The organism is Cupriavidus sp. GA3-3, from assembly GCF_000389805.1.
Taxonomy (GTDB): Bacteria; Pseudomonadota; Gammaproteobacteria; order Burkholderiales; family Burkholderiaceae; genus Cupriavidus; species Cupriavidus necator_D.
The window spans coordinates 112,783-169,377 of sequence record NZ_KB944460.1 but is presented as its reverse complement, the minus strand read 5'-3'; the positions used below and the strand labels follow the sequence as shown (position 1 = coordinate 169,377).

At 68.0% G+C, this 56,595-nt stretch carries 50 protein-coding genes (2 of these 50 cut by a window edge); 22 read left to right on the top strand and 28 right to left on the bottom strand.

Annotated features, from left to right (window positions below; translation table 11 throughout):
- On the bottom strand, positions 1 to 1,061 hold the 5' portion of the coding sequence (locus tag C265_RS00785; protein ID WP_037023392.1) for a glycosyltransferase family 39 protein. It extends 691 nt beyond the left edge of the window; only the first 1,061 of its 1,752 coding nucleotides appear in the window; it begins with the start codon at positions 1,059 to 1,061; the stop codon falls past the left edge of the window.
- Between the two features lie 216 nt (positions 1,062 to 1,277).
- Between C265_RS00785 and C265_RS00780 the strand changes: the two genes are divergently transcribed.
- Both C265_RS00780 and C265_RS00775 read left to right on the top strand, forming a co-directional pair.
- Positions 1,278 to 1,949 (top strand): response regulator, encoded by a 672-nt coding sequence (locus C265_RS00780; RefSeq protein ID WP_037023317.1) that lies wholly within the window; start codon positions 1,278 to 1,280, stop codon positions 1,947 to 1,949.
- On the top strand, positions 1,946 to 3,301 hold the full coding sequence (locus C265_RS00775) for an ATP-binding protein (protein ID WP_010810142.1): 1,356 nt from the start codon (positions 1,946 to 1,948) through the stop codon (positions 3,299 to 3,301). Before C265_RS00780 ends, C265_RS00775 begins: the two co-directional genes overlap by 4 nt.
- A 57-nt stretch (positions 3,302 to 3,358) precedes the next feature.
- Here the strand turns inward: C265_RS00775 and C265_RS00770 are convergent, their stop codons facing one another.
- Positions 3,359 to 5,713 carry a Tex family protein gene (locus tag C265_RS00770; RefSeq protein ID WP_010810141.1) on the bottom strand — a complete coding sequence of 785 codons (2,355 nt, stop codon included), beginning with the start codon at positions 5,711 to 5,713 and terminating at the stop codon, positions 3,359 to 3,361.
- Between the two features lie 169 nt (positions 5,714 to 5,882).
- Here C265_RS00770 and C265_RS00765 point away from each other — a divergent pair, with 169 nt between their 5' ends.
- The 3 genes from C265_RS00765 (at position 5,883) to C265_RS00755 (ending at position 9,119) form a co-directional block, all read left to right on the top strand.
- Entirely contained in the window at positions 5,883 to 6,674 is a 792-nt protein-coding gene (locus C265_RS00765; protein ID WP_010810140.1) for a hypothetical protein, read from the top strand.
- 34 nt (positions 6,675 to 6,708) lie between these two features.
- Positions 6,709 to 6,912, top strand: a complete 204-nt coding sequence (locus C265_RS00760) for a DUF465 domain-containing protein (RefSeq protein WP_010810139.1) — start codon at positions 6,709 to 6,711, stop codon at positions 6,910 to 6,912.
- A 71-nt stretch (positions 6,913 to 6,983) separates the two neighbouring features.
- Positions 6,984 to 9,119, top strand: coding sequence for an ATP-dependent DNA helicase (locus C265_RS00755; RefSeq protein WP_010810138.1), 2,136 nt, complete (start codon positions 6,984 to 6,986; stop codon positions 9,117 to 9,119).
- Positions 9,120 to 9,199: 80 nt separating this feature from the next.
- On the opposite strand, the gene C265_RS00750 is transcribed toward C265_RS00755, so the two are convergent.
- On the bottom strand, positions 9,200 to 10,030 hold the full coding sequence (locus C265_RS00750; protein ID WP_011615082.1) for an outer membrane protein assembly factor BamD: 831 nt from the start codon (positions 10,028 to 10,030) through the stop codon (positions 9,200 to 9,202).
- 17 nt (positions 10,031 to 10,047) lie between these two features.
- Between C265_RS00750 and C265_RS00745 the strand changes: the two genes are divergently transcribed.
- Positions 10,048 to 11,304 carry an RluA family pseudouridine synthase gene (locus C265_RS00745; protein ID WP_037023314.1) on the top strand — a complete coding sequence of 419 codons (1,257 nt, stop codon included), beginning with the start codon at positions 10,048 to 10,050 and terminating at the stop codon, positions 11,302 to 11,304.
- Positions 11,288 to 12,085, top strand: a complete 798-nt coding sequence (gene pgeF / locus C265_RS00740; protein WP_010810135.1) for a peptidoglycan editing factor PgeF — start codon at positions 11,288 to 11,290, stop codon at positions 12,083 to 12,085. Before C265_RS00745 ends, pgeF begins: the two co-directional genes overlap by 17 nt.
- 13 nt (positions 12,086 to 12,098) lie before the next feature.
- On the opposite strand, the gene C265_RS00735 is transcribed toward pgeF, so the two are convergent.
- Complete coding sequence (locus C265_RS00735; RefSeq protein ID WP_010810134.1) at positions 12,099 to 12,302, bottom strand: hypothetical protein; 204 nt, start codon at positions 12,300 to 12,302, stop codon at positions 12,099 to 12,101.
- 447 nt (positions 12,303 to 12,749) lie between these two features.
- On the opposite strand from C265_RS00735, the gene C265_RS00730 reads away from it, so the two are divergent.
- From C265_RS00730 to phaR, 4 genes are all read left to right on the top strand, one after another.
- A complete protein-coding gene (locus C265_RS00730; protein WP_010810133.1) occupies positions 12,750 to 14,519 on the top strand; it encodes a class I poly(R)-hydroxyalkanoic acid synthase in 1,770 nt (589 codons plus the stop codon).
- Between the two features lie 84 nt (positions 14,520 to 14,603).
- A complete protein-coding gene (locus C265_RS00725; protein WP_010810132.1) occupies positions 14,604 to 15,785 on the top strand; it encodes an acetyl-CoA C-acetyltransferase in 1,182 nt (393 codons plus the stop codon).
- A 74-nt stretch (positions 15,786 to 15,859) separates the two neighbouring features.
- Positions 15,860 to 16,600 (top strand): 3-ketoacyl-ACP reductase, encoded by a 741-nt coding sequence (locus tag C265_RS00720; RefSeq protein ID WP_010810131.1) that lies wholly within the window; start codon positions 15,860 to 15,862, stop codon positions 16,598 to 16,600.
- Positions 16,601 to 17,036: 436 nt separating this feature from the next.
- Positions 17,037 to 17,588, top strand: coding sequence for a polyhydroxyalkanoate synthesis repressor PhaR (gene phaR / locus C265_RS00715; RefSeq protein WP_010810130.1), 552 nt, complete (start codon positions 17,037 to 17,039; stop codon positions 17,586 to 17,588).
- Between the two features lie 57 nt (positions 17,589 to 17,645).
- On the opposite strand, the gene C265_RS00710 is transcribed toward phaR, so the two are convergent.
- Positions 17,646 to 17,936: an addiction module antidote protein gene (locus C265_RS00710; RefSeq protein ID WP_010810129.1), complete on the bottom strand. Its 291-nt coding sequence runs from the start codon at positions 17,934 to 17,936 to the stop codon at positions 17,646 to 17,648.
- 3 nt (positions 17,937 to 17,939) lie between these two features.
- Positions 17,940 to 18,089 carry a type II toxin-antitoxin system RelE/ParE family toxin gene (locus C265_RS00705; RefSeq protein ID WP_010810128.1) on the bottom strand — a complete coding sequence of 50 codons (150 nt, stop codon included), beginning with the start codon at positions 18,087 to 18,089 and terminating at the stop codon, positions 17,940 to 17,942.
- Between the two features lie 322 nt (positions 18,090 to 18,411).
- On the opposite strand from C265_RS00705, the gene C265_RS00700 reads away from it, so the two are divergent.
- The 5 genes from C265_RS00700 (at position 18,412) to C265_RS00680 (ending at position 24,195) form a co-directional block, all read left to right on the top strand.
- Entirely contained in the window at positions 18,412 to 19,380 is a 969-nt protein-coding gene (locus tag C265_RS00700; protein WP_010810127.1) for a tRNA-dihydrouridine synthase, read from the top strand.
- Between the two features lie 134 nt (positions 19,381 to 19,514).
- Positions 19,515 to 20,894 (top strand): 30S ribosomal protein S12 methylthiotransferase RimO, encoded by a 1,380-nt coding sequence (gene rimO, locus C265_RS00695; RefSeq protein ID WP_010810126.1) that lies wholly within the window; start codon positions 19,515 to 19,517, stop codon positions 20,892 to 20,894.
- Positions 20,895 to 20,985: 91 nt separating this feature from the next.
- Positions 20,986 to 22,170, top strand: a complete 1,185-nt coding sequence (bktB, locus tag C265_RS00690; RefSeq protein ID WP_010810125.1) for a beta-ketothiolase BktB — start codon at positions 20,986 to 20,988, stop codon at positions 22,168 to 22,170.
- Positions 22,171 to 22,178: 8 nt separating this feature from the next.
- Entirely contained in the window at positions 22,179 to 22,805 is a 627-nt protein-coding gene (locus tag C265_RS00685; RefSeq protein WP_010810124.1) for a hypothetical protein, read from the top strand.
- Between the two features lie 166 nt (positions 22,806 to 22,971).
- Positions 22,972 to 24,195 (top strand): cystathionine beta-lyase, encoded by a 1,224-nt coding sequence (locus tag C265_RS00680; protein WP_010810123.1) that lies wholly within the window; start codon positions 22,972 to 22,974, stop codon positions 24,193 to 24,195.
- A 6-nt stretch (positions 24,196 to 24,201) separates the two neighbouring features.
- Here the strand turns inward: C265_RS00680 and C265_RS00675 are convergent, their stop codons facing one another.
- The 8 genes from C265_RS00675 to mfd all read right to left on the bottom strand — a co-directional run bounded on the left by C265_RS00675 (position 24,202) and on the right by mfd (position 34,225).
- Entirely contained in the window at positions 24,202 to 24,441 is a 240-nt protein-coding gene (locus C265_RS00675; RefSeq protein ID WP_010810122.1) for a DUF2789 domain-containing protein, read from the bottom strand.
- Between the two features lie 117 nt (positions 24,442 to 24,558).
- Positions 24,559 to 26,217: a PepSY domain-containing protein gene (locus C265_RS00670; RefSeq protein WP_010810121.1), complete on the bottom strand. Its 1,659-nt coding sequence runs from the start codon at positions 26,215 to 26,217 to the stop codon at positions 24,559 to 24,561.
- 10 nt (positions 26,218 to 26,227) lie between these two features.
- Positions 26,228 to 26,530, bottom strand: coding sequence for a hypothetical protein (locus C265_RS00665; protein WP_011615092.1), 303 nt, complete (start codon positions 26,528 to 26,530; stop codon positions 26,228 to 26,230).
- Complete coding sequence (locus C265_RS00660) at positions 26,527 to 26,814, bottom strand: hypothetical protein (RefSeq protein ID WP_010810119.1); 288 nt, start codon at positions 26,812 to 26,814, stop codon at positions 26,527 to 26,529. Before C265_RS00660 ends, C265_RS00665 begins: the two co-directional genes overlap by 4 nt.
- A gap of 213 nt (positions 26,815 to 27,027) precedes the next feature.
- Positions 27,028 to 27,882, bottom strand: a complete 855-nt coding sequence (gene serB, locus C265_RS00655; RefSeq protein WP_010810118.1) for a phosphoserine phosphatase SerB — start codon at positions 27,880 to 27,882, stop codon at positions 27,028 to 27,030.
- A gap of 89 nt (positions 27,883 to 27,971) precedes the next feature.
- Positions 27,972 to 29,339 (bottom strand): amidohydrolase, encoded by a 1,368-nt coding sequence (locus C265_RS00650; protein ID WP_010810117.1) that lies wholly within the window; start codon positions 29,337 to 29,339, stop codon positions 27,972 to 27,974.
- Positions 29,340 to 29,480: 141 nt separating this feature from the next.
- Positions 29,481 to 30,695: an acetylornithine deacetylase gene (argE, locus tag C265_RS00645; protein ID WP_010810116.1), complete on the bottom strand. Its 1,215-nt coding sequence runs from the start codon at positions 30,693 to 30,695 to the stop codon at positions 29,481 to 29,483.
- A gap of 80 nt (positions 30,696 to 30,775) precedes the next feature.
- Positions 30,776 to 34,225 carry a transcription-repair coupling factor gene (mfd, locus tag C265_RS00640; RefSeq protein ID WP_010810115.1) on the bottom strand — a complete coding sequence of 1,150 codons (3,450 nt, stop codon included), beginning with the start codon at positions 34,223 to 34,225 and terminating at the stop codon, positions 30,776 to 30,778.
- A 149-nt stretch (positions 34,226 to 34,374) separates the two neighbouring features.
- On the opposite strand from mfd, the gene ispD reads away from it, so the two are divergent.
- The gene (gene ispD, locus C265_RS00635) at positions 34,375 to 35,187 is read left to right on the top strand and encodes a 2-C-methyl-D-erythritol 4-phosphate cytidylyltransferase (RefSeq protein WP_010810114.1); all 813 of its coding nucleotides are present in this window, start codon (positions 34,375 to 34,377) and stop codon (positions 35,185 to 35,187) included.
- A 4-nt stretch (positions 35,188 to 35,191) separates the two neighbouring features.
- The gene (ispF, locus tag C265_RS00630; RefSeq protein WP_010810113.1) at positions 35,192 to 35,701 is read left to right on the top strand and encodes a 2-C-methyl-D-erythritol 2,4-cyclodiphosphate synthase; all 510 of its coding nucleotides are present in this window, start codon (positions 35,192 to 35,194) and stop codon (positions 35,699 to 35,701) included.
- On the opposite strand, the gene C265_RS00625 is transcribed toward ispF, so the two are convergent.
- From C265_RS00625 to ompR, 6 genes are all read right to left on the bottom strand, one after another.
- Positions 35,702 to 36,277 (bottom strand): GNAT family N-acetyltransferase, encoded by a 576-nt coding sequence (locus tag C265_RS00625; protein WP_010810112.1) that lies wholly within the window; start codon positions 36,275 to 36,277, stop codon positions 35,702 to 35,704.
- Positions 36,278 to 36,460: 183 nt separating this feature from the next.
- The gene (locus tag C265_RS00620; RefSeq protein ID WP_010810111.1) at positions 36,461 to 36,982 is read right to left on the bottom strand and encodes a carboxymuconolactone decarboxylase family protein; all 522 of its coding nucleotides are present in this window, start codon (positions 36,980 to 36,982) and stop codon (positions 36,461 to 36,463) included.
- Between the two features lie 108 nt (positions 36,983 to 37,090).
- Entirely contained in the window at positions 37,091 to 37,639 is a 549-nt protein-coding gene (locus C265_RS00615) for a peroxiredoxin (RefSeq protein WP_010810110.1), read from the bottom strand.
- 295 nt (positions 37,640 to 37,934) lie between these two features.
- Positions 37,935 to 39,236, bottom strand: coding sequence for an MFS transporter (locus C265_RS00610; RefSeq protein ID WP_010810109.1), 1,302 nt, complete (start codon positions 39,234 to 39,236; stop codon positions 37,935 to 37,937).
- Between the two features lie 246 nt (positions 39,237 to 39,482).
- Positions 39,483 to 40,832 (bottom strand): ATP-binding protein, encoded by a 1,350-nt coding sequence (locus tag C265_RS00605; protein ID WP_011615097.1) that lies wholly within the window; start codon positions 40,830 to 40,832, stop codon positions 39,483 to 39,485.
- A gap of 24 nt (positions 40,833 to 40,856) precedes the next feature.
- Positions 40,857 to 41,579: a two-component system response regulator OmpR gene (gene ompR / locus C265_RS00600; RefSeq protein WP_010810107.1), complete on the bottom strand. Its 723-nt coding sequence runs from the start codon at positions 41,577 to 41,579 to the stop codon at positions 40,857 to 40,859.
- Between the two features lie 316 nt (positions 41,580 to 41,895).
- On the opposite strand from ompR, the gene C265_RS00595 reads away from it, so the two are divergent.
- On the top strand, positions 41,896 to 42,243 hold the full coding sequence (locus C265_RS00595) for a hypothetical protein (protein ID WP_010810106.1): 348 nt from the start codon (positions 41,896 to 41,898) through the stop codon (positions 42,241 to 42,243).
- 46 nt (positions 42,244 to 42,289) lie between these two features.
- On the opposite strand, the gene C265_RS00590 is transcribed toward C265_RS00595, so the two are convergent.
- Both C265_RS00590 and hpnD read right to left on the bottom strand, forming a co-directional pair.
- On the bottom strand, positions 42,290 to 43,552 hold the full coding sequence (locus C265_RS00590; RefSeq protein ID WP_010810105.1) for a Zn-dependent hydrolase: 1,263 nt from the start codon (positions 43,550 to 43,552) through the stop codon (positions 42,290 to 42,292).
- A 43-nt stretch (positions 43,553 to 43,595) separates the two neighbouring features.
- Entirely contained in the window at positions 43,596 to 44,432 is an 837-nt protein-coding gene (gene hpnD / locus C265_RS00585) for a presqualene diphosphate synthase HpnD (RefSeq protein ID WP_010810104.1), read from the bottom strand.
- Between the two features lie 327 nt (positions 44,433 to 44,759).
- Between hpnD and C265_RS00580 the strand changes: the two genes are divergently transcribed.
- Positions 44,760 to 45,974 (top strand): efflux RND transporter periplasmic adaptor subunit, encoded by a 1,215-nt coding sequence (locus C265_RS00580; protein WP_037023310.1) that lies wholly within the window; start codon positions 44,760 to 44,762, stop codon positions 45,972 to 45,974.
- Positions 45,975 to 45,978: 4 nt separating this feature from the next.
- Positions 45,979 to 49,092, top strand: coding sequence for an efflux RND transporter permease subunit (locus C265_RS00575; protein ID WP_010810102.1), 3,114 nt, complete (start codon positions 45,979 to 45,981; stop codon positions 49,090 to 49,092).
- Between the two features lie 112 nt (positions 49,093 to 49,204).
- Here C265_RS00575 and C265_RS00570 read toward each other — a convergent pair whose 3' ends face one another.
- The 6 genes from C265_RS00570 to C265_RS00545 form a co-directional block, all read right to left on the bottom strand.
- Positions 49,205 to 50,395 (bottom strand): amidase, encoded by a 1,191-nt coding sequence (locus tag C265_RS00570; RefSeq protein WP_010810101.1) that lies wholly within the window; start codon positions 50,393 to 50,395, stop codon positions 49,205 to 49,207.
- 37 nt (positions 50,396 to 50,432) lie between these two features.
- Positions 50,433 to 51,446: an ABC transporter ATP-binding protein gene (locus C265_RS00565; protein WP_010810100.1), complete on the bottom strand. Its 1,014-nt coding sequence runs from the start codon at positions 51,444 to 51,446 to the stop codon at positions 50,433 to 50,435.
- A gap of 10 nt (positions 51,447 to 51,456) precedes the next feature.
- Positions 51,457 to 52,488: an ABC transporter ATP-binding protein gene (locus tag C265_RS00560; RefSeq protein ID WP_010810099.1), complete on the bottom strand. Its 1,032-nt coding sequence runs from the start codon at positions 52,486 to 52,488 to the stop codon at positions 51,457 to 51,459.
- A 3-nt stretch (positions 52,489 to 52,491) separates the two neighbouring features.
- Positions 52,492 to 53,379, bottom strand: a complete 888-nt coding sequence (locus C265_RS00555) for an ABC transporter permease (RefSeq protein WP_010810098.1) — start codon at positions 53,377 to 53,379, stop codon at positions 52,492 to 52,494.
- 10 nt (positions 53,380 to 53,389) lie between these two features.
- A complete protein-coding gene (locus C265_RS00550; RefSeq protein WP_010810097.1) occupies positions 53,390 to 54,340 on the bottom strand; it encodes an ABC transporter permease in 951 nt (316 codons plus the stop codon).
- A gap of 122 nt (positions 54,341 to 54,462) precedes the next feature.
- Entirely contained in the window at positions 54,463 to 56,085 is a 1,623-nt protein-coding gene (locus tag C265_RS00545; RefSeq protein WP_010810096.1) for an ABC transporter substrate-binding protein, read from the bottom strand.
- Positions 56,086 to 56,300: 215 nt separating this feature from the next.
- Between C265_RS00545 and C265_RS00540 the strand changes: the two genes are divergently transcribed.
- Positions 56,301 to 56,595, top strand: partial view of a Zn-dependent hydrolase gene (locus tag C265_RS00540; RefSeq protein ID WP_010810095.1) — the start only. Its footprint extends 953 nt past the window's final position; only the first 295 of its 1,248 coding nucleotides appear in the window; the start codon lies at positions 56,301 to 56,303; its stop codon lies beyond the right edge, outside the window.

Below are 56,595 nucleotides of genomic sequence, written 5' to 3'. Positions count from 1 at the left end.
ATGTAGCCGGGCAGCTTCGAGCCCGACAGGCTGAAGAACACGAAGATCGACACCGCCCACAGCCCTGCCATCAGCGCAGGCTGGAACGGCCTGGACCCACCCGCGGCAACCACGCCGGTACGCTGCCCGACCGCGCGGACCATGCCGGGAACCAGCCCGAGCCACGGCAGGAAGCCGCCCACCAGCAGCGGCACGAAGTACCACAGCCCGCCCTTGCGCGCATGCACGGTCGAGGTGTATCGCTGCCAGTGCTCGTGGATAAAGAAAAAGCGCAGGAATTCCGGATTGCGCCGCGCCACCAGCCAGTACCAAGGCATCGCCACCAGCAGCATCAGGGCGATGCCGGCCGGTGCATGCAGGCGGCGCCACCGTGCGAGGTCGCGCGTCACGCAGGTGTACACCACCAGCACCAGTCCCGGCAGCGCCAGCCCGACCAGCCCCTTGGTCAGCACCGCCACGCCCATGGCCGCCCAGCACGCCAGCATCCAGCCGCGGCGTGCCGGCGCCGTGGCGTGCGGATGCTGGGCCAGCAGCATGCACGCGAGCACGCAGGCCATGCTGCCGGACAGCGTCATGTCCAGCGTATTGAAGTGCGCGGCGAGGTTCCACATGGGCGCGCTTGCCAGCACTAGTCCGGCCAGCAAGCCCGCACGCGCGCCGAACCAGCGCGCGGCGGCCAGCATCGATATTCCCAGCCCGGCGATGCCGGCCAGCGCCACGCACAGCCGCGCCTGCCAGTCGCCGATGCCGAACAGCGCGTACGACACCGCCGTGGCCCACATATGGAACGGCGGCTTCTCGAAGTACTTCAGCCCGTTGTAGCGGATCGTGACCCAGTCGCCCGTGCTCAGCATCTCGCGGGCGATCTCGGCATAGCGGCCCTCGTCGGGCCCGAGCAGGTGGCGCACGCCCAGCGTGCCGAACCAAAGCAGCGCGAACGCCAGCACCACCAGCCCGAGCGTCACCGCGGGCACGCCCGCCAGCCGCGTGGCATGCCACGGCGCGGCGGGCCGGGCGCTGATGAGCCCAGGCTCGGCGGCGAGGCGGTCGGAACGGTGCATGATGCGCAAACGGCTCGGCGTGAAAGGGAAGGGTGGGTGGTGGCGCGCGTGGCGGCGTGCAGGCGCTCGGCGGCAAGGCCATGTCCACGCTGACGGCCCGCGCCGCGTTGAACAGCGGGGCGCCAGCAAAGTGAGCGCAGGATAGTTCGCGAACCTTAATGGCACATTAAGGCGGGGCGCACACAATACCGTGATACGTCCGGGTCACCCGAGAAAATGAGAATCCTTATTGTTGAAGACGACCCGATGCTGGGTGACGGGCTGCGGCGCGGCCTGCAGCTGCTCGACTATGCGGTCGACTGGTTCAGCACCGGCACCGAAGCCGACCATGCGCTCGGCGTGGTCCACTACGATGCCGTGGTGCTGGACCTGGGCCTGCCAGGGGAAGACGGCATGTCGCTGCTCGCGCGCTGGCGTGCGCGCGGCAGCCGCATCCCGGTGATCGTGCTGACCGCGCGCGATGCGATCGACAGCCGCATCGGCGGCCTTGACGCCGGTGCCGACGACTACCTGGTCAAGCCGATCGCGCTCGATGAGCTGGCGGCCCGGCTGCGTGCCGTGACCCGCCGCGCCGCGGGCCTGTCGTCTCCAGTGTGGAAGCACGGCGCGCTGGAATTCCATCCGGCCGCGCGCCAGGCGTACTGGCAGGGCAAGCCCCTGGAGCTGACCAGCCGCGAAGCCATGCTGCTGGAGCTGCTGCTGGCGCACCCCAACCGGCTGCTGACGCGCGACTTCCTGCGCGACAAGCTCTATGACTGGCAGGGCGGCGTTGAAAGCAACGCGCTGGAAGTCCATATCCACCACCTGCGCCGCAAGATCCATCCGAAGATCGTGCGCACCTTCCGCGGCGCCGGCTACACGCTGGGCGCGGCCGAGGATTGCACATGACGTTGCAGCGCCGGCTCATCCTTGCGGTGCTGATCGCCGCGCCGGTGGTGTGGCTGCTGACCATCGGCATGACCTACGTGCGCGCCCGGCACGAGATCAATGAACTCTATGACACCGACATGGTGCGCATGGCGCTGCAGATGCATTCGGTGGTGCCGCTGGTGGATGTCGCCGCGGCGCCGTCGCGCACCCGGCTGCCAGAGCTGGTCGAGGGCGACCAGGGCGATGCGGGCCTGGGCGATCTCGCCATCGCCGCCTGGCTGCCGGACGGCAAGCCCTTGCATATCGATCCCGAGGGCGACCTGCTGCCGCGTGCGCCAGGAGTGAAGGGCTTTACCGACGTCACCATCGACAAGCAGTCCTGGCGGCTTTACTACCTCGATGATCCCGACACGGGCTGGCGCGTCTGCGTGGGCCAGCAACTGGCCGAGCGCAATGAGCTGATCCTGTCCTATATCGCCGCGCAGGTGCTGCCGTGGGCCGCAGGCCTGCCGGTGCTGATCGGCCTGTTGATCTGGTTCATGCGGCGCGCGATGGCGCCGGTGCGCGCGTTGTCGACCGATATTGAAGGCCGCGCCCCCCAAGACCGCCGGCCGCTCAGCCTGCAGGCAGTGCCGGGCGAACTGGTGCCGCTGGTGCACGCCATGAACCGCCTGCTGGCGCGCGTGTCGGATTCGATCGAGCATGAACGGCGCCTCACCGCCGATGCTGCCCATGAGATGCGCACGCCGTTGGCCGCGCTGAAGGCGCAGTGGGAAATCGCCGAGCGTTCGGCCGATGACGCCGAGCGCGCGCAGGCACGCGCCAACGTGGCCACCGGCATCGACCGCATCAGCCGGCTGGTGTCGCAGCTGCTGACGCTGAGCCGGCTGGAAGATGCTGCCGGCCTGCCGTCACGCCAGCCGGTCAACTGGATCCCGGTGGCGCAGCAGGCGCTGTCGGACTGCCTGGCTCTGGCGCAGCGGAAGCAGGTCGACGTCGAGCTGGAGTGGCCCCCGGAAGGGCAGGCGCCATTGCCGGTGGCGGGTGACGCCAACCTGCTGTCGCTGCTGCTGCGCAACCTGCTCGACAACGCCATCCGCTACAGCCCGCCGGGCGCGCTGGTGACCATCGATTTCCGGCCCGACAGCGTCACGGTGCTCGACCAGGGCCCGGGCGTCGCGCCTGACGTGCTGGCGCGGCTGGGCGATCGCTTCTTCCGTGGCGGATCGGGGCAGCGCGAGCAGGGCCACGGCCTCGGCATTTCGATCGCGCAGCGCGTGGCGCGGCTGCATGGGCTGGAGATTGCGTTCGCCAACCGCACCGATGGCGCCGGCAAGGGCCTGGCCGTTCGGATCGCGCACGGCGGCTGAAAACGACGACGCCCCGCACGGTCGCCCGTGCGGGGCGTCATGCCATCGGCTTGCGGGCTAGCGCTTGAGCTTGGCGAAGGCCGCGGCCATGGCGCCGGCCGGTTCCGCCTCGCGGCGGCCGCCGTTGAAGCCCTTGCCGCCGCCGTTGCGTTGGCCGCCGCGGTCACCACGGTCGCCGCCGGCACGCGCCGCGGCCTGGCCTGGCTCGTCGTCCAGGCGCATCGACAGGCCGATGCGGTTGCGCTTGACGTCGACCTCCATCACCTTGACCTTGACGATCTGGCCGGCCTTGACCACCTCATGCGCGTCCTTGACGAACTTGCTGGACAGTGCCGAGATGTGGACCAGGCCGTCCTGGTGCACGCCGATATCGACAAAGGCGCCGAAGGCCGCCACGTTGGTGACCACGCCTTCCAGCACCATGCCGGGCTGCAGGTCCTTCACGTCTTCCACGCCTTCCTGGAAGGTTGCGGTCTTGAACTCGGGGCGCGGATCGCGGCCCGGCTTTTCCAGCTCGGACAGGATGTCGCGCACGGTCGGCAGGCCGAAGGAGTCGTCGGTGAACTGCGTCGGCGACAGGCCGCGCAGCGCGTCGCGGTTGCCCATCACGTCGCGCAGGCCCTTCTTGACGTGTTCCAGGATGCGCTGCACCACCGGATACGCTTCCGGGTGCACCGAGGAGCGGTCCAGCGGATTGTCGCCGTCGTTGATGCGCAGGAAGCCGGCGGCCTGCTCGAAGGTCTTGTCGCCCAGGCGCGGCACCTTTTTCAGCGCATCGCGGTTGGGGAAGGCGCCATTGGCGTCGCGGAACTCGACGATATTGCGCGCCAGCACCGTGTTCAGGCCCGACACGCGCGCCAGCAGCGGCGCCGAGGCGGTGTTGACGTCCACGCCCACGGCGTTGACGCAGTCTTCGACCACGGCGTCCAGCGCCCGCGCCAGCTCGCGCTGGTTGACGTCATGCTGGTACTGGCCCACGCCGATCGACTTGGGATCGATCTTGACCAGTTCGGCCAGCGGATCCTGCAGCCGGCGGGCGATCGACACCGCGCCGCGCAGCGACACGTCCAGGTCCGGGAATTCCTTGGCGGCCAGTTCCGACGCCGAATACACCGAAGCGCCGGCCTCGCTGACCACGATCTTGGTCAGCTTCAGCTCGGGCATCTGCTTCATCAGGTCCTGCACCAGCTTGTCGGTTTCGCGGCTGGCGGTGCCGTTGCCGATCGACACCAGCGCCACATTGTGCTGCGTTGCCAGGCGCGCCAGCGTGGCGAGCGAGCCGTTCCAGTCGCGGCGCGGCTCGTGCGGGTAGATGGTGGCGGTGTCCAGCAGCTTGCCGGTGCTGTCCACCACGGCGATCTTGCAGCCGGTGCGGATGCCCGGGTCGACGCCCATCACCGACTTGGGCCCGGCCGGCGCGGCCAGCAGCAGCTCATGCAGGTTGCGGCCGAACACCTTGATGGCTTCGTTCTCCGCGGTTTCGCGCAGCTGTGTCAGCAGTTCGGTTTCCAGGTGGGGCTGCACCTTGACGCGCCAGCACCAGCGGCATACGTCGCCCAGCCACTTGTCGGCCGGGCGGCCCAACTGCTGGATGCCGACATGGCGCGCGATCATGCCTTCGCACGGGTGCGGCACCATCGCGTCCTGTTCCTCGCCCAGGCCCAGCTTGACCATCAGCACGCCCGCGTTGCGGCCGCGGAACAGCGCCAGCGCGCGGTGCGACGGCACCGTGCGGATGGTCTCGCTGTAGGCGTAGTAGTCGCGGAACTTCTCTTCCTCGGCGGTTTCCTTGCCTTCCATCACGGTGGAGGACACCACGCCGTTGGTCCACAGGTGCTCGCGCAGCTTGCCCAGCAGTTCCGCAGTCTCGCCGAACTGCTCGGACAGGATGTCGCGCGCGCCGTCCAGCGCGGCCTTGACGTCAGGCACGCCGCCGTCGGCGGTCGGGTTGCCGTTGACGTACCTGGCGGCCTCGGCCTGCGGATCCAGCGTGGGATCGGCCAGCAGTGCCAGCGCCAGCGGCTCCAGCCCGCATTCGCGCGCGATCTGGGCGCGGGTGCGGCGCTTGGGCTTGTAGGGAAGGTAGAGGTCTTCGAGCGCCTGCTTGGTTTCGGCGGCCTCGATGGCGGCCTGCAGCTCGGGCGTCAGCTTGCCTTGCTCCTGGATCGACGCGAGGATGGCAGCGCGGCGGTCTTCCATGTCGCGCAGGTACAGCAGGCGCTCTTCCAGGTTGCGCAGCTGCGTGTCATCGAGGTTGCCGGTCACTTCCTTGCGGTAGCGGGCGATGAAGGGCACGGTGGCGCCTTCGTCGAGCAGCGCCACGGCCGCGGCCACCTGGCGGGGCTGCACGGACAGTTCAGCCGCGATGAGCGAGACGATCTTTTGCGAGACGGATGCGGGCAGGTTGGACATCGGAGAGCGCGGCGAGAAACGCAGTCAGTCGAAAGCGGGGCATTTTGCCACAAGCGCGCAAGGGATTCGCCAGGGCGCGCAGCGGGTGCGGGGCGGGCGGCGTCCCGCGCACGTCCGCAACGGCCCGGCAGGGCAGGCCGGTGCCCGGCCCGGATGCTAGAATCCGGTCATGACCGTCAAGTCCCGCCCGGCCGCCGCCAAGGCCACCATCCTGGCCATGCCAACCTTCGCCAACGTGCCTGAAACTTCCCTGTTCCGCTTCGGCCGCCTGGCTGCACTGGCCGTGGCTGCATGCGCCGTGCTGATGCCGCTGCGCGAGGCGCGCGCCCAGACTTCCGCGCCCGCGGCGCCACCCGCCGCCAACGGCCAGCGCGACTTTGCCGCCGAACGCAAGGCCGTCGAGGATTCGCGCGCCTGGACCAACTACCGCTTTGCCGCCGCCGAGCGCGAGTGCTACGGCAAGTTCTTTGTCAACCACTGCATCAACAGCGCCAAGGAAGTCCAGCGCGAGGAGCTGCAGGTGCTGCGCAAGCGCGAACTGGAGGTAGGCGAGGCCGAACGCGCCTACCGCGCCGCCGAGCGCGACCGCGAACAGGCGCTGCGCCGCGCCGAGTTCGAGGCCAGCCAGCCGAAGCGCTCGGCCAGCGAGCAGTCCAGCCGCGATGCCTTCCAGAAGAAGCAGCAGGAACAGCAGCTGCGCGAGGCGCAGCGCCAGGGCGAGGCGCCGCAGCGTGCCGCCAATGCGCAGGCGTACGAAAAGAAGCAGTCTGACTTCGATGCCCGCATGCAGGAGGCCCAGCAGAAGGGCGCCGAGCAGGCCCGCCAGCGGCAGGAGAATGTCAAGGCATACGAGGCCAAGCAGCGCGACCTCGAACGGCGCCAGAAGGAGCTGGAAGAGCGCCGCGCCAAGGCGAAGGAGCAACAGGGGCAGGCATCGGCGCCGCGCCCGTTCGGCTTTTGAGGTCCGGCACCGTGACTGCGCAGCGGAGGCATAGATGGACAGCAACCTGAATACCCTGGAGCGGCGCATCATGGAGTTGCAGATCGAGCACCGCGACCTGGATTTCCTGATCGACCGCCTTGCCAACGATGCCGTCCATGACGAACTGCAGCTGCGCCGGCTGAAGAAGCGCCGCCTCAAGCTGAAGGACGCCATCACGCTGCTGCAGCTGCAGCTCGAACCCGACGTGCCGGCCTGAGCGCATTCGCGCCAGGCTTGCCGATCGCCGCCGGCGCTGTCCGGCGGCCCATACAACATTCTCCCCCTGCCTTGTCCGATCTTCCAGATTCTCCTGAGCCGTCCGAAGCCGTCAGCCTGACCGACGCCGGGTCGCCCGCGCCTGCCGCGCCCGCCGACGACGGCGCCAGCCGCGGCGCGGAACTGGCCACCATCTTTGCCGATACCGGCACGCTGGCCCAGGCGATTCCCGGCTACCGGCCGCGCGCCTCGCAGCACAAGATGGCCGAGGCCGTCGCCGACGCGATCGTGCAGAACGATTCCGTCATCGTCGAAGCGGGCACCGGCACCGGCAAGACCTACGCCTACCTGGTGCCGGCGATGCTGTGGGGCGGCAAGGTGATCCTGTCGACCGGCACCAAGAACCTGCAGGACCAGCTCTTCCTGCGCGACATCCCCACGGTGCGCCATGCGCTGAACGTGCCGGTCTCGGTGGCGCTGCTCAAGGGCCGCGCCAACTACGTCTGCCACTACCACCTGGAACGCGCGCAGGCCAACGGCCGCCTGGCGTCGCGCCAGGATGCGGCGTGGCTGCGCGACATCGGCCGCTTCATCAAGGAAACCTCCACCGGCGACAAGGCCGAGCTGGCGTCCGTTCCCGAGAACGCGCCGGTATGGCAGATGGTGACCTCCACGCGCGACAACTGCCTGGGATCGGAATGCCCGCATTACAAGGAATGCTTTGTGATGCGCGCGCGCAAGGAAGCGCAGCAGGCCGACGTGGTGGTGGTCAACCATCACCTGTTCTTTGCCGACGTGGTGCTGCGCGACACCGGCATGGCGGAACTGCTGCCGGCCGCCAACACCGTGATCTTCGACGAAGCCCACCAGCTGCCCGAGACCGCCACGCTGTTCTTCGGTGAGACGCTGTCCACCAGCCAGCTGCTGGAAATCGCCCGCGATACCGTGGCCGAAGGCCTGTCGCACGCGCGCGATGCGGTGGACTGGGTTGCGCTGGCCGCGCCGCTGGAGCGCGCCGCGCGCGACCTGCGCCTGGCCTTCAGCAAGGACAATGCGCGGCTGGCGCTGGGCCAGATCGAGGCCGACCGCCGTATCGCCGAGCCTTTCAACGAAACGCTCGATGCGCTGGACGAAGCCCTGTCAGACTTCGTCGAGATGCTCGAAAGCCAGGCCGAGCGTGCCGAATCGTTGCAGCAATGCCACCGCCGCGCGCTGGAGCTGGCCAACAAGCTGGCCGCGTGGCGCGCCGATGCCGCGCCCGCGCCGGCACCGCAGCCGACCGAGGGCGACGGCGAAGCCGCGCCGGCGCTGCCCGCCGGCCCTGAAACCGTGCGCTGGGTCGAGGTGTTCTCGCATACTGTGCAGCTGCACCGCACGCCGCTGTCGATCGCGCCGATCTTCACGCGCCAGCGCGACGGCCAGCCGCGCGCCTGGGTTTTCACCTCGGCGACGCTGTCGGTGAAGGGGAATTTCACCCACTACGCGGCGCAGCTGGGGCTCGACAAGGACCGCTCGCTGACGCTGCCCAGCCCGTTCGATTACGCGAAGCAGGGGCTGCTCTACGTGCCGCGCGATATGCCGCAGCCGCAGTCGCCGCAGTTCACCGACGCGGTGGTGCAGGCGGCATTGCCGCTGATCGAGGCCGCCGGCGGACGCACCTTCCTGCTGTGCACCACGCTGCGCGCCGTGCAGCGTGCCTCGGACCTGCTCTATGACGCGTTTGCCGAGCGCGGCCTGAACCTGCCGCTGCTGGTGCAGGGCCAGGCCAGCCGCACCGAATTGCTGGACCGCTTCCGCGAGCTGGGCAACGCGGTGCTGGTCGGAAGCCAGAGCTTCTGGGAGGGCGTGGATGTGCGCGGCGAGGCGCTGTCGCTGGTGATCATCGACAAGCTGCCGTTCGCGCCGCCCGACGACCCGGTGCTGGCCGCGCGCATGGAAGTGCTGCAGAAGAAGGGCCTGAGCCCGTTTGCCGTGCACCAGCTGCCGCATGCGGTGATCACGCTCAAGCAGGGGGCGGGGCGGCTGATCCGCTCGGAATCGGACCGCGGCGTGCTGGCGATCTTCGATACGCGGCTGGTCGAGAAGCCCTATGGCCGTCAGATCTGGCAAAGCCTGCCGCCGTTCACGCGCACGCGTGAGGCGGCGACGGTGGTGCGGTTCCTGGAGTCGCTGCGCGGTCCTGGCAAGGAGGCCGCGGCAGCGGACTGATCGCACAGGTGCCGGAAAAAGAAAAACGGGACGTATCGGAGGATACGTCCCGCTTTTTTATGGCCTCTGGCCAGCCGGCGTCAGAACACTTCCCACCAGGACTTGTCTTTGCGGCGCGCGCCGTACTTGATGAAATCGCTGTCCGGGAAATTGCGCTCCATCACGCGTGCGGTGTCGTCGCGCAGGTCCTTCATTCCCATCGCGTCATATGAACGGACCATGATGTACAGCGCTTCTTCGTTGGCCGGAGCGCCGTCATAGTCCTTCAGCGCCTGCTGGGCGCGGTTGACGGCGGCGAGGTATGCGCCGCGCCGGTAGTAGTAGCGCGCGGCGTGCACTTCGTGCTGGGCCAGCGAGTTGACGATGTACTGCATGCGCAGCGTGGCGTCGGGGGTGTACTTGCTTTCCGGGTAGCGCGTGATCAGCGTATTGAACGCGTCATAGGCGGCGCGCGCGGCCTTGGGGTCGCGCTCGCTCAGGTCCTGGCCCGAGAAGCGGCCCAGCCAGCCCAGGTTGTCGTTGAAGTTGATCAGGCCCTTGAGGTAGTAGGCGTAATCGATATTGGGATGGTTCGGGTGCAGCTGGATGAAGCGGTCCACCGCGGCCAGGGCTGCTGCTGTTTCACCATCCTTGTAGTTGGCGTAGGCGGTATCGATCTGGGCCTGCTGTGCATAGCGCCCAAACGGATAGCGGCCTTCGAGCTTTTCATACAGCTTGACGGCACGCGTGTAGTCGCCGCCATCCAGCGCATCCTTGGCTTCCGAATATAATTTGTTGGCCGACCAGCCTGCGGTCTCGTCGGGTTGGTCCGCCAGCAGGCCGCATGCAGACAGCATGACGCAGCCGCCTGCGAGCAGAACCGCTCCAATTGTCGTGCGCCAGCGCGCGCGTTTCATGCTCTGCAATTGCATGGGCAATCGTATCCCGGATGAAGAAAAATAGCGTCAAGCATTATAGCCCAAGCCCCCAGCCCAACCCCGAAGCAGGAGCTGGCGTGGGAGGACTTCCACCAGAACGGGTGCGCGCAGCCGCGTCCGTGGCCGATTTCGAGGCCCATCCAGAGGAATTTGAAGACCTTGCCGAGGTGCCGCCCGGCGGCGCGGCGGCTGCCGAGCCGGCCGTGACCCTGTCGCTGGAGGTGGACAGCGCCTCGCATGGCGAGCGGCTCGATAAATTGCTCGCGCGTCACTTCAGCGAGTTTTCACGCAGCCGCCTGCAGCAGTGGATCGAAAGCGGCGCGGTGCGTGTCGACGGCCACGTGCGCCGTCCGCGCGACGCCGTGCGGATGGGCAACCGCATCGAGATCCAGCCGCAGGCCGCACCGGAATCGTCCGCTTTCTCGCCCGAGGACGTGCCGCTGGACGTGGTCTATGAAGACGACACCCTGCTGGTGATCAACAAGCCCGCCGGGCTGGTGGTGCATCCGGCTGCCGGTAACTGGAGCGGCACCGTGCTCAACGGGTTGCTGCACCGCGACCCCGGCGCAGCGTTGCTGCCGCGCGCGGGCATCGTGCACCGGCTCGACAAGGAAACCTCCGGCCTGATGGTGGTGGCGCGCTCGCTGACCGCGCAGACCGACCTGGTGCGCCAGCTGCAGGCGCGCACGGTCAAGCGCACCTATATCGCGCTGGTGTGGGGCCGCACCTATGACGAGGGCACCATCGACGCGCCCATCGGCCGCGACCCGCGCGAGCGCACGCGCATGGCGGTCGTGCATACCGCCAGCGGCAAGCCGTCGCGCACGCATTTCCGCACGCTGGCCACGGTGCCGCTGGGGCGGGGCTTCGTGTCGATGGTGATGTGCAAGCTAGAGACCGGCCGCACGCACCAGATCCGCGTGCATTTCGAGTCGATCGGCCACCCGCTGGTGGGCGACCCGGCCTACTTCCGCGCCACGCAGCGCGGGCAGCGCCCGGCGGTCCGCGCACCGCTGCCGGTGCCGTATGAGCGCCAGGCGCTGCATGCGTACCAGCTCGGCCTGGTGCATCCGGCCACCGGCAAGCGCATGTCGTGGACCGCGCAGCCGCCGCAAGACCTGCAGGCGCTGATCGATGCGCTGGATTTTGAAAGCGCGCAGGCCGACGAGGAAGAAGAAGGCTGGGACGAAGTCTGGGAAGGCGGCGAGGCCCACTGGGAATACGCTGGTGATGACGAGGACGACGATGACGATGAGCGCAGCGCCTGATCGCGCCTGGCTGGTCCCTGACTGGCCCGCGCCGGCGCGTGTGCGCGCGTTGTCAACCACGCGCCAGGGCGGTGTCAGCAAGGGCCCGTACGGGCTTGCCGGCGGCGCCCCCGGCGGCCTGAACCTGGGCACCCACGTTGGCGACGACGCCGCCGACGTGGCGCGCAACCGCGCGCGGCTGGCCGCCTGCCTGCCGTCGATGCCGCAATGGCTGGAGCAGGTGCATGGCTGCGCGGTCGCCACGGTCGACCATGTGGCGGCCCCGGGCGCGCCCGTGCCCCAGGCCGACGCGAGCCTGGCGGTGGTACCCGGCCACGTCTGCGCCGTGATGACGGCGGATTGCCTGCCGGTGCTGCTATGCGATGCGCAGGGGACGGTGGTGGGCGCCGCGCATGCGGGCTGGCGCGGCCTGTGCAGCGGCGTGATCGAAGCCACGCTGTCACGGATGCAGGCCGCTGCCGGTGCCGCGCGCTGGCTGGCATGGCTGGGCCCGGCCATCGGCCCCGATGCGTTCGAGGTGGGTGCCGAAGTGCGCGATGCCTTCCTGGCCCAGGCACGCGCCGATGAACAGGTCGCGGTTGCCGCAGCCTTCCGCCCTGGTGCCCCGGGCAAGTACCTTGCCGACATCTATGCGCTGGCGCGCACGCGCCTGGCGCGCGCCGGCTGTACCGAGGTCTACGGCGGCGACGCCTGCACCGTGGCCGACGCCGGTCGCTTCTACTCCTATCGGCGCGATGGCGTGACCGGCCGCATGGCCAGCCTGGTCTGGCTGGCGGACTGAGCCCGCCGCTGCCTCACTCGTCCTTGCCCCTGGCCGCCTGCGCGCGCTCGGCTTCAGCCTTGCGTCGGCGGCGGCCGGGCGTGCCCATGATGTAGAGCACCAGCGCCACCGGCGCCATGCCATACATCAGGAAGGTGGCAACGCCTGCCACCACGTTGTGCTCGGTGATCGCCATCATCAGCGCCACGTAGAGCCAGCCAATGGCCACGATGTACATCAAAAATTCATCCTTCTCGCCTATGCTCTGGGGCCTCGGCAGATGCGAGCGCTGCATACCGTCCGGTAGGTCGGGAAGCGTGCAGTGCCGAGGCGGATTCCCGCATTGACAGCGCGTGCGTTGCAAGGCAACAATGGACTCAAATGTCTCGGAATCGCTGACGATTCCCAGGTTTCTCCGGCAAGCATAGCGCATGGCGTCTCCATGCGAGAATGTCGCGCTTGCCGGATAAAAGGGGAGCCGCTATCGGAATGGACGCAAGCCACGGCCGCAGCAGGTGCGGTCGAGGGCTTCCAGCCAGTTCCAGGGCAGATGTGCCGGCAGACCCTCCCGCTTTGGGGGAGGCGCAAGCCGGGTCCATTCGGATAGCATCTCCCCATGCAAAGTGCCGGCCAGGGCAATGCCCGGAGCCGGTTCGAATAGTGACGGCAGAGAGACAATCAAATCATGGCGACCGGCAAAGGCGCGGCAGCTTCCACGCAGGAAGGCAAGTCCCAACCATTCAAGTTCACGCCGGGGCCATTCGATCCAGCCACATGGCTGGAATGGTCCCGCCAGTGGCAGGGCACTGAAGGCAACGGCCACGCGGCCGCGTCCGGCATTCCGGGCCTGGATGCGCTGGCAGGCGTCAAGATCGCGCCGGCGCAGCTGGGTGATATCCAGCAGCGCTACATGAAGGACTTCTCAGCGCTGTGGCAGGCCATGGCCGAGGGCAAGGCCGAGGCCACCGGTCCGCTGCACGACCGGCGCTTCGCCGGCGACGCATGGCGCACCAACCTCCCATATCGCTTCGCTGCCGCGTTCTACCTGCTCAATGCGCGCGCCTTGACCGAGCTGGCCGATGCCGTCGAGGCCGATGCCAAGACCCGCCAGCGCATCCGCTTCGCGATCTCGCAATGGGTCGATGCGATGTCGCCCGCCAACTTCCTTGCCACCAATCCCGAGGCGCAGCGCCTGCTGATCGAGTCGGGCGGCGAATCGCTGCGTGCCGGCGTGCGCAACATGATGGAAGACCTGACACGCGGCAAGATCTCGCAGACCGACGAGAGCGCGTTTGAGGTCGGCCGCAATGTCGCGGTGACCGAAGGCGCCGTGGTCTTCGAGAACGAGTACTTCCAGCTGTTGCAGTACAAGCCGCTGACCGACAAGGTGCACGCGCGCCCGCTGCTGATGGTGCCGCCGTGCATCAACAAGTACTACATCCTGGACCTGCAGCCGGAGAGCTCGCTGGTGCGCCATGTGGTGGAGCAGGGACATACGGTGTTTCTGGTGTCGTGGCGCAATCCGGACGCCAGCATGGCCGGCAGCACCTGGGACGACTACATCGAGCACGCGGCCATCCGCGCCATCGAAGTCGCGCGCGACATCAGCGGCCAGGACAAGATCAACGTGCTCGGCTTCTGCGTGGGCGGCACCATTGTCTCGACCGCGCTGGCGGTGCTGGCCGCGCGCAGCCAGCACCCGGCCGCCAGCGTCACGCTGCTGACCACGCTGCTGGACTTTGCCGACACCGGCATCCTCGACGTCTTTGTCGACGAGGGCCATGTGCAGTTGCGCGAGGCCACGCTGGGCGGCGGCGCCGGCGCGCCGTGCGCGCTGCTGCGCGGCCTTGAGCTGGCCAATACCTTCTCGTTCCTGCGCCCGAACGACCTGGTGTGGAACTACGTGGTCGACAACTACCTGAAGGGCAACACGCCGGTGCCGTTCGACCTGCTGTTCTGGAACGGCGACGCCACCAACCTGCCGGGGCCGTGGTACTGCTGGTACCTGCGCCACACCTACCTGCAGAACGAGCTCAAGGTACCGGGCAAGCTGACCGTGTGCGGCGTGCCGGTGGACCTGGCCAGCATCGACGTGCCGACCTACATCTACGGCTCGCGCGAAGACCATATCGTGCCGTGGACCGCGGCCTATGCCTCGACCGCGCTGCTGGCGAACAAGCTGCGCTTCGTGCTGGGTGCGTCGGGCCATATCGCCGGTGTGATCAACCCGCCGGCCAAGAACAAGCGCAGCCACTGGACTAACGATGCGCTGCCGGAGTCGCCGCAGCAATGGCTGGCCGGCGCCATCGAGCATCACGGCAGCTGGTGGCCGGACTGGACCGCATGGCTGGCCGGGCAGGCCGGCGCGAAACGCGCCGCGCCCGCCAACTATGGCAATGCGCGCTATCGCGCAATCGAACCCGCGCCTGGGCGATACGTCAAAGCCAAGGCATGACGCTTGCATGAGTGCCGGCGTGCGTCATGCACGGCGCCGGCAGGCCTGCAGGTTCCCTCCCGTTTCCATTGAAAGGACTACACAATGACTGACGTTGTCATCGTATCCGCCGCCCGCACCGCGGTCGGCAAGTTTGGCGGCTCGCTGGCCAAGATCCCGGCACCGGAACTGGGTGCCGTGGTCATCAAGGCCGCGCTGGAGCGCGCCGGCGTCAAGCCGGAGCAGGTGAGCGAAGTCATCATGGGCCAGGTGCTGACCGCCGGTTCGGGCCAGAACCCCGCACGCCAGGCCGCGATCAAGGCCGGCCTGCCGGCGATGGTGCCGGCCATGACCATCAACAAGGTGTGCGGCTCGGGCCTGAAGGCCGTGATGCTGGCCGCCAACGCGATCATGGCGGGCGACGCCGAGATCGTGGTGGCCGGCGGCCAGGAAAACATGAGCGCCGCCCCGCACGTGCTGCCGGGCTCGCGCGACGGTTTCCGCATGGGCGATGCCAAGCTGGTCGACACCATGATCGTCGACGGCCTGTGGGACGTGTACAACCAGTACCACATGGGCATCACCGCCGAGAACGTGGCCAAGGAATACGGCATCACACGCGAGGCGCAGGATGAGTTCGCCGTCGGCTCGCAGAACAAGGCCGAAGCCGCGCAGAAGGCCGGCAAGTTTGACGAAGAGATCGTCCCGGTGCTGATCCCGCAGCGCAAGGGCGATCCGGTGGCCTTCAAGACCGACGAGTTCGTGCGCCAGGGCGCCACGCTGGACAGCATGTCCGGCCTCAAGCCCGCCTTCGACAAGGCCGGCACGGTGACCGCGGCCAACGCCTCGGGCCTGAACGACGGCGCCGCCGCGGTGGTGGTGATGTCGGCGGCCAAGGCCAAGGAACTGGGCCTGACCCCGCTGGCCACGATCAAGAGCTATGCCAACGCCGGTGTCGATCCCAAGGTGATGGGCATGGGCCCGGTGCCGGCCTCCAAGCGCGCCCTGTCGCGCGCCGAGTGGACCCCGCAAGACCTGGACCTGATGGAGATCAACGAGGCCTTTGCCGCACAGGCGCTGGCGGTGCACCAGCAGATGGGCTGGGACACCTCCAAGGTCAATGTGAACGGCGGCGCCATCGCCATCGGCCACCCGATCGGCGCGTCGGGCTGCCGTATCCTGGTGACGCTGCTGCACGAGATGAAGCGCCGTGACGCGAAGAAGGGCCTGGCCTCGCTGTGCATCGGCGGCGGCATGGGCGTGGCGCTGGCAGTCGAGCGCAAATAAGGAAGGGGTTTTCCGGGGCCGCGCGCGGTTGGCGCGGACCCGGCGACGATAACGAAGCCAATCAAGGAGTGGACATGACTCAGCGCATTGCGTATGTGACCGGCGGCATGGGTGGTATCGGAACCGCCATTTGCCAGCGGCTGGCCAAGGATGGCTTTCGTGTGGTGGCCGGTTGCGGCCCCAACTCGCCGCGCCGCGAAAAGTGGCTGGAGCAGCAGAAGGCCCTGGGCTTCGATTTCATTGCCTCGGAAGGCAATGTGGCTGACTGGGACTCGACCAAGACCGCATTCGACAAGGTCAAGTCCGAGGTCGGCGAGGTTGATGTGCTGATCAACAACGCCGGTATCACCCGCGACGTGGTGTTCCGCAAGATGACCCGCGCCGACTGGGATGCGGTGATCGACACCAACCTGACCTCGCTGTTCAACGTCACCAAGCAGGTGATCGACGGCATGGCCGACCGTGGCTGGGGCCGCATCGTCAACATCTCGTCGGTGAACGGGCAGAAGGGCCAGTTTGGCCAGACCAACTACTCCACCGCCAAGGCCGGCCTGCATGGCTTCACCATGGCGCTGGCGCAGGAAGTGGCGACCAAGGGCGTGACCGTCAACACGGTTTCTCCGGGCTATATCGCCACCGACATGGTCAAGGCGATCCGCCAGGACGTGCTCGACAAGATCGTCGCGACGATCCCGGTCAAGCGCCTGGGCCTGCCGGAAGAGATTGCCTCGATCTGCGCCTGGTTGTCGTCGGAGGAGTCCGGTTTCTCGACCGGCGCCGACTTCTCGCTCAACGGCGGCCTGCATATGGGCTGACCTGCCGGCCTGGTTCAACCAGTCGGCAGCCGGCGCTGGCGCCCGCGTATTGCGGTGCAGCCAGCGCGGCGCACAAGGCGGCGGGCGTTTCGTTTCGCCGCCCGTTTCGCGGGCCGTCAAGGCCCGCGAATCGTTTCTGCCAGCGCGGCATTCCTCGCTTTTTGCGCCAATTCACCGGGTTTTCCTTAAGCCCCGTCGCTTTTCTTAGTGCCTTGTTGGGCATAGAATCAGGGCAGCGGCGCAGCCAGCACCATGTTCGTGCAGCGCGGCCCTCGCGGGGGCGAGGTTGCAGGCCGCCACGCGCAGCCATGCGCGAACGGGCCACCAGATGGCCGGCACGACAACAAGCAGATGGCGCGGGCGATACCGATTTGCGCACTGCACCCCATGCGGTGCAGCAGCGCGCAAACAGCGATGACACAAGGACAGAGCACCGATGGCCACGACCAAAAAAGGCGCAGAGCGACTGATCAAAAAGTATCCGAACCGCAGGCTCTACGACACCCAGACCAGCACCTACATCACCCTGGCCGACGTCAAGCAGCTGGTCATGGATTCAGAAGAATTCAAGGTCGTCGACGCCAAGTCTGGTGACGAACTGACCCGCAGCATCTTGCTGCAGATCATCCTGGAAGAAGAAACGGGCGGCGTGCCGATGTTCTCCAGCGCGATGCTGTCGCAGATCATCCGCTTCTACGGCCATGCCATGCAGGGCATGATGGGCACCTACCTGGAAAAGAACATCCAGGCCTTCATCGACATCCAGAACAAGCTGGCCGAGAACTCCAAGGGCCTGTATTCCGGCGAAACCTTCAGCCCCGACATGTGGTCGCAGTTCATGAACATGCAGGGCCCGATGATGCAGGGCATGATGAGCAACTACATCGAGCAGAGCAAGAACCTGTTCGTGCAGATGCAGGAGCAGATGCAAAGCCAGGCCAAAAATATGTTCGGGACGTTCCCGTTCAACCAGCCGGACAAGAAGTAAGACACTGGCAGCGGCGGGCGCTACACCCCGCCGCATATCCCGCACGCTGGCTAGCACTCAGCCAGCGCTCGCATGCAGGCGGATGCCCAGCGCCCGCATCACCTTCCAGATCGTCCCGAACTCCGGATTGCCTTCGCCTGACAGCGAGCGGTAGAGGCTTTCGCGCGAAAGGCCCGTTTCGCGCGCCAGTCGCGTCATGCCGCGCGCACGCGCCACCACCCCGAGTGCGTAGGCAATGAATCGATCGTCGTCGCCGGCCTCGGCCAGGCAGGCATCCAGGTAGGCGGCGATCTCCTGATCGTTCCTCAGATGCTCGGCGGAGTCCCAGGGGCGGGTCGGTTCCTTCATGGCTCACTCCAGATCAAGATTGGCCGCCAGAGTGCGTGCTCTTTCGATATCAGCGTGCTGGGTCGACTTGTTGCCTCCGCAGAGCAGGATCACAATTACCTGGCCGCGTTGCTGAAAGTAGATGCGGTAGCCCGGGCCGTGGTCCACGCGCATTTCGCTGACTCCACCGCCAAGGGCTTTAACGTTCCCCGGAATTCCTCGTTGAACCCGGAAATTTGGGTTGTCCGGATGCTGAGCATACCTTACCGTAGCCTATGGGCTACGGTATGAGAATCGCCGATCCCTGAAAACCGTGCAGATGCAAAGCAGGTAGAATGCGCGGTCTGCGTCCCCGGGCGCACGCAATCACGCAACTCTCTCCAGCGGCGGCTCAGTGTGGACTCGCCTTTTGTGCGCGAAAACCCATGCCCTCCGTTATCCAATATGCTCGTCCGCCCCTTAAGGCCCGGCTCTCTGCTTCGATGAAGGCTTCGCCATGAGCCGGCTGTTCCTGGCCCCCATGGAAGGGCTTGCCGACTACGTCTTGCGCGACGTGCTGACCGACACTGGCGGCTACGACGGCTGTGTGTCCGAGTTCGTCCGGGTGACCGGTTCGTTGCTTCCCGCCCGCGTCTACGAGCGCGATACGCCCGAAATCCTCGCCGGCGGCTATACCCGCAGCGGCACGCCGATGGTGATCCAGTTGCTCGGCAGCGATCCGGAATGGCTGGCGCGCAATGCGGCCTATGCCGCGACCTTGTCGCCGCATGGCATCGACCTGAACTTCGGCTGCCCCGCCAAGGTCGTCAACCGGCATGGCGGCGGTGCCATGCTGCTGACGAATCCTGAGTTGTTGAGCCGGATCGTCGCGTCCGTGCGCGCGGCGGTGCCGGCCCATATCGCCGTGACGGCAAAAATGCGGCTGGGCGTTTCCGATACCTCGCTGGCCATTGATTGCGCCACGGCGCTGGCCGAAGGCGGCGCGGCTTCGCTCGTCGTGCATGCCCGGACGCGGGACCATGGCTACCGGCCGCCGGCCCACTGGGACTGGATCGCGCGCATTGCGGCGGCGGTGGACGTGCCGGTGATTGCCAACGGAGATGTCTGGACCGTCGCCGACTGGGAGCGTTGCCGGGCCGTCAGCGGTTGTGCCGACGTGATGATCGGGCGCGGCGCCGTGTCCGATCCTTTCCTGGCCTTGCGCATTCGCGGGCTGATGGACGGTTCGCCGTCGGACCAGGAGTGGCCGCTGGTGCTGCGCCAGATCGCCACCTACCTGAAAAAGCTGCATGCCCGTATCGCGTCGTGCCATGAGCATGGGCGCGTGAAACTGTGGCTCAGCTATCTCAAGCGGACCTGGCCACAGGCCGCCGAACTGCATGCGGCCATCCGGCGCATGCAGGACTCGATGGAGATAGAGCGGGTCCTGGAAGGCCTGCCGGGAGCCGCGACCGCGCCGGAATGACGCAGCCTGGGCCACATGTATGGTGTCAGGCGCCGAGAATTCATGGCAAACGGTTAAAATGCGCGATTGGCTCACCGGCTGCCGGCCTTGTCCCCGCATATTCGCCGCGCCCGCCCCCACATTCGGATTGCACTGTGAAAAACCCTTCAGAATCAACGACCCAGAAAGACCATAGTCCGCGTGTGGGATTCGTTTCCCTTGGCTGCCCCAAGGCCCTGGTCGACTCCGAGCAGATCATCACCCAGCTGCGCGCCGAGGGCTATGCCATCAGCGGCACCTATGACGGCGCTGACCTGGTCGTGGTCAATACCTGCGGCTTTATCGACGAGGCCGTGCAGGAGAGCCTGGACGCCATCGGCGAGGCCCTGACCGAGAACGGCAAGGTCATCGTCACCGGCTGCCTGGGTGCGAAGAAGGATGCGGCGGGCCACGACATCGTGTCGTCGGTGCACCCCAAGGTGCTGGCCGTGACCGGCCCGCATGCGCTGGGCGAGGTGATGCAGGCGGTGCACACGCACCTGCCCAAGCCGCATGACCCGTTCACCGACCTGGTGCCGGCCGCCGGCATCAAGCTGACGCCCAAGCATTACGCCTACCTGAAGATCTCCGAGGGCTGCAACCACCGTTGCTCGTTCTGCATCATCCCGTCGATGCGCGGCGACCTGGTGTCGCGCCCGGTGGCCGAGGTCATGCTGGAGGCCGAGAACCTGTTCAAGGCCGGCGTCAAGGAGCTGCTGGTGATCTCGCAGGACACCAGTGCCTATGGCGTCGACGTCAAGTACCGCACCGGCTTCTGGAACGGCCGCCCGCTCAAGACCCGCATGACCGAGCTGGTGGCGGCGCTGGGCGAGCTGGCCGCGCAGTACGGTGCCTGGGTGCGCCTGCATTATGTCTACCCGTACCCGCACGTCGACGAGATCATCCCGCTGATGTCGCAGGGCCATGTGCTGCCGTACCTCGATGTGCCGCTGCAGCACGCGCACCCGGACGTGCTCAAGCGCATGAAGCGCCCGGCCAATGCCGAGAAGACCATGGACCGCATCCGCGCCTGGCGCGAGATCTGCCCTGAGCTGACCATCCGCAGCACCTTTATCGCCGGCTTCCCGGGCGAGACCGAGGCGGAGTTCCAGACCCTGCTCGACTTTATCGCCGAAGCCGAACTGGACCGCGTCGGCTGCTTCGCCTACTCGCCGGTGGAGGGCGCCACCGCCAATGACCTGCCGGGCGCGCTGCCCGACGAGGTGCGCGAGGAACGCCGCGCCCGCTTCATGGAAGTGGCCGAAGAGGTCTCGGCGCGCCGCCTGCAGCGCAAGGTCGGCCAGACCCTGCGCGTGCTGGTGGACGAGGTCAACCAGGATGGCGGCATCGGCCGTTCGTCCGCGGATGCGCCGGAAATCGACGGCCTCGTCTATATCGCGCCGCCGGAACGCCACGCCCAGCGCTATCGCGCCGGCGAGTTCGTCGACGTGAAGATCACCGGCGCCGATGGCCACGACCTGTGGGGCGAGGTCTGAAACGGGTTGATTAGGTAAAAGTACGCTCGTTCGATTTCGTCCGCGTCCCGCTATACTGTGCGGTGCAACATAACCTCATGGAGACAAAGTCATGACGCGTGAAGTGGTAGTGGTAAGCGGTGTCCGTACCGCGATCGGGACCTTTGGCGGCAGCCTGAAGGATGTGGCACCGGCGGAGCTGGGCGCACTGGTGGTGCGCGAGGCGCTGGCGCGCGCGCAGGTGTCGGGCGACGATGTCGGCCACGTGGTATTCGGCAACGTGATCCAGACCGAGCCGCGCGACATGTATCTGGGCCGCGTCGCGGCCGTCAACGGCGGGGTGACGATCAACGCCCCCGCGCTGACCGTGAACCGCCTGTGCGGCTCGGGCCTGCAGGCCATTGTCAGCGCCGCGCAGACCATCCTGCTGGGCGATACCGACGTCGCCATCGGCGGCGGCGCGGAAAGCATGAGCCGCGCACCGTACCTGGCGCCGGCAGCGCGCTGGGGCGCACGCATGGGCGACGCCGGCCTGGTCGACATGATGCTGGGTGCGCTGCACGATCCCTTCCATCGCATCCACATGGGCGTGACCGCCGAGAATGTCGCCAAGGAATACGACATCTCGCGCGCGCAGCAGGACGAGGCCGCGCTGGAATCGCACCGCCGCGCTTCGGCAGCGATCAAGGCCGGCTACTTCAAGGACCAGATCGTCCCGGTGGTGAGCAAGGGCCGCAAGGGCGACGTGACCTTCGACACCGACGAGCACGTGCGCCATGACGCCACCATCGACGACATGACCAAGCTCAGGCCGGTCTTCGTCAAGGAAAACGGCACGGTCACGGCCGGCAATGCCTCGGGCCTGAACGACGCCGCCGCCGCGGTGGTGATGATGGAGCGCGCCGAAGCCGAGCGCCGCGGCCTGAAGCCGCTGGCCCGCCTGGTGTCGTACGGCCATGCCGGCGTGGACCCGAAGACCATGGGCATCGGCCCGGTGCCGGCGACGAAGATCGCGCTGGAGCGCGCCGGCCTGCAGGTGTCGGACCTGGACGTGATCGAAGCCAACGAAGCCTTTGCCGCACAGGCGTGCGCCGTGACCAAGGCGCTCGGTCTGGACCCGGCCAAGGTTAACCCGAACGGCTCGGGCATCTCGCTGGGCCACCCGATCGGCGCCACCGGTGCCCTGATCACGGTGAAGGCGCTGCATGAGCTGAACCGCGTGCAGGGCCGCTACGCGCTGGTGACGATGTGCATCGGCGGCGGGCAGGGCATTGCCGCCATCTTCGAGCGTATCTGAGGTTAGCCTTGCGCCTTGCTTCGCTGACGAAGAACCTCTGCGCGCTCGGCCTGGCCGCCGTGCTCGCGCTGGCGGGCACGGCGCAGGCAGCGCCGGCGACCGAGCTGTCGACCGGCCCGGTTAACACCGGGCCAGCCGGCGGCGAAGGCCTGGGCATCAACCAGGCCATTCGCGACGGCGAAGCGCGGCGCGGCGGCACCTCGCTTTCCACTGGCGCGCCAAAACCCCTGGCGCCGCGGCCGGAATATGCGTCGCTGCCGGTCTACGTCGGCAAGGTCGGCGACCAGCCGGTGCGGCTGCGCCTGGGCCCCAAGCCTGACGAGCGCGACAGCGTGCGTGGCGAATACGCCGGCCGTGGCGCCGGTGTGCGCCTGCTGGCAGGCGAGTGGGAGGACGGCGCCTTCCTGATGGAGGAGTCCGACGACGGCACCCGCGTATCGGGCAACTGGGAAGGCAGCATCGACGCCAGCGGCGCCGTGCGCGGCACCTGGACCGACGCGTTCAACCCGGCCATCGTGCTGCCGTTCTTTATCCGCCCTCTGGGCGTGCTGGTGATCCCCCCGTTCGACATGAGGCCCAACAGCGGCGTCACTTACGCGCCGCCGCCGCCGAAGTCCTCGATTTCCGGCTGGTAAGCCGCTTGCTGGTGTCCGCCGTTGCCATCGCCGGTGGCGCGGCCGGCATTTGCTGGTAAGCTCGGAGGCTCATCGAGTCTCATTCCTGACCGTGCCACGCTTCTGCCCGGGCGATACCGCCGGGGCAGCGCGCCGTGTCCGGCCAGCAGCCAGCAAGGAAACCGCCGTGTCCGATTCGCCATCCGACAAGCCCGCGTCGCCCGCCCATTACCTGCAAACCGTTGCGGTCCAGCCCGAGCTGGAGATCGCGCCCGGCTTTGCCTCGTTCTCTCCCGCCACGCACCGCGGCTCCACCGTGGTGTTCCGCAACCTCGCCGAACTGCGCGCCCATGGCGACGGTGCCACCACCTACTGGCGCTATGGCCTGCACGCCACGCCCACCAGCGAGGCGCTGTGCCAGCACCTGGCGCTGCTGGAGGGCGCGCGCCACACGCTGCTGCAGCCGTCGGGGCTGGCGGCGATCTCGCTGGTCTACTTCGCGCTGCTCAAGAGCGGCGACGACGTGCTGGTGCCGCACAACGTCTACGGCCCCAACCGCGACCACGGCGAGTGGCTGGCACGCGAATTCGGCGTGACCGTGCGCTACTACGACCCGATGGACGCTGCTGCGATGGCGGCGATGATCCGGCCGAATACGCGCCTGATCTGGATGGAGTCGCCCGGTTCGGTGACCATGGAAGTGCCCGACAGCGACGCCATCGTCGCCGCGGCCAGGGCGCACGGCGTGCTGACCGCGATCGACAATACCTGGTCTGCCGGCATCTACTTCCGCCCGTTCGACAAGGGCATCGACATCTCGGTGCAGGCGCTGACCAAGTACCAGTCCGGCGGCAGCGACGTGCTGATGGGCGCGGTGCTGACCTGCGACGATGCGCTGCATGACCGCCTCAAGCGCACCCGCATGCTGATGGGCTGGGGTGTTTCCGCCGATGACTGCCACCTGGTGCTGCGCGGGCTGCCGAGCCTGCCGGTGCGCCTGGCCGCGCATGACCGTGCGGCCCGCGAAGTGGCGGAGTGGCTGCGCCAGCGGCCCGAGGTTGCGCGCGTGCTGCATCCGGCGCTGCCGGACTGCCCCGGCCACGCCAGCTGGCGGCGCGATTTCACCGGTGCCAGCGGGCTCTTTGCCATCATCCTGCGGGCACGCTATACACGCCAGCAGGTGGATGCCTTGGTCGAGGCGCTGCAGCTGTTTGCGATCGGCTGGTCCTGGGGCGGTGCCCACAGCCTGGCCGTGCCGTACCACGTGCAGGGCATGCGCCCGGCGGGCACCTGGCCGCCGGCCGGCTGGCAGGATACCGGCGAACTGGTGCGGCTTTATATCGGCCTGGAAGACACGCGCGACCTGATCGCCGACCTGCGCCAGGCGCTGGAGGCTACGCTGGCCGCGTAAGCGGCCTCAGGCCGGCTGTCTCAGGGCGAGATTGAGCTGGTCGACGACCTCGGCCCAGTCGGCGTCGTCCAGCAGCTCGTCGCGCAGCAGCGTGGCCTGGGCGGGGGTCCAGAACGGTGCCTCGGCCAGCTCGACATCGTCGGGCAGCGGGGCGTGCGTGCCGATAAAGCTGCGGATGCTGGCTTCGTCGGAGGCCAGGCCGAGTTGGGCGAACAGTTCGGAAAACTGGTGGAAGGTCGATTCCATGGCGGCAGGCTCGATGTTGTTGGCCTGAGATAGTGTAGGGCAGGGGCCGGGCTGGTGCTGCCCAGGAAACAAAAACGGACGCTGCTGCGTCCGTTCTTGCGTGCGGGCGCCATGCGCTCAGGGCGTATCCGTGCTGGGCATCGCCTTGGCGCCCGCGGTGGGCCTGGCGGTCTGGGCGGTCTGGGCGGCTTGGGCTGCCCGCGGCATCGCCCAGACCGACTCCGCCGGCCCACTGCGCGCGCGGCGCTGCGTGGCGCGGGCCAGGGCGACAAAGCCCGTGGCCAGCGCGATCGCGCCGATATCGAAGCCGGCGATGATCCAGTGCCCGCTGGGGATGCTGTGCAGCAGGTGGTCGCCGGTCAGGATCGCGTTCGCCAGCGGCACCGTCAGCCACGCCAGCGCGGCGGCGTAGAGCAGTTCCACCGCGGCGCGCACCGGCGGGCGCAGCAGCGCCCAGGCACAGGCCAGGACAAACACCGTGAAATACGTGTAGCTCACCGCGCGTTCCGGCCACAGCAGCGCCGCCGGGAAGCACAGCGCCACGCCGATGCAGCAGCCGATGCACACGCCGACCGTGCCCTGCGCCAGCAGCCGGTGCACGCGCGGCTGCTCGGCCAGGCGCAGCTTGCGCCGTGACTCGATCCACAGCAGGTTGCCCGAATAGAACAGGAAGGCGCCGGCGAGCCCGGCCAGCAGGTAGACCAGCCGCACCGGCAGCTCGCCGAAAGTGCCGAAATGCAGTGCGTACAGCGCGCTGTAGAGCCCGTGGTTGCTGTCGCGCGTGCCGGCGGTCTGGTTGGCGGTCAGCTGGCCCGCGTTGGGCTCGCCGCTGGCGGCATGGATGCCGACCGAGCCCAGGTTGCCGAGTGCCTGCGTGCTGGTGCCGCGCACCTCCACCACGGCGTTGGCGTCGCCATAGCGCTGGAAGCGGAACGACTCGGGCGTGAATCGCTCGCCGCCGTGCTCGCGCGCGATCTGCATCAGCGTTGCCGTGGGCATGGTCGGCACCGCGCGGTTGGCCGCGGCCACTTCCGGCACGGCGGTGGTGGCGCGGGGCACCGCCTCGAACAGGCGGCCATCGAAGGTCAGTGTGTTGAACGCCATCATCAGCACCAGCGACAGGCAGAACAGCGCGCCGGTGATGGCAAAGACCAGGTGGAAAGGCAGGCTGAACAGGCCCAGCACATTGTGGGTGTCCATCCAGAAGCGCTTCAGGTTGCGCCCGGGGCGCACTGCAAACAGGTCCTTCTTCAGCCGTGGCAGGTGCAGCAGCACGCCCGATACCAGTGCCAGCCCGTACAGCACCGAGATCGCGCCCATGAAATAGATGCCGCCGACCGGGATCCCCAGCGAGTAGTGCAGGCTGTTCAGGAATGCCGACAGTTCGCCGATCACCTGGTCGCGCGAGGTGTCGCGCTGCATCGCGGCGCCGCCGGCCAGGCGGGCGTCGGTGGTCATCTGCCACTCGCCGGCCTGGTCCTGCCAGTAGGCCGCGATATTGGGCTCTCCCTCCGACGGCATGATCACGTATGAGCTGGCCGCGGCCTCGGGGTGGATCGCGACCAGCTTCTGCATGAAGCGGTCGACCGCGGCCGGGTCGGTACTGGCCTCGAACTGCGCATTGCCTTTCAGCCGCGACGGCGACTGCCAAACGTGCAGCTCATGGTGGAACACGGTGACCGCCCCGGCAAAGAAGGCGATAAACAGGGCCCAGCCGGCCATCAGGCCGACCCAGGTATGCAGCGTCTGGTACAGGCGCAGGGTTGCGGTTTTCATGATGGCGTTCTCAGGAGGCGGCCAGTGCCGTCGGCGCCAGCCTGGCCAGGCGCAGCAGCCAGAGCGCGCCGAAGCAGAGCAGGTTGGCGCCGCCCAGCCAGACCCAGGCAGTGCGGCTGGAACGGAACAGCAGGCTGGCGCTGATGATGGCCACCCACACCGGCAGGCAGGCCACCACGGCCGCGACGATGCCGGTTTCCCAGCCGCCCGGCAGCCACAGGATCAACAGCGTGCACAGCGCCACCGCCAGCGGCAGCCCGAGCAGCGCACCGGCAAGCCATTTGGTGCCCATTGCGGAGCGGTCTGCGCTCATGCCCGTTGCTCCCGTGCTGCCCGGCGCTTGCGCGCGGCATAGGTGGCGATAAAGGGCCATACCGACAGCGCGCAGGGCACGGTCACCAGGCTGGCGGCAATGGCTGCGGGCCAGCCATCGGTGATGCTCCACAGCCAGGTGCTGACGACGACCAGGACCAGGCCCAGCCAGCCCAGCGTACGCGGTTGCGTGACCCTGCCGGGCGGCAGCAGGACCTGGTTGGGCGCGGCCAGGTACAGGCACGCAGCCGCAGCCAGGCCAAGAAGGACGGCCAGAACTTGCATGGAGAAATGACAGATAAACGAAACATTAATGGTAATGATTCGCATTTGAAGAGGCAAGCGCTAAGTAGACGTTGCGTCTCAGTGGGGATTCATCTGCACTTGGGGGAGGGACTTGCGCTGGCTGTGGCGACGAGTCGCAGGCGGCCCGCGCGGGTGGGGCCGGCCGGGCGCTTGCCGCCCGGCGCGCATTGCCGCGTTGTCCGCGGCCCGGGATCAGTGCGGGAACAGCGCCAGCAGGCCGTCCAGGCCGACGTGGTTGAACGCGACGCTGGCTTGCGTGCGCACCACCGGCTTGGCCCGGAATGCCACCGACAGGCCGGCCACGGCCATCATCTTCAGGTCGTTGGAGCCATCGCCCATGACGATGGCCTGGTCCGGCGTGGCTCCGATCCGGGCGCAGACTTCCTGCACGGTGCGGGCCTTGACGTCGGCGTTGACGATCTCGCCGACGACATTGCCGGTCAGCTTGCCGTCGACGATCTCCAGCGTATTGGCGCGGGTCACGTCGAGCTGGAGCCGTGCCTTGAGCTTCTCGGTGAAATGCACGAAGCCGCCCGACACCAGCAGCGTGCGCAGGCCCAGCGCCTGCACGGTCTGCAGCATGCGCTCGGCGCCCGGCGACAGCCGCAGGCGCTCTTCATAGACGCGGTCCAGCACGCTGGCGTCCAGGCCCTTGAGCAGGGCCACGCGGCGGCGCAGGCTTTCGTTGAAATCGGTGATCTCGCCGCGCATGGCGGCTTCGGTGATGGCCGAGACCTCGGCCTTGAGGCCGCAGAAATCTGCGATCTCGTCGATGCACTCGATCGTGATCAGGGTCGAGTCCATGTCCATCGCCACCAGGTGGAAGTCGGACAGCTTGCGCCCCGCGGGCACCACTGCCCAGTCGATCGCGCGCGGGCCGCAGAAATCGTCCAGCGCATCGCGCAGCGCCGGCGTCAGCGGCGCGCATTCCTCGGCGGCGGCGACGGTCTCGCTGCGCAGCACCAGTTCAGAGGCGCGGGCCAGGGTGCGGGCGGTGTCGAGGTCGGCTGGGGAAAGCGGGGCGGTGCTCTGGAGGATCAGGGGCATGGCGGATGAAGGTCGGGCGCTTGCCGCGCGGGGCTTCAACGCGGCAAAAGCGCTATTGTAGCCCCGCCGCAGCGCCCCGGGCGAGCCGCTCAGCGCTGCGCCATCACCATGTAGTCCACGGTCAGGCTGGACAGGGCGCGCACGCCGTTGATCAGCGCCGGCTCGTCCACATAGAACTCAGGCGAGTGGTTGGAAGGCGCCTTGGTCACATCCTGGCCCTTGGGCGTCACCCCGAGGTTGAAGAACAGGCCCGGGACCTTCTCCTGGTAGAACGAGAAGTCCTCCGACGCGGTCGCCTTGGGCGTGATCATCCAGTTGCCTTCGCCGGCCACGCGCTGCAGCGTGGGCGCCATCTTCTCGGTCAGGGCCGGCTGGTTGATGGTGGCGTTGTACAACTCCACCACGCGGAAGCTGGCCTCGGCGCCGGCGCTGGTGGCGATGGCCTCGGTGGTGCGCTTCATGCGGGCATGGATGTCCTTCTTCATGCCTTCGTCATAGGTGCGCACGGTGCCCATCATCTCGACCTTCTCCGGCACGATGTTCATGCGGTTGCCGCCGTGGATGGTGCCCACGGTAATCACCGACGGCTCCAGCATGGCGTTGACCTGGCGGCTCTGGATGGTCTGCAGGCCCATCACGATCTGTGACGCCACCACGATCGGGTCGATCCCGCCCCACGGCCGCGCGCCGTGGGTCTGGCGGCCCTTGACGTCGATCCAGAACTGGTCGGCCGCCGCCATCGAGGGGCCGCTGCGCCAGCCCAGCTTGCCCGATTCGATGCCGCTGCTCACGTGCAGGCCGAAGATCGCATCGACCTTGGGATTGTCCAGCACGCCCTCGGACACCATCTGCTTGGCGCCCCAGGTGTTGGAGCCATTCGGTTCGAAGTCGGCCGGGCTTTCCTCGGCCGGCTGGAAGATGAACTTGACCGTGCCGGGCAGCTGGTCCTTCATGCCGGCCAGCACCTCGGCGGTGGCCATCAGAATCGCCACGTGCGTGTCATGGCCGCAGGCGTGCATCACGTCCACTTCCTTGCCCAGGTACTGGCCCTTGGCCTTCGACGCGAACGGCACGTCCACGCGTTCCTTGACCGGCAGCGCATCCATGTCGGCGCGCAGCGCCACTACCGGGCCGGGCTTGCCGCCCTTGAGCACGCCGACCACGCCGGTCTTGGCCACGCCCGTCTTCACTTCCATGCCGAGCTTGCGCAGGTGGTCGGCCACGAGCTTGGCGGTGCGCGTCTCGTAGTTGCCCAGTTCCGGATGCTGGTGGATATCGCGGCGCCACGCGATGAGTTGTTTCTCGACGGCCTTGGCGCGGGTTTCGATCTGGGCGTGCAGGGTTTCGGCGCCTTGCGCCTGGGCCTGCGCGGTGTTGCAGAGCAGGCCGGTGGCGAGCGCCACGGTGGCGAGCGCGAAGCGGGTGGTGGGACGGGATGCGGAATCACGGACAGCCATGCAAGGTCTCCTTCGTTGTTGTTGGTGTGATGCAGGCGGTGTGGCGGCGCGCGGCAAGTGCAAAGCGCCGGGAAAAGCGGATTGGTTGCTCCCCTCTCCCGCAAGCGGGAGAGGGGAGCAAAGCTCTGGCATGCCCGGCAGTCAGCTCACGCGCAAGCTGTCGACCACCTTGTGCAGGAACGCCTCGCAAGCAGCCAACTGCTCCAGCGCAACAAACTCATCCGGCTTGTGCGCCTGCTGGATATCACCAGGCCCGCACACCACGGCCGGAATGCCGGCGCGCTGGAACAGGCCGGCCTCGGTGCCGTAGGCCACCTTGTTGGTGTCGCGGTCGGCGGTCAGCGCGCGCACCAGCTGCGTGATGGCTTCCTGTTCGGCCACGTCCAGCGACGGCGCGGCGGCGATCTTGCTCAGCGTCAGGCCGGCGTCGGCATGCTCGGCGCGCATCTTCGGCAGCAGCACGTCGTTGGCGTAGGCCTGGATGCGGGCGTAGATGGCTTCGGGATCCACGCCGGGCAGGTTGCGGAACTCGAACACGAACTCGCACAGTGCCGGGATGGTGTTCAGCGCGATGCCGCCCTGGATGGTGCCGGTCTGCGCGGTGGTGTAGGGCACGTCGAAGGCCTGGTCGTAGGGGCCGTTGGCCTTGAACTCATCGGCGATGTCGCGGATGAAGCAGATCAGGCGCGCGGCGTATTCGATCGCATTGACGCCGCGCGGCGTCAGCGACGAGTGCGCGGCCTGGCCCCTGACGCAGCAACGGTAGGCGTTGATGCCCTTGTGCGCCACGATCACGCGCATGCTGGTGGGTTCGCCGACGATGCAGCCGCCGGGCGTCACGCCGCGGTCGCGCAGTTCGGCCAGCAGGTAGGGCGCGCCCATGCAGCCGATCTCCTCGTCGAAGGACAGCGCGTAGTGGACCGGCTCGCGCAGCCTGGCCTGCAGGATGGCCGGCAGCAGCGACAGGCTGGTGCCGATAAAGCCTTTCATGTCGCAGGTGCCGCGGCCGTAGAGCTTGCCGTCGCGCACCACCGGCTTGAACGGGTCGGTGGTCCAGTCCTGGCCGTCCACCGGCACCACGTCGGTATGGCCGGAGAGCACGATGCCGCCGTTGGTATTGCCGTCGGCGGCGGGCACGGTGACGAACAGGTTGGCCTTGTCCTGCTGCGGGTTGTAGCTCAGATGCGGCTTCAGCCCCTTGGCCAGGAAATGGTCGCGCACCGACTCGATCAGGCCCAGGTTGGAGTTGCGGCTGGTGGTGTCGTACGCGACCAGCCGCTGGGTCCATTCAAGCGCGCTGCCGCGCGCGGCGGTTTCGGTGACGGGCTGACGGGAAGAAGCGGCTTGGGCGGGCATGGGGGCGTTATCGCTAACTTGTTAAGGAATCGATGCTACACCCGGCCGCGCGCCGCGTCCATGCAGGATACGCATGACCCCTACGCCAGTTGCCGCAACGTATGCTTGATGGTCTGCGCGCGGATCGCCACGTCCGGCATTTTGGCCTCGATGCGCAGCTTGTCCTGCCCGGCCAGCTTGATATGGCGGTTCTTCTGCACCAGGTCGATGATGCGCATCGCGTCGATCGGCGGGTTGGGCACGAACTGCACGCTGATGGTGGCCTCGCCCGCGTCGATCTTGCGCACGCCCAGCGGTGCCGCGGCGATGCGCAGCCGGTGGGTCTCGACCAGCGCCTGCGCCTGCGCCGGCAGTCGGCCGAAGCGGTCGATCAGCTCTTCCTGGATATCGTCCACGCGCTCGGCGGTCTCGCAGTTGGCCAGTCGCTTGTACAGCGACAGCCGCTCGTGCACGTCGGCGCAGTAGTCGTTGGGCAGCAGCGCCGGCGTGCCCAGGTTGATCTCGGTGGTCGCGGCCAGCGGCGCCATCAGGTCGGGTTCCTTGCCGGCCTTGAGCGCCTTGACCGCGGCGTTGAGCATGTCAGTGTAGAGCTGGAAGCCGATCTCGTGGATCTCGCCCGACTGCTTGTCGCCCAGCACCTCGCCCGCGCCGCGGATTTCCAGGTCATGCATGGCCAGGTAGAAGCCCGAGCCCAGTTCCTCCATCTGCTGGATCGCTTCGAGCCGGCGCTGCGCCTGCTTGGTCAGGCCCTCGACATCATGCACCAGCAGGTAGGCATAGGCCTGGTGGTGCGAGCGCCCGACCCGGCCGCGCAGCTGGTGCAGCTGCGCCAGGCCGAACTTGTCCGAGCGGTGGATCAGGATGGTGTTGGCGGTCGGCACGTCGATGCCGGTCTCGATGATGGTGGTGCACAGCAGGATGTTGTCGCGGCGCGCGACGAAGTCGCGCATCACGCGCTCCAGCTCGCGCTCATGCATCTGGCCGTGCGCGACGGCAATGCGCGCTTCGGGCACCAGCTCGGCCAGCCGCGCGCGCTTGTTCTCGATGGTCTCGACCTCGTTGTGCAGGAAGTAGACCTGGCCGCCGCGCTTGAGCTCGCGCAGGATGGCCTCGCGGATCACGCCGTCTTCCTCGCGCCGCACGAAGGTCTTGATCGCCAGCCGCTTCTGCGGCGCGGTCGCGATCACCGAGAAGTCGCGCAGGCCTTCCAGCGCCATGCCCAGCGTGCGCGGGATCGGCGTGGCGGTCAGGGTCAGCACGTCGACCTCGGCGCGCAGGGTCTTCAGCGCCTCCTTCTGGCGCACGCCGAAGCGGTGTTCCTCGTCGATGATGACCAGCCCCAGGCGCTCGAACCTGACCTGGTCGGACAGGATCTTGTGGGTGCCGATGACGATGTCGACGGTGCCTTCGTTGATCTGCCTGATGGCCGCGTCGATTTCCTTCTTGGTCTTGAAGCGCGACAGCTCGACGATGCGCACCGGCCATTCGGCGAAGCGGTCGGACAGCGTCTGGAAGTGCTGCTCGGCCAGCAGCGTGGTCGGCGCCAGCATCGCCACCTGCTTGCCGCCCAGCACCGCGACAAAGGCCGCGCGCAGCGCCACCTCGGTCTTGCCGAAGCCCACGTCGCCGCACACCAGCCGGTCCATCGGCTTGTCCGAGGTCATGTCGGCGATCACCGCGGCAATCGCGGCGGCCTGGTCCGGCGTTTCCTCGAAGCCGAAGCTTTCGGCGAAGGTCTCGTAGTCCTTGGGCGAGAGCGGGAAGGCAAAGCCCTCGCGCGCGGCGCGGCGCGCGTACAGGTTGAGCAGCTCGGCGGCGGTGTCGCGGATCTGCTGGGCTGCCTTGCGCTTGGCCTTGTCCCACTGGCCCGAGCCCAGGTGGTGCAGCGGCGCGGTATCGGGATCGGCGCCGGAATAGCGCGAGATTACATGCAACTGGTGCACCGGCACATACAGCTTGCTGCCCTTGTCGTAGTCCAGGTGCAGGAATTCCTCGTCGCCCTGGCCCATGTCGAGCGTGACCAGGCCCTGATAGCGGCCGATGCCGTGCTCGCTGTGCACCACCGGGTCGCCGATCTTCAACTCGGCCAGGTCGCGCACCATCGAGTCGACGGCGGAGGCCTGCTCCTGCTTGCGGCGGCCGGTGCGGCGCGCGGTGCCGGCGTACAGCTCGGCCTCGGTGACAAAGGCGATCCGCCCCTGCGGCAGCGCAAAGCCGCTCTGCAGCGGCGCCACCGCGATCGAGAAATGCGCTTCGCCGGCCAGGAACGCGGCAAGGTCGTCCACCGGCTGCGGGCGCAGGCCGCTTTCGGCAAAGAGCTGCAGCAGGGTCTCGCGCCGCCCGGCCGAGTCGGCGCACATCAGCACGCGGGTCTGCTGGTCGAGCAGCAGCGCTTCCAGGTTGACCAGCGGATCATCGGCGCGGCGGTTCACCGCGACGTCGGGCAGGATGGCCGAGAACGCGGCCTGGTCCGCGTTCGCTTCGGCCTGCAGCACCAGGCGCGCCATCGGCTTGGCGGCGACGAAGAACTGCTCCTCGGACAGGAACAGGTCCGCTGGCGGCAGCAGCGGGCGCTCGCGGTCGTGCCGCATGAAGTTGTAGCGCTGCGTGGTGTCGGCCCAGAAGCGGCGGATGGCCTCGTCGACATTGCCGGCGAACGCGAGCTGCGTATCGGCGGGCAGGTAGTCGAACACGGTCGCGCTCTGCTCGAAGAACAGCGGCAGGTAGTACTCGATGCCGGCCGACGGCACGCCGTTGCCGATGTCCTTGTAGATCGGCGACTTGGTTGGGTCGCCTTCGAACAGCTCGCGCCAGCGGCCGCGGAAGGCGGTGCGCGCGGCTTCGTCGAGCGGGAACTCGCGCCCGGGCAGCAGCCGCACCTCCTTGACCGGGTACAGGCTGCGCTGGGTGTCGGGGTCGAAGGCGCGGATGGTCTCGATCTCGTCGCCGAACAGGTCGATCCGGTACGGCAGCGCCGAGCCCATCGGGTACAGGTCGATCAGGCCGCCGCGCACGCTGTATTCGCCGGGGCGCATCACCGCGCTGACGTGCTCGTAGCCGGCCAGCGTGAACTGGGCCTTGAGCGCCGCTTCATCCAGCCGCTCGCCCTGCTTGAAGAAGAAGGTGTAGGCGGCCAGGAACGCGGGCGGCGCCAGCCGGTACAGCGCGGTGGTGGCCGGCACCAGCATCACGTCGCATTGCCCGGTCTGGATGTCGTGCAGCGTGGCCAGGCGCTCTGATACCAGGTCCTGGTGCGGCGAGAAGCTGTCGTAGGGCAGGGTTTCCCAGTCGGGCAGCAGGCGCACGCGCAGTTCGGGCGCGAACCAGGGGATTTCCTCGGCCAGGCGCTGGGCATCGACCGCGTGGGAGCAGACTACGGCCAGCATCGGCGCGCGCTCGCGGTGCTGCCGAGCGTACGCGGCCACAGCCAGCGCATCGGCCGAGCCGCGCAGGCCCGCCACGCTGTGGCGCAGCCCCGGCTTGACCAGCGGCAGGTTGACAAAGGGGAAGGCGGGCTTGGCGTCAGGCATGTCGGCAGCGGGGCGTTCAAAACGACGACACCCCGCCGGCATTGCGGGCGGGGGTCGGGGCAGGGGACCTCAACGGCCCGTGGCGCCTGCCGGGCACGCGTCAATGCGGAATGGCGCGGCATGGCGACGGGCAAGGGCCGTATTATAGAATGCGCACCGGTTGTCCCGCTGGCCATGCCGGCCAGCAGGCGCCCGCGCCTCTTTCACTCAACGCCGATCCTGTGCCCGCTCGCCGCTTTGCCCTGATTCCCTGTGCCGGTACCGGCAGCCGCGCCGGCGGCGCCGTTCCCAAGCAATACCAGACCGTGGCCGGCCGGCCGATGATCTGGTACGCGCTGGCGGCGTTCTCGGCGTGCGACGCCATCAACGCCACCGCGCTGGTGCTGGCGCCCGACGACATGCCGCTGGAATCGCGCTTCGGCGCGGCCGCCTTTGCCGGGCTGCGCTTCGATACCGCCTTTGTCGGCGGCGAGACCCGCCATGCCTCGGTGCTGGCCGGGCTGCACCACCTGGCGCAGCTGGGCGCGACCGACAGCGACTGGGTGCTGGTGCACGATGCCGCGCGCCCGGGCCTGACCCCGGCAATGATCCATGCGCTGGTGCGCGCGGTGGAAAGCGACGGCGACGACGACCCGGACGCCGCCATCGGCGGCATCCTGGCGGTGCCGGTGCCCGACACGCTCAAGCGCGCCCAGGACGACGCCCGTATCGGCGCCACCGTGCCGCGCGAGGGCCTGTGGCAGGCGCAGACGCCGCAGATGTTCCGCCTGGGCGTGCTGCGCCAGGCGCTGCAGGACGCCATGGCGGCCGGCGCGGTGGTGACCGACGAGGCCAGCGCGATCGAGCGTCTGGGGCTGCATCCGCGGCTGGTCAACGGCTCGCTGCGCAATTTCAAGGTGACCTACCCGGAGGACTTCGCACTGGCCGAAGTGCTGCTGGGCAACGATGGCAAAGGAGCCTGACCGCATGATGCCTTTCGATATCCGGGTGGGACAGGGCTATGACGTCCACGCGCTGGTGCCCGGCCGCAAGCTGATCCTGGGCGGGGTCGAGATTCCGCACGACCGCGGCCTGCTGGGCCATTCCGATGCGGATGCGCTGCTGCACGCGGTCACCGACGCGCTCTTCGGCGCGGCCGCGCTGGGCGATATCGGCCGCCATTTCCCCGACACCGACGCGCAGTTCGCCGGCGCCGACAGCCGCGTGCTGCTGCGCGAGGCCGCGCGCCGCGTGCGCGAGGCGGGCTATGAAATCGGCAATGTCGATGCCACCGTGATCGCGCAGGCGCCCAAGCTGGCGCCGCATATCGGGGCGATGGTGGCGAACCTGGCGGAGGACCTGGGGATTGCGCGCGGGCGTTGCAACGTCAAGGCCAAGACCAACGAGAAGCTGGGCTTCGAAGGGCGCCAGGAGGGCATCGTGGCGCAGGCCGCGGTGCTGCTCTGGCGCGCCTCGGTGGGCGACGCGCAGGACTGATCAGGGGCGCGCCGCGTCTGGCGCCGTGGCGTTTTCCGGCGGGATGGCGTAGGTATAGTCGATCAGGCGGGCCATTGCGCCGGTGCGCGCACCGGCTTCGGTGCGCTTGGTGAAGCCCATCTGCTGGCACAGCCGGATGGCCGATGCCATTTCCGGCATGGTGCGCACCACCAGCGTTGACGCGCCGATATCGCGCGCGCGCTGGATGCAGATCTGCATCAGCGTGCGGCCCAGGCCCAGGCCGCGCGCCTGCGGGCTGACCGACAGCAGCCGGGCTTCCGGCTGGGTCAGGGTGATGGTGCTGCCGTCCAGTGCCGGCAGCGTGGCGCCCGGATGGCAGAACAGCACGGCGCCCATGATGCCGTGATCGGTCTCCGCCACCCACCATTCCATATCCGGATGGCTGGTCGCCAGCACTGCCTGCATGCCGCGCTGGAACGACGCGCGGCAGTCTTCCATGATGGCCAGCTCATATTGCCCGTAGGCTTGTTGCGTGACGGCGGCGATGTCGCCCCAGTCATGCACCGCCGCGAGGCGGTAGTGGAAACGGGGGGAAGTCGGCGAAGGCAGGGTCATGGCAGCCTGAAAGTGCGTGTCCTGCCTGGATTGTAGGCCGATCGCCGCACCTGTGCAGCCCTGGCGCGGGGCGGTTGCAGGATGGGAACAGCCGGCAACTCCTGATGGGAAGCTGCCGGCTGCTGTGCTACGGCGCCCGTGGCAGGGCGCCGCGGAGGGCGCGGGGGCGCGCTGTGGCGGGGCTTATTGCGCGGCGATCACGTTGGCGGCGGCCACGATCACGGCGGCAATGCGGCCGACATCGCGCAGTTGCTGCGCGGTCATGCCCTGTTCATTCTTCAGCAGCTGGTAGTGCGACTTCACGCAGAAGTGGCACTTGCCCACGATCGAGGCGGCCAGTGCGTACATCTCGAAACGGCGCTTGTCCACGCCGCCATGGGTGGCATAGGCGTTCATGCGCAGGCCGGCCGGCTGGCTGGCCAGGTCGGGATCGTCGGCCATTTCGACGTACGGGTACCAGGTGTTGTTCATGCCCATCAGCGCGGCCGCGGTCAGCGCGCCGTTGGTTTCCTCGGGCGACAGCACGCCGGCGTTGCGGATGGCATCCACCAGCACCTTGCTCTGCGCCGCAAATGCCGCCGCCAGTGCCACACCGACCGCATCGTTGCCTTCCAGCGAAGAGCGCGCGATGGTGCCGTCCACGTTCAGGCGGATGTCCTTGGCGTAATCGGGGATGAGATTCTTAATCGTGCTGAGGAATTCCATTTATTTCTCCTATCGATACGGGCCCAAAAAACCCGCGCAAGCGGGTTTTGATGCGGAGGGCAGCGCCCTCCGCGAATCGCCAAGGTGTGTCTGGCGACTGATAGCAAATTACAGCGTGGCGCCACCAACGGCACGGTTGCACGGGCACAGCTCGTCCGTTTGCAGACCGTCCAGGATACGCAGGACTTCTTCCGGGTTGCGGCCCACGTTCAGGTTGTTCACCGACACATGCTGGATCACGTTGTCCGGGTCGACGATGAAGGTCGCGCGCAGGGCAACGCCGGCAGCGTGGTCACGCACGCCCAGCTGGTCGATCAGCGAACCGGTCACGTCGGCGAACTGCCACTGGTTCAGCTTGTTCAGGTCCTTGTGTTCGCGGCGCCATGCCAGCTTGACGAATTCGTTGTCGGTCGAGCCGCCCAGCACGATCGCGTCGCGGTCGGCGAAGTCGCCGTTCAGCTTGGCGAAGGCAACGATTTCGGTCGGGCAGACGAAGGTGAAGTCCTTCGGGTAGAAGTAGATGATCTTCCACTTGCCTTCGAACGACTTTTCGGTGATGTCTTCGAAAGCCGACTGGCCGTTCTCTTCGTGATTGTTGAAACCCGGCTTGACACCGACGACGTGGAAGGCTTCGAGCTTGTCACCAACGGTCTTCATAGACTATCTCCTGATACGGTTGCAATGAGAGCGGTGCTGCTGCCGCGCGGCTGGCGTGGGCCGGCTACGCGGCTTACCGCGACAAAACGTGATTATGCGTCATCACCAGGTGCCGGGCTAATTGATATTCTCAAAGAGCCCGATAGGCAAGCCATGTGACGCCTGGAGCGAATCCCGGCATGGGAAGCCGCGGCATCAGCCAGGCGGCTTCGATGCGGAAGGGCAAGTATGCCATGCGCGCTGGGCCCGCTTATGGCAAGTTGGTGACGATTGCGGCGAGTTCAACCAGCCGTGTTCAGGCCGGATGCATGACGGGCTCCACTCGTTGCGCCCGGAAGATCACCAGCGTGGCAACCAGTCCGCACAGCGCGGCGAACATCAGCCACAGCCCCGGCGCCGCCTTGTTGCCGGTGGCGTGGATCAGCCAGGTCGAGATTGCCGGGGTGAAGCCGCCGAACAGCGCCGTGGCCAGGCTGTAGGCCAGCGAGAAGCCGGTGGTGCGCACCGCGGGCGGCATGATCTCGGTCAGCGCCACCACCATGGCGCCGTTATAACTGCCGTACAGGAACGACAGCCACAGCTCCACCATCAGCAGCCGCGAGAACGACGGCTCGGCCACCAGCCATGACACGGCGGGGTACGCGGTCAGCAGCGTTGCCACGGTGAAGAACACCAGCAGTGGCTTGCGTCCGATGCGGTCCGACAGCGCGCCCATCAGCGGCAGCCAGATGAAGTTGGACAGGCCCACGCACATGGTGACGATCAGGTTGTCGGTGTCGTCCAGCTTCAGCACGGTCTTGCCGAAGGTCGGCGTGTATGCGGTGATCATGTAGAACGACACCGTGGTCATCACCACCATCATGCAGCCGGCCAGGATGATGCGCCAGTTGTCCAGCATCGAGCGGTAGATCTCGTCAATGGCGGGGCGGTGCTTGCGCGCCTTGAAGGCCTCGGTCTCTTCCAGCGAACGGCGGATCAGGAACAGGAACGGCACGATCAGGCAGCCCACCAGGAAGGGAATGCGCCAGCCCCATTCATCCATTTGCGCCGGAGCCAGCGTGGCGTGCAGGATCACGCCCAGCAGGCCGGCGAAGATCACCGCCACCTGCTGGCTGCCCGATTGCCACGCGACATAGAAGCCCTTGCGGCCAGGCCTGGCGATTTCCGACAGGTAGACCGAGACGCCGCCCAGCTCAACACCCGCGGAGAAGCCCTGCAGCAGGCGCCCGGCCAATACCAGCAGCGGCGCGGCCACGCCAATGGTGGCGTAGCCCGGCACGCAGGCAATCAGCAACGTGCCCATGGCCATCAGCGCCAGCGTCATGATCAGGCCCTTGCGGCGGCCATGGCGGTCGATGTAGGCGCCCAGCACGATCGCACCCAGCGGCCGCATCAGGAAGCCCGCGCCAAAGGTGGCGAGCGAAAGCATCAGCGAGGCGAACTCGTTGCCGCTGGGAAAGAAGGTCCTGGCGATGGCGGCCGCGTAGAAGCCGTACACCATGAAGTCATACATTTCCAGGAAGTTGCCGCTGACGACGCGGAACACGGTGCGGAACCCGTGCTGCCCGGCGGGGGTAGCTGCGGAGGTATCTGACATGGCTGTCTCTCAGGCACCGCCGGCGGTCCCGGCGGCATGATGGTTCGGAGAAGTCAGCCAGGCGTGCGCGGGTCACGCCGTGTGGGAAGGATTTCGCCGCGCGCCTGATGACGGGCGCCAGTGTGCGCCGAGACCCTGTCATTGCCCTGACGAATGCCTTTCAGAAGGCTATCAAATGCTGTCGAAAACCTGTCAATGCGCCGCGGATGGCGCTCAGGCCGCGCTCAGCTGACGCTCAGCTGACGCTCAGGCGCGCCGGAAGCAGGCGCTGACCACCAGCCCCGTGGCCGGGGCGGGGCGGTTGGCCAGCAGCAGCCGGCCGCCGTTGCGCTGCATGATGCGGTTGACGATGGACATGCCCAGCCCGGCGCCCTTGGCCTCGCTGCGCGCGGCGTCGAGCCGGTAGAAGGGCCGCGTCAGCAGCGACAGCTGGCCGTCGGGCACGCCGTTGCCGTGGTCGGCCACGGTCAGCACGGCTTCCTTGTCGTCCACGCGCGTCGAGATCTCGACCACGGCCATGCCGCTTTGCTCGTCCTTGGCATAGCGGCGCGCGTTCTCGACCAGGTTGTCCAGGATGCGCTGCACTTCCATGCGGTTGGCCACGGCCATCACCGGCTCATTGGCGCGCACGTGCACGCGCACGTCGTCGTGCGCGGCGTAGACGCCCACGGCATCGTGCACCAGCGCCGACAGGTCAACCGGTTCCACGGTTTCCAGCGGCGGGCGCGCGTAGTTGAGGAACTGTCCGATGATGGCGTCCATCTGCTCGATGTCGGCGATCATGGCGTCGCGCGTGGGGGTGTCCATCGGCGACATCTCGGTTTCCAGGCGCAGGCGCGTCAGCGGCGTGCGCAGGTCGTGCGAGATGCCGGCCAGCATCACCACGCGGTCGTCGTCGAGCTGGCGCAGGTCGCGCACCATCTGGTTGAAGCTGTGGTTGGCCAGCGCCACCTCACTGGCGCCGTGCTCTGGCAGCGGCGGCGGGTCGCCGCCGGCGCCGATCGCGCGGGCGGCGTTGGCCAGCCGCTTGAGCGGGTAGTTGACGCGCGCGGTGATAAAGGCCGCGCCGATGATCGACAGCAGCAGCGCGGCAATACTCCACCACAGCCACTGGATGCCGGGCACGCGCTCGAAGCGCTCGGGGCTGATCGCCACCCAGTAGTCGTCGCCCTCGATCTCGAAGCTGACCCACACGCCGGGAATGTCGTTGACGGTGGTGGCCAGCACCGTGTCCTCGCCCAGGCGGCTGCGGATCTCCTGCTGCACCAGGGTGGTCAGGAACGGGTTGGCGGTGGGCGCGGCGAAGTCGTCGTCCTTCTCGCGCGGATAGACCTTGATGCCTTCGTTCTGCACCAGGTCGAGCAGCAGGAAGCGCCGCCGCGCGGGGTCGGAATAGAGCAGCGCGGCGCGCGTGAGCTTGACCACGCTGACCACCTGCATGGCGATCTGCTGCGCGCGCGGGGCGCGTTCGAACAGCCGGTAGCTCTGGAACCAGATGCCCAGCGAAATCGCCAGCAGCAGGGCGATAAGCATGAAGGTTCGCCAGAACAGCGAACCAAAGAACCGCGTTGCGGTTCTGCCGATAACGGTCGCCACGATGGGAACAGCGGCCGTAATCGGTTACTTCACGCCATCGGGGATGAAGACGTAGCCCAGGCCCCACACCGTCTGGATAAAACGGGGGTTGCTCGGGTCCGGCTCGATCAGCTTGCGCAGGCGCGAGATCTGCACGTCCAGGCTGCGGTCGAAGACTTCATATTCACGGCCGCGCGCCATTTCCATCAGCTTCTCGCGCGACAGCGGCTGGCGCGGATGGCGGGCGAACACCTTGAGGACCGAGAACTCGCCGGTGGTCAGCGTGATTTCCTCGTCGTTCTTGGTCAGCGTGCGCGTGGCCAGGTTCAGCACGAAGTCGCCGAAGGCGAAGGTCTCGGGCGTTTCCGACGGGGCGCCGGGCACTTCGGCCGGGCCCTTGCGGCGCAGCACCGCGTGGATGCGCGCAATCAGTTCGCGCGGGTTGAAGGGTTTGGGCAGGTAGTCGTCGGCGCCCATCTCCAGGCCGACGATGCGGTCCACGTCCTCGCCCTTGGCGGTGAGCATGATGATCGGGGTCTGGTCATTGGCCCCGCGCAGCCGGCGGCAGATCGACAGGCCGTCTTCACCCGGCATCATCAGGTCCAGCACCAGCAGGTCGAAACGCTCGCGCAGCCAGAGCTTGTTCATCGCGGTGGCGTTTTCCGCCACCAGCACGGTGAAACCCTGTTCGCCCAGATAGCGGCGCAGCAAATCGCGCAGACGCGGGTCATCGTCGACGACAAGAATCTTGTGGCTGGTATTTTCCATGGCGGTATCTTAGCGACTATCGCTTTCGCTCAAAATGGCTTAACAAAACGTTACATACTTTACCCCGTGGTATGGCAGTGTGCACCAATCGTGCGATTACACTGCGCAATCCGTCTTTTTGGGCGCCATGCGCGGCAGATTTCCACGCATTTGCACCAGACGAACCACTGCCTCGCCCAGCCTGCCTCGCCCGCGCTGGCGCGATGCTTGCAGAGGGTGCGGCGCCGGACGGGGTACCGGAATTCCCGGCTTCAGGGCAGTCCGTCCAGTCTGTCCAAAGACTGCTTTTTCCCGAAGCCAAAGATCGCCATTATCAATGAAAGTGAACCGAACCCGGCACGGGCATCCGCAGCATGGTATCGCCGGCGCCTGCCTTGCGCTGGCGCTGGCCGTGCTGGCGCTGTGCATTCCGGCCGGGACGGTGCAGGCGCAATCGGCCGGCATGGCCAACCTGCTCAAGCGCCACCCGTCGACCCAGGCCAGCGATCCCGGCAACAGCCAGCGCGAGGCGCGGGCCCGTGCCGAGCGCCATCGCGCCGAGCAGCGCGACGCCGAGCGCCGGCGCGGTGACGAACGCGGCGGCTCGCGCCTGTCGCCGGACGAGCGCCGCAAGCTGCGCAAGAACCTTTACGACTTCGGGCGCGATATCTACCAGGGCGGCTGATCCGTTCTTATCGCGCCGCGCCCTCCATGGTACGCCACTGTGGCGCTTAGCCGCGCGGCTGGAAGTGCCGCAGGAAATCCACGAAGACCTCCGCCGCCAGTTGGGCATCCTCCGCCGTGATGGTTTCCAGCGGGTTGTGGCTGATGCCGCCGTTGCCGCAACGCACGAACAGCATGGCCACGTCGGTGATGCGCTGCATCATCATGGCGTCGTGGCCGGCGCCGGAGGGCAGCTCGAAGGCCTGCAGCCCGCGCTTCTTCAGCACCGCCCCGAACTGGTCCATCAGCCAGCGCGCGCACGGCGCGTTGTTGACCGGCGGCACGCGCTCCACCTGGGCGGCCAGCCCGCGCCGTTCCGCGATCTGGCCGATGCCGGCCACGATGTCGGCGATGGCGGCCTCGCGGATGCCATCCTCGCCGGCGCGAATATCCATCGAGAAGGTGCAGGCCGCCGGGATGACATTGCTCGACCCGTTGGGCACCTGCAGCTGACCCACCGTACCGACCAGCGTCGGCGCCGCCGTGCAGCGCTGCTCCACCAGCAGGATCATCTCCGCCGCGCCCGCGGCGGCGTCGCGGCGCATGCCCATCGGCGTGGTGCCGGCGTGGCTGGCCAGGCCTTCGACCCGCACCGCAAAGCGGCTGCTGCCCGCGATCTGGGTGACCACGCCCAGCGGCAGGCCGTGGTGCAGCAGCACCGGGCCCTGCTCGATATGCACTTCGACAAAGCCCAGCAGCGACGCCGGATCGACCGCGGCGGCGCGCAGGGCCTGCAGATCGCCCGCGCCGGGCAGGTCCGATGCCGCCAGCGCCTCACGCAGCGTGATGCCGTCCGCGTCCTGGCGCTCCAGCAGGGTGGGATCGAAGCGGCCCGCCAACACGCTGCTGGCCAGGAAGCTGGTCTTGAAGCGCAGGCCTTCCTCTTCGGCGAACCCCACCACTTCAAAGTGATAGGGCAGGCGGATGCCGGCCTGGTTGAGCGCGCCGACCACGGCGATCGGCAGCACGATGCCAAGCCGTCCGTCATAGCGCCCGCCATTGCGCACGGTGTCGAAGTGCGAGCCGGTCATCAGCACGCGCGCGTCGGGCACGGCCGGGTCGGCCGCATAGCGGCCGATGACGTTGCCGATGGCGTCGATCCGCACCTGCATGCCGGCCGCCTCCATCCACTGCGCAAGCCGGGCCTGCGCGGCGCGGTGGGCCGGGGTCAGGTAGGCGCAGGTGAGGCCGCCTTCCATGTCGGAGAAACTGGCGAGCTGGTCGGCGTGGGCAAGGATGGTGTCGCCGAGGGAGGCGGATGTCTGCGTCATGGCGGTACGGCTTGGCGGGTCGGACAGAAAAGAGAGCAGGACGCTAGCTGTTGCGCACCCAGGTCTTCCAGGCAATCCACAGCTTGCGCAGCGGGGTCAGCGCGATGCGCTGGTTCAGCACCTGGAACTGGCTGGCTTCCAGTTCGTCGAGCAGCGCGTGGTAGATCGCGCCCATCAGCAGGCCGGCACGCTGGGCGCGGCGGTCCTGCTTCGGCAGCAGCGCCAGTGCCTCATGGTACAGCGCGCGGGCACGGCCGGCGTGGTACTGCATCAGCGCGACAAAGCGCTCGGAATGCTGACCCTTCAGGATCTCGGATGCAGGCACCTGGAACTGCTGCAGGGTATTGACCGGCAGGTAGATGCGCCCGCGCCGCGCGTCCTCGCCGACGTCGCGCAGGATATTGACCAGTTGCAGCGACTGGCCAAGCCTCTCGGCAAACACCAGCGTCTGCGGGTCGGTATAGCCGAACAGCCGCGCGCTGAGCGTGCCGACCACGCCGGCCACGCAATGGCAGTAGCGGGCCAGCCCGGGCTCGTCCAGGTAGCGGGTCTGGGTCAGGTCCATTTCCATGCCTTCCAGCACTTCGGACATCTCGCCCTGGGGCAGGCGGGCGCTGCGCACATGCGGCTGCAGGGCCTTGGTGGTCGGGTGGGTCGGCTCGCCCTCGAACAGGCGGCGCAGTTCGGCGCGCCACCAGTCCAGCTGCTGGTGGGCCAGGCCTGCGTCATGGCTGTCGTCGACCACGTCGTCGACTTCGCGGCACCAGGCGTACAGCGCGGTGATGGCGCGGCGGCGCTCGGCCGGCAGGAACAGGAAGCTGTAATAGAAGCTCGAGCCGCTCTGGGCGACTTTCTCTTGGCAATACTGATCGGGCGTCACGCCGGTCTCGGGTCGAAGATGTGGGGGGAAGCGCCAGCGGCGCGGCGGATTGTAGCATCGCGCCGGGCAGGGTATGGTCGCGCATGCCGAAGCCTGTCGGCGCAGTTCACCAGCCCGGAACGGCAACTGAGTCTTCATTCCAGCGGTTTCGTCGCCTGCCGTTTGACGCACCCGGGGGTCGTCGTTATATTACTGACCGGAAAGTTATTTATTGCCGATGCCGGCTGCGCGCGGCCATTCCGCGCGCCCCGACGACTTCCCGGGCGCAGGGGATTTGCGGTCACCGGCCAGTCTTGTCAGTTGTTCCATCCGACTCGTTGCCTACCGATGCCAGTGCTTTGCCAAGTGCCGGAAGTTGCGGCTGCAGATTCTCCTGTTGTTACGATGCCGCCGCGCCACCTCGGTCGAGGCGTGACCGTAGCCGCACTTTTGATGGCCAGCCTGCTGGCCCTGACCGGCTGCGGCAAGAAGGCCGAGCCGGCGCCGGAGGTGCGCCCGGTGCGCCTGATGCAGCTGAGCCCGCACAACGGCAAGACCGCCTTCGAGTTCTCCGGCGACGTGCGCCCGCGCGTGGAGTCGCGGCTGGGCTTCCGCGTCGGGGGCAAGATCGCCGCCAGGCTGGTGGATGTGGGCGCGGTGGTCAGCAAGGGCCAGCCGCTGGCGCGCCTGGATCCCACCGACCTGTCGCTGGCCGAGGCCGGCTCGCGCGCCCAGTTCGAGGCCGCGAAGACTGACCGTGACCTGGCCGCCGCCGACCTGAAGCGCTACAACGACCTGTTCGCCAAGGGCTTCATCAGCGCTGCCGAGCAGCACCGGCGCCAGGCCAACTATGACGCCGCCGAATCGCGGCTGCGCCAGGCCCAGGCCGGGCTGCGCAGCCAGTCCAACCAGACCGGCTACTCGGTCCTGCATGCCGATGCCGACGGCGTGGTCACGGCGATCGATGCCGAGGTGGGCCAGGTGGTGACGCCCGGCCAGCCGGTGGTGCGCGTGGCGCAGACGGCAGAGAAGGAAGTCGCGATCGGCCTGCCCGAAGACCAGGTCGACCTGCTGCGCGGCATTACCGACGTGACCATCCATACCTGGGCCGAGCCGCAGCGCACGCTGCCTGGCCGCGTGCGCGAGATTGCCGCGGCGGCCGACCCGGTCACCCGCACCTATGCCACCCGCGTGACGGTGCCGAACCCGCCCGCCGACCTCAAGCTCGGCATGACCGCGGTGGTGACCTTCATGCGCAGCGGCGCCACCGCGGCCATCCGGGTGCCGCTGACCGCGCTGCTGCAGGAGCAGGGCCGCAACCAGGTCTGGATCTATGACGCCGCCGCCGGCACGGTCAAGCCGGTGCCGGTGACGCTGGGCGAGGCCATCGGCAACGAGGTGGAGGTGCGCCAGGGCCTGGCCCCGGGCCAGACCATCGTCACCGCCGGGGTGCACCTGTTGCGCGCGGGCCAGAAGGTGCGCCCGCTGCAGACGGTTGCGCCTGCGGGAGGGCCTGCATCGGCCCCGGCATCGGCACCGGCCGCCACCCCGAAGCAGGGGTGAGCGGATGGATCATTCCCGCTTCAACCTGTCGCGCTGGGCACTCGAGCACCAGCCGCTGACCCGCTACCTGCTGGTGGTGCTGCTGCTTGGCGGCATGCTGGCATTCTTCCAGCTGGGCCAGGACGAGGATCCGCCCTTTACCTTCCGCGTGATGGTGGTGCAGGCCTTCTGGCCCGGCGCCACCGCCGAGCAGATCGCCGTCCAGGTGACCGACAAGATCGAGCGCCAGCTGCAGGAAGTGCCCTATGCGGACAAGATCCGCAGCTTCTCCAAGCCGGGCGAGACCACGGTGATCTTCCAGCTCAAGGACACCTCGCCGGCAAAGGAGACCGCGCAGGTCTGGTACACCGCGCGCAAGAAGATCGGCGATATCCAGCAGACGCTGCCCGCGGGCGTGCGCGGGCCGTTCTTCAATGATGAGTTTGGCGACGTGTACGGCACCATCTACGCGCTCTCGGCCGACGGCTTCAACTACAAGGAGCTGCGCGAGTACGCCGACCTGGTGCGCCAGGAACTGCTGCGCGTGCCGTCGGTGGCCAAGGTGTCGCTGATCGGCCTGCAGGACGAGAAGGTCTTCATCGAGTTCAACCAGGCGCGCTTCGCCCAGCTGGGGCTGGATATCAACGCCATCGCCGACCAGATCTCGCAGCAGAACAACCTGACCGGCAGCGGCGTGCTGGTCACCCCGACCGACAACCTGCAGGTGCGCCTGTCCGGCCAGTTCGCCAGCGTGGAGGACCTGGAGAACCTGGTGCTGCGCGGGCCCAACGGCATCGCCAATATCCGCCTGGGCGACATCGCGCACGTCTACCGCGGCTATGTCGACCCGACCCAGACGCGCATGCGCTTCAACGGCAAGGACGTGATCGGGCTGGGCATTTCGATGCAGAAGGGCGGCGACATCATCGAACTGGGCAAGAACCTGCGCGCCGCGTTCGACCGGCTGCGCACGCAGTTGCCGGTGGGAATCGAGATGGACCAGGTGCAGGACCAGCCGAAGGCGGTCCAGCGTTCGGTGGGCGAGTTCGTGCACGTGCTGATCGAGGCGGTGGTGATCGTGCTGGCGGTCAGTTTCGTCTCGCTGGGGCTGCACACCAAACCGCTGCGGCTGGACGCGCGCCCGGGCCTGGTGGTGGCGCTGACGATCCCGCTGGTGCTGGCGGTGACCTTCCTGTTCATGAATATCTTCGGCATCGGGCTGCACAAGATATCGCTCGGCGCGCTGATCGTGGCGCTTGGGCTGCTGGTGGACGACGCCATCATTGCGGTCGAGATGATGGTGCGCAAGCTGGAAGAGGGCTTTTCCAAGATGGAGGCGGCCACCTTCGCCTATACCTCCACCGCGATGCCGATGCTGACCGGCACGCTGATCACCGCGGCCGGCTTCCTGCCGGTGGGCCTGGCGCGCTCGACGGTGGGCGAATACACCTTCGCGATCTTTGCGGTGACGGCGCTGGCGCTGGTGCTGTCGTGGCTGGCCGCGGTCTATTTCACGCCCTACCTGGGCTACCTGCTGCTCAAGACCCGCGGCCCCGGCGCGGGCGAGGCCCACGAGGTCTTCGACACGCCGTTCTATGCGCGCTTCCGCCGGCTGGTGGACTGGTGCGTGAGCTGGCGCAAGGTGGTGATCGCGATCACGCTGGTGGCCTTCGGGCTGGGCATCTACGCCTTCAAGTTTGTCGAGAAGCAGTTCTTCCCGGATTCCAGCCGCCCCGAGCTGATGGTGGAGCTGTGGATGCCCGAGGGCACCAGCTTTGCCCAGATGGAAACCGAGGCCAAGCGCTTCGAGCAGCTGGTCGGCAAGGACAAGGAAGTCGAGAGCCTGACCACCTTCGTCGGCACCGGCGCGCCGCGCTTCTACCTGCCGCTGGACCAGATCTTCCCGCAGACCAATGTGGCGCAGGTGATCGTGATGCCGGTCAGCACCGAGGTGCGCGATGCGCTGCGCCGCCGCATCATCAAGCTGATGGATGCCGAATTCCCGTACCTGCGAGGCCGCGTCAAGCTGTTGCCCAACGGGCCTCCGGTGGCCTATCCTGTGCAGTTCCGCGTGATCGGGCCGGACGCAGCCGGGGTACGCCAGCTGGCCGACCAGGTCAAGGCCGAGATGCGCGCCAACCCCAACACCGTCGGGGTCAACGACAACTGGAATGAGAACGTCAAGATGCTGCGCCTGGAGATCGACCAGGACAAGGCGCGCGCACTGGGCGTGACCACCAATGCCATCGCCCGCGTCACGCAGACCGTGCTCAGCGGCGTGCCGGTGGGCCAGTACCGCGACGGCGACAAGCTGATCGACATCCTGATGCGCACCCCGCGCAATGAGCGCGATGCGATCTCGGACCTGAACAACATGCTGGTGCCGACCAACACCGGGCGCATGGTGCCGCTGACGCAGGTGGCGCGCGTGACGCTGCGCTCGGAGCCGGGCGTGGTGTGGCGCGAGAACCGCGACTTCGGCGTGACCGTGCAGGCCGATGTGGTCGACGGCATCCAGGGCCCGACGGTGACCGCGCAGATCAACCCGAAGCTGGACCAGCTGCGCGCGCAGCTGCCGCCGGGCTACCGCATCACCGTGGCCGGCGCGGAGGAAGAGAGCGGCAAGGCGGGCGCCTCCATCGCGGCGCAGTTGCCGCTGTGCATCTTCATCATCTTCACGCTGCTGATGCTGCAGCTGCACAGCTTCTCGCGCGCGACCATGGTGTTCCTGACCGGCCCGCTGGGCCTGATCGGCGCCGCCGCCACGCTGTTGCTGCTGCGCGCGCCGATGGGGTTTGTGGCGCAGCTGGGCATCACCGCGCTGCTGGGCATGATCATCCGCAACTCGGTGATCCTGGTCGACCAGATCGAGCAGGACATCAGCGCCGGCGTGCCGCAGTGGACCGCCATCGTCGAGGCCGCGGTGCGCCGCTTCCGCCCGATCATCCTGACCGCCGCCGCGGCGGTGCTGGCGATGATCCCGCTGTCGCGCTCGATGTTCTGGGGGCCGATGGCGGTGGCGATCATGGGCGGGCTGATCATTGCCACGGTGCTGACGCTGCTGTTCCTGCCGGCGCTGTATGCGGCGTGGTTCCGCGTCAAGCGGCCGGAGAACGGGGTGTCGGCGCTGGCGAGTTGAGGTGCGGCGCGGTTCAGGCTGTGGCTTCGCGGAAGCCGCGGGCCGGTCCTGGCGAAACGATGCCGGCATCGACCTCGCCGTCGGCATGCCGCGTGCCCCTTGCCTTACTGGTTCACGCCTTGTGCGCCATGATCCGCTCCGCCAGTGCCACCAGGCTGCGGTCACTGCCCGCCGGCCCCAGCAGCGAGATGCCGAGCGGTGCGCCGTCGCGGCCGGCCAGCGGCAGGTTCAGCTGCGGGAAGCCGCTCAGCGGCGTCAGGCACAACGTCTGGGCGGCGAGGTTGCGGTAGGTCTCCAGGGACTCGATCGGTTCGGCGCGCAGCGGCGCGATATCGGGCATGGTCGGCAGCACCAGCACGCCGTCCGGCCCCAGCAGGCGGCCCAGGTGCGCGGTGAAGTCGCGGCGTACGGCACTGGCTTCGTCGAACTGGCTGCGGGTGACGGCCTTCGAGAAGGCGAAGCGTGCCGCGACATCGGCACCCAGCTCCAGCCCGTGTTGCTCGATCAGTTCGCCGTCGCTGCGCCACGCCTCCCAGCCCTGCACGTAGCGGAACGCCCACCACAGGTCGGACAGCGGCCGGTCGGCCACGGTGGCAGGCGCGGCCCGGCCCAGCGCGGTTTCGATCCGGGCGACAGCCGGCGCCAGCGCGTCGCGGGCCTCCGGGGTCGGCTGGGCGAACAGGTCGGTGGCAAACAGCAGCCGCGGCGCGGCCGGCAGCGGCGCCGGGTCCGCGCCGAACAGCACCTCGGCCACGCGCGCGAAGGTGCCGATGTCGCGCGCAAAGAAGCCGCAGGTGTCCAGGCTTTCGGACAGCGGCAGGCAGCGTTCCAGCGAAATGCGCCCATGCGTGGGCCGGATGCCGAACAGGCCGCAATGGCTGGCCGGCGCGCGCACCGAGCCGCCGGTGTCGGAGCCCAGCGCAAAGTCGCACAAGCCGTTCGATACCGCCGAGGCCGAGCCCGACGACGAGCCGCCGGTGATGCGCTCCGGTGCCGCGCCGTTGACCGGGCGCCCGTAGTGGGCGTTCTGGCCGTTCATGGAGAAGGCCAGCTCGTCAGTGTGGGTCTTGCCGACGAAGGCGGCGCCGGCGTCCAGCAGCCGCTGCACCGCCGGTGCGGTCGCGGCCTTGATGCCCGAGCGCGCCAGCACGTGCGGATTGCCGCCGCCGGTCGGATAGCCAGCTACGTCGAACAGGTCCTTCACGGCAAAGCTCAGGCCCCGCAGCGGGCCGCTGGCGGCGTGCGGGACGGCGATCTGTGGGTACGGCATGAAGGCACGGGCAGGATGGGTGGCAAGCGTCATGGGTGGCCTGGAATACGTTGGGGTTCTGGGATGGGGGTCATGCCGCGGTGGCGACCGCGGGCTCGGCGGCCAGCACGCAGCTGACGCGGTGCCCGGTGCCGACGGTGACCGCCTGCGGCACCTCGGCCAGGCATTGCGGGCGCGCATGCGGGCAGCGCGGTGCAAAGGTGCAGCCTGGCGGCAGCGCGGCCAGGTCGGGCGGGGCGCCGCCGATGGCCTGCAGCCGCTGGCCGCGGTCCATGCCATGCTGGCGGCTCTGCAGCAGGGCGATGGTGTAGGGGTGGCGCGCCGCGCGCAGCAGGGTGCGGATCGGGCCTTCTTCGACAATGCGCCCGCCGTACATCACCGCGACGCGGTCGGCGATCTCCACCGCGGCGCCGATATCGTGGGTGACGAAGACGATGGACAGCCCCAGTTCGCGCTGCAGCTCGCGCAGCAGGATCAGCACCTGGATCTGCACGGTGGCGTCCAGCGCGGTGGTAGGCTCGTCGGCCAGCAGGATCCTGGGCCGCGCCGACAGTGCCAGCGCGATCATCGCGCGCTGGCGCATGCCGCCCGACAACTCGTGCGGATACGCTGCCATCCGCCGCTCCGGGCTGGGAATGCGCACGGACTCGAGCGCCTGCAGCGCGCGCGAGCGCGCCTCGGCGGCCGAGACCTTGTCGTGGGTGCGGATGCATTCGACGATCTGCTGGCCCACGGTGTAGACCGGGTCCAGCGCCAGCAGCGGCTCCTGGAACACCATCGCCATGGTGCCGCCGCGCAGCCGGGCCAGCGCGCGCTGGTCGAGCGCCATCACCTCGGCGCCGTCGACGCGGATCTGGCCTGCCATGCGGGTGCGGCGCGGCGGGTGCAGACGCATCAGCGCGCGCAGCGTGACGCTCTTGCCGGAGCCGGATTCGCCGATCAGGGCCACGGCCTCGCCGGCGCCCACGTCGAGCGAAACGCCGTTGACGGCGCGGATGGTCTTGCCGCCGCCGGAGAAGGTGACGTGCAGGTCCCGCACCGAGATCATCGGCGCGCCGGGTGTGCCTTGCGGGTTGGTGGACATGGTGGGCTCCTCAGGGTGCGGCGGCCAGCAGGCAGGCGACCGGATGCCCGGCCACCAGGTCGGTCAGCTGCGGCTCGCGCCGCGCGCACACGTCCTGCGCCATGGCGCAGCGCGGATGGAAGCTGCAGCCGGACGGCGGGTTGATCGGGTTGGGCGGGTCGCCCGCCAGCGGCGCGACCGCGGTGCGGCGGTCGGGGTCCATCGACGGCATCGACGCCAGCAGCGCGCGCGTGTACGGGTGCGCCGGGTGCCGATAAAGGGTCTCGGTATCCGCGATCTCCACCACCTTGCCCAGGTACATCACCATCACGCGGTCGCACAGGTAGCGGATCACGTTGAGGTCGTGGCTGATGAAGACGTAGGTCAGGTCGAACTCGGCCTTCAGGTCCAGCAGCAGGTTCAGCACCTGCGCCTCCACCGACTTGTCCAGTGCCGAGACCGCCTCGTCCAGGATCACCAGCCGCGGGCGCAGCGCCAGCGCGCGGGCAATGTTGACGCGCTGGCGCTGCCCGCCCGACAGCTCGTGCGGGTAGCGCCCGGCAAAGCGTGCCGGATCGAGCCCGACGCGCTGCAGCAGGTAACGGGCGCGCTCGGTGGCTTCGCGCGCCGGCACGCCATGGACGCGTGGCGTGAAAGCGATCGACTCCTCGATGGTCAGGCGCGGGTTCAGCGACGAATAGCTGTCCTGGAACACCATCTGCACCTGGCTGCGGAACTGCTTCATCGGCAGCTGGGCCGAGCCCACGCCCTGCGCGTCGAAGATCAGCTCGCCGCGGTCCTGCTGCGTCAGCTGCATCAGCAGCCGCGCGGTGGTGGACTTGCCGCAGCCGGACTCGCCGACCACGCCCAGGGTCTCGCCCTTGAGCACGTCGAAGCTGACGCCATCGACCGCGCGCACGGACGCGGCGCGCGCGCGCAGGCCGGGCAGGCCGGACTTGATGGGAAAGTGCTTGACCAGCTGGTGGGCGATCACCAGCGGCTGCGCCGGGCCGCCGACATCGCGGCCGGCCTGTGGCGAAGGGGCCTGCATCAGTGCTGGCATGGTTCAGTCCTTGATTTCCATGGCCGAGCGGATGCCGTCGGCCAGCAGGTTGAACGAGACCGAGGTCAGGAAGATCATGGCGCCGGGCAGGGCGGCAACCCACGGCTGGGTGTAGATGGCCGTGCGCAGCGTGTTGAGCATCAGGCCCCACTCCGGCTCCGGCGGCTTGACGCCCAGGCCCAGGAAGGACAGCCCGGAGGCCAGGATCATCGACACCGAGATCAGGCTGGTGGCATAGACGAAGATCGGTCCAAGCACGTTGTTGAGCACATGGGCGCGCACGATGGTCAGCGACGATGCCCCGGAAGCACGCGCCGCATCGACAAACTCGCGGTTGCGCACCTGGGTGGTCACGCTCTCGGCCACGCGCACGATCTGCGGGATAAAGACGATGGTCAGCGACAGCAGCGCATTGCCCACGCCCGCGCCCAGCGTGCCCGACAGCGCGATCGCCAGCAGCACCGACGGGAAGGCGTACAGGATGTCGGTGAGCCGCATGATCACGGTGTTGGTCCAGCCGCCGGCATAGCCTGCGACGATGCCGAGTGCGCTGCCGATGACAAAGGCCAGCAGCACCGGCGTGATGCCCATGAACAGCGACAGCCGCGCGCCCAGCATTAGCCGCGACAGCATGTCGCGTCCCAGCTCGTCGGTGCCGAGCGGGAAGTGCTCGGTGCCGATCGGCTTGAGGCGCTTGAGGATCGATGCCGCGTACGGGTCGGCCGGCATCAGCACCGGGGCGAACAGCGCCATCAGCACCAGCCCCAGCAGCACCAGCGCGGCCAGCATGGCCAGCCGGTTGCGCAGCAGGCGCCGGCCCACCGTGGTCCAGTAGCCGGGCGAGCGCTGCACCGCGGCGGCGGCCGGTGATTGATCGACAGTCATGTCCATGGCGGTCTCCTCAGTTGCGCTGGATGCGCGGGTCGAACAGCGTCTGCAGCGCATCGACCAGCAGGTTGAGCAGCACGAAGAACACGGCCAGCACCAGGATGGTCCCCTGCAGCAGCGGGAAGTCGCGCTGGAAGATGGCGGAGTTGAGCAGGAAGCCGGTGCCGGGCCACGAGAACACGGTCTCGATCAGGATCGAGCCGCCCAGCAGGTAGCCCAGCTGCAGGCCCATCACCGACAGCGCGGTCGGCGCCACGTTCTTGAGCACATGGCGGAACACTGCCAGGTCGGACAGGCCGCGCGCGCGCAGGCCGACGATGAACTCGTTGGCCAGGATCTCGGCCACCAGCGCGCGCACCGTGCGTGCCACGATGCCCATCGGGATCACCGACATGGTCACCGCCGGCAGCAGCATGTACTGCATGTGCTCCCAGTCCCATGCCCAGTCGCCCGAACCGCCCGGCCCGGCGCCGGTAGCCGGCAGCCAGCCCAGCAGCACCGAGAATGCGATCACCAGCACCATGCCGAGCCAGTAGTGCGGGATGCTGACGCCCAGCACCGACAGCAGCGAAGCGGTGCGGTCGGCCACGGAGTCGCGCAGGTAGCCGGCGACAAAGCCGAACAGGCAGCCGAAGCTGAAGCCGATCAGCGTGGCCACGGTGGCCAGGCGCAGGGAATTGACCACGGCGGCGCCGACTTCGGCCATCACCGGGCGGCTGGTGGCGATGGACGTGCCCAGGTCGCCTTGCAGCGCGCGGCCCAGCCAGTGCACGAATTGCTCCAGGAAGGGCTTGTCGAAGCCATAGAGTGCGGTCAGCTGGCGGCGCAGCTCTTCCGAGGCGTCGGGCGGCAGCACCGACACCAGCGGATCGCCGGGGGCGATATGGACCAGCGAGAAGCACAGCAGCGCCACCCCGAGCAGGATGGGGATGGCATAGAGGATGCGGCGGAACAGGTATTGCATGGGAGGATCCGGCAAGTTGGGGCGTGCGTGCGCCGTGCGCGGCACGCGGGGAAGACCGGGCGGGATTGCCGGGCCGCGCGGCGGCGGGGCTGCCGCGCGGCGTCCGTCGGGCGCGGCCGGGATCAGTCCATCGACATCGTCGCGATATCGATAAACCAGCTCTGCGGCTGCACCACGCCCTTGACCTTCTTCGAAATCGCGCGCGGGCCGACGTCGTGCGCGATCAGCACGAACGGCGACTCCTCGACGATGCGGGCATGCAGCCTGGCCAGCGCCGCGTCGCGCGATTTCTCGTCAAACGAGGTGCGCGCGTTCTCGATCAGCTTGTCGAACTCGGCATTGCCGAAGTAGCCCCAGTTGTTCGAGACCGGCGGCTGGGTCTTGGTGCTGACAAAGCGCACCATGGCGAAGAACGGGTCCATTGCCGCAAAGCTGACGTTGATGGCATTGGCGCCGTGCGCGCTGGCGTCCTTGGCGCCGACGCGCCAGTTGGTGAAGAGGGTGTTCCACTCGACCACGTCGAAGTCGACGTCGATAAAGCACTCCTTCAGGTTCTGCTGCACGTATTCGTTCATCGGCAGCGGCTGCATCTGGCCGGAACCCGACGCCGACACCTGCACCTTCACCTTGACCGGTTTGGCGGCGGAGTAGCCGGCCTCCTGCATCAGCTTTTTGGCAGCGGCCGGGTCGTACTTGATATCGAACTTGGGATTGCCCCACCACGGGTTGCCGGCTTCGACGATGCCCTTGGCCTCGGCCATGTAGCCGCCCAGCAGCGTCTTCAGCCCGCTGCGGTTGACGCACAGGTTGGCGGCCTGGCGCACGCGCTTGTCCAGCCATGGCGAGCCGGGCGCGAACGACAGCTGCCACGGCCACATATGCGGCTGCGCATTGGCATAGACCTGGAAGCCGCGGCTCTTGATCTGGGCGATGGCGTCGGGTGCCGGGGCTTCGATCCAGTCGACCTGGCCCGACAGCAGCGCGGCGGTGCGCGCGTTGGCCTCGGGCATCGGCACCATCACCACCTTGTCGATCTTTGGCACGCGCTTCGTGTCCCAGTATTGCGCATTGCGCACCACTTCCAGGCGCTCGCGCGGCACGAAGCGGCTCATCCTGAACGGCCCGGTGCCGGCGGCATCGGCGGCAAACGCGACCCAGGCCTGCTTGGAGCGCTCGACCGGATCGGTGACCGAGGCCGGCACCGCGGCGAATTTCTTCTCCCACTGCGTGGGCGAGGCCATGAACAGGTTGGTCAGGTTGTAGGGCAGGAACGAATCCGGCTCGGAGGTGACCAGCTCCACGGTGAAGTCGTCTATCTTCTTGGCCGTGCGCAGCGTCGGCATGCGCGAGGCGGTCACGCCGACCTGGCTGGGATCGAACTGCCTGGCGGTCTTGTCCAGCACTTTGCCGACGTTCCAGACCACGGCATCGGCGTTGAACGGGGTGCCGTCGTGGAACTTGACGCCGGGGCGCAGCTTGAACACCCATCTGGTCTTGTCGGCGGCGTCGACCTTCCATTCGGTGGCCAGGCCCGGGATCAGCAGGCTGGGGCCGTTGCCCCGGGACAGGTCCCATTGGGTGAGGCCGTCGTACATCGGGATGCCGGAGAAGCGGTTGCCCTCGAAGCCCTGGTCGGGCTGGCCGAGCGTGCGCGGGATGTCGGCGGCGGTCATGCCGATGCGCAGCACCTTGTCGGCATGGGCGGCACCGGGCAGCGCGAGCAGCGACAGCACGGCGGCGCTCATGACCGAGGCAGCTGACTTGAGACCTTTCGCGAGAAGGGAGGGATCGTGGTGCACAGGCTTGCTCCTGGGTTGGCTTGAGGGGACGGATGTCTGCAAAGCAAGTCATGTGCCACGGTGGCAGGGCCGGGAATGCGGGCCGAAGTGCCGGCTACGGTGGTCTGCTTCTTGCTGAACCTGCTGCCGTTTCCTCTCCCTCACCCCACCCGCAACCAGACATGGACCAGCTACACCTTCCCCGCATCAATGGCGCCCGCCTGTGGCAATCGCTGATGGACCTCGCCGCGATCGGCGCCACGCCCAGGGGCGGCGTGTGCCGCATCGCGCTGACCGAAGCCGACCGCAAGGGGCGCGACCTGGTGGTGCAGTGGTGCCGCGAGGCCGGGCTCGACGTGCGCGTCGACGAGATCGGCAACGTCTTCGCGCGCCGCGCCGGCAGCGACCCCGACGCGCGCGCCGTGGCCACCGGCAGCCATATCGACACCCAGCCCTCGGGCGGCAAGTTCGACGGCA

What these genes read in the sequence shown, in the direction of transcription:
- C265_RS00625 (WP_010810112.1), bottom strand. Translation starts at nt 36,277, where the DNA reads ATGACCCTGCCTTCGCCGACTTCCCCCCGTTTCCACTACCGCCTCGCG.
- C265_RS00720 (WP_010810131.1), top strand. Translation starts at nt 15,860, where the DNA reads ATGACTCAGCGCATTGCGTATGTGACCGGCGGCATGGGTGGTATCGGA.
- C265_RS00595 (WP_010810106.1), top strand. Translation starts at nt 41,896, where the DNA reads ATGAAAGTGAACCGAACCCGGCACGGGCATCCGCAGCATGGTATCGCC.
- ompR (WP_010810107.1), bottom strand. Translation starts at nt 41,579, where the DNA reads ATGGAAAATACCAGCCACAAGATTCTTGTCGTCGACGATGACCCGCGT.
- C265_RS00775 (WP_010810142.1), top strand. Translation starts at nt 1,946, where the DNA reads ATGACGTTGCAGCGCCGGCTCATCCTTGCGGTGCTGATCGCCGCGCCG.
- C265_RS00610 (WP_010810109.1), bottom strand. Translation starts at nt 39,236, where the DNA reads ATGTCAGATACCTCCGCAGCTACCCCCGCCGGGCAGCACGGGTTCCGC.
- C265_RS00615 (WP_010810110.1), bottom strand. Translation starts at nt 37,639, where the DNA reads ATGAAGACCGTTGGTGACAAGCTCGAAGCCTTCCACGTCGTCGGTGTC.
- C265_RS00555 (WP_010810098.1), bottom strand. Translation starts at nt 53,379, where the DNA reads ATGGACATGACTGTCGATCAATCACCGGCCGCCGCCGCGGTGCAGCGC.
- C265_RS00580 (WP_037023310.1), top strand. Translation starts at nt 44,760, where the DNA reads ATGCCAGTGCTTTGCCAAGTGCCGGAAGTTGCGGCTGCAGATTCTCCT.
- ispF (WP_010810113.1), top strand. Translation starts at nt 35,192, where the DNA reads ATGATGCCTTTCGATATCCGGGTGGGACAGGGCTATGACGTCCACGCG.
- C265_RS00725 (WP_010810132.1), top strand. Translation starts at nt 14,604, where the DNA reads ATGACTGACGTTGTCATCGTATCCGCCGCCCGCACCGCGGTCGGCAAG.
- C265_RS00700 (WP_010810127.1), top strand. Translation starts at nt 18,412, where the DNA reads ATGAGCCGGCTGTTCCTGGCCCCCATGGAAGGGCTTGCCGACTACGTC.
- C265_RS00590 (WP_010810105.1), bottom strand. Translation starts at nt 43,552, where the DNA reads ATGACGCAGACATCCGCCTCCCTCGGCGACACCATCCTTGCCCACGCC.
- C265_RS00670 (WP_010810121.1), bottom strand. Translation starts at nt 26,217, where the DNA reads ATGAAAACCGCAACCCTGCGCCTGTACCAGACGCTGCATACCTGGGTC.
- C265_RS00730 (WP_010810133.1), top strand. Translation starts at nt 12,750, where the DNA reads ATGGCGACCGGCAAAGGCGCGGCAGCTTCCACGCAGGAAGGCAAGTCC.
- C265_RS00560 (WP_010810099.1), bottom strand. Translation starts at nt 52,488, where the DNA reads ATGCCAGCACTGATGCAGGCCCCTTCGCCACAGGCCGGCCGCGATGTC.
- C265_RS00550 (WP_010810097.1), bottom strand. Translation starts at nt 54,340, where the DNA reads ATGCAATACCTGTTCCGCCGCATCCTCTATGCCATCCCCATCCTGCTC.
- C265_RS00705 (WP_010810128.1), bottom strand. Translation starts at nt 18,089, where the DNA reads ATGCGCGTGGACCACGGCCCGGGCTACCGCATCTACTTTCAGCAACGC.
- C265_RS00565 (WP_010810100.1), bottom strand. Translation starts at nt 51,446, where the DNA reads ATGTCCACCAACCCGCAAGGCACACCCGGCGCGCCGATGATCTCGGTG.
- C265_RS00760 (WP_010810139.1), top strand. Translation starts at nt 6,709, where the DNA reads ATGGACAGCAACCTGAATACCCTGGAGCGGCGCATCATGGAGTTGCAG.
- C265_RS00750 (WP_011615082.1), bottom strand. Translation starts at nt 10,030, where the DNA reads ATGCAATTGCAGAGCATGAAACGCGCGCGCTGGCGCACGACAATTGGA.
- argE (WP_010810116.1), bottom strand. Translation starts at nt 30,695, where the DNA reads ATGCCCGCCCAAGCCGCTTCTTCCCGTCAGCCCGTCACCGAAACCGCC.
- ispD (WP_010810114.1), top strand. Translation starts at nt 34,375, where the DNA reads ATGCGCACCGGTTGTCCCGCTGGCCATGCCGGCCAGCAGGCGCCCGCG.
- C265_RS00665 (WP_011615092.1), bottom strand. Translation starts at nt 26,530, where the DNA reads ATGAGCGCAGACCGCTCCGCAATGGGCACCAAATGGCTTGCCGGTGCG.
- C265_RS00575 (WP_010810102.1), top strand. Translation starts at nt 45,979, where the DNA reads ATGGATCATTCCCGCTTCAACCTGTCGCGCTGGGCACTCGAGCACCAG.
- phaR (WP_010810130.1), top strand. Translation starts at nt 17,037, where the DNA reads ATGGCCACGACCAAAAAAGGCGCAGAGCGACTGATCAAAAAGTATCCG.
- mfd (WP_010810115.1), bottom strand. Translation starts at nt 34,225, where the DNA reads ATGCCTGACGCCAAGCCCGCCTTCCCCTTTGTCAACCTGCCGCTGGTC.
- C265_RS00735 (WP_010810134.1), bottom strand. Translation starts at nt 12,302, where the DNA reads ATGTACATCGTGGCCATTGGCTGGCTCTACGTGGCGCTGATGATGGCG.
- C265_RS00765 (WP_010810140.1), top strand. Translation starts at nt 5,883, where the DNA reads ATGACCGTCAAGTCCCGCCCGGCCGCCGCCAAGGCCACCATCCTGGCC.
- C265_RS00570 (WP_010810101.1), bottom strand. Translation starts at nt 50,395, where the DNA reads ATGACGCTTGCCACCCATCCTGCCCGTGCCTTCATGCCGTACCCACAG.
- bktB (WP_010810125.1), top strand. Translation starts at nt 20,986, where the DNA reads ATGACGCGTGAAGTGGTAGTGGTAAGCGGTGTCCGTACCGCGATCGGG.
- C265_RS00770 (WP_010810141.1), bottom strand. Translation starts at nt 5,713, where the DNA reads ATGTCCAACCTGCCCGCATCCGTCTCGCAAAAGATCGTCTCGCTCATC.
- C265_RS00660 (WP_010810119.1), bottom strand. Translation starts at nt 26,814, where the DNA reads ATGCAAGTTCTGGCCGTCCTTCTTGGCCTGGCTGCGGCTGCGTGCCTG.
- C265_RS00780 (WP_037023317.1), top strand. Translation starts at nt 1,278, where the DNA reads ATGAGAATCCTTATTGTTGAAGACGACCCGATGCTGGGTGACGGGCTG.
- C265_RS00650 (WP_010810117.1), bottom strand. Translation starts at nt 29,339, where the DNA reads ATGGCTGTCCGTGATTCCGCATCCCGTCCCACCACCCGCTTCGCGCTC.
- pgeF (WP_010810135.1), top strand. Translation starts at nt 11,288, where the DNA reads ATGAGCGCAGCGCCTGATCGCGCCTGGCTGGTCCCTGACTGGCCCGCG.
- C265_RS00675 (WP_010810122.1), bottom strand. Translation starts at nt 24,441, where the DNA reads ATGGAATCGACCTTCCACCAGTTTTCCGAACTGTTCGCCCAACTCGGC.
- serB (WP_010810118.1), bottom strand. Translation starts at nt 27,882, where the DNA reads ATGCCCCTGATCCTCCAGAGCACCGCCCCGCTTTCCCCAGCCGACCTC.
- C265_RS00710 (WP_010810129.1), bottom strand. Translation starts at nt 17,936, where the DNA reads ATGAAGGAACCGACCCGCCCCTGGGACTCCGCCGAGCATCTGAGGAAC.
- C265_RS00545 (WP_010810096.1), bottom strand. Translation starts at nt 56,085, where the DNA reads ATGAGCGCCGCCGTGCTGTCGCTGCTCGCGCTGCCCGGTGCCGCCCAT.
- C265_RS00620 (WP_010810111.1), bottom strand. Translation starts at nt 36,982, where the DNA reads ATGGAATTCCTCAGCACGATTAAGAATCTCATCCCCGATTACGCCAAG.
- C265_RS00745 (WP_037023314.1), top strand. Translation starts at nt 10,048, where the DNA reads ATGAAGAAAAATAGCGTCAAGCATTATAGCCCAAGCCCCCAGCCCAAC.